Origin of the sequence: Mycolicibacterium pyrenivorans (genome assembly GCF_025821625.1) — a bacterium.
GTDB lineage: Bacteria > Actinomycetota > Actinomycetes > Mycobacteriales > Mycobacteriaceae > Mycobacterium > Mycobacterium pyrenivorans.
In genome coordinates this window covers 1-48,112 of sequence record NZ_JACKSH010000171.1, presented here as the reverse complement: position 1 = coordinate 48,112, position 48,112 = coordinate 1, and the positions used below count along the sequence as shown (strand labels likewise).

Here is a 48,112-nt window from a genome sequence, read left to right as displayed (position 1 = left end):
ACCGCACATCACCGACCGCACATCACCCTCAGCGCACACCGCGCCCCGTGAAAGGACTGCCATGACGCACACCGACACCCTCAACACCTTGAGNGCACTGCGCACCGCGCTCNTCGAGCGCACCGAACCAACCGCCGACCTCGCCGAGCGCACCGCCGTCGTGCTCACCGGCGCGCACGCGCGCCACCTCGCCGGCGTCGCCGACCGCCACGAAGCCCGCGCCGCGGCGCTCTACGAGCGCATCGCNACGCACCTGGGNCCGCGGCCGATCGCCGCAGCGGCCTACGTGCTCGCCGCCCAATGCGCCTTCNTGGCCGCCGACTACCGCCGCACCGCGGCCCTGCTCGCCGCCGCCGAAACTCATGCCGCCCGCCACGGCGGCGACGTGCCGCCACTGGCCCGACTGCTCAAACTCGACCACCGCGTCAGCGTCCACACCGCACNCGCCGCCGCCGAAACTCATGCCGCCCGCCACGGCGGCGACGTGCCGCCACTGGCCCGACTGCTCAAACTCGACCACCGCGTCAGCGTCCACACCGCACGCTGACCCCAGACACCAAGAGAGCCGGCACGCCCTGTCCTCGTGACAGACAGCGTGCCGGCTCTCTTTTTCCTCCGGTCCAGCGCCCGGCTCATCAGCTGATGCCGGCGCTGAGCCCCGCGCTCATCCANTCCCACAGCTGGCCGCCCACCAGCCACGNCAACACCGCGCCTTCTGCAGCCACCGCCGCCAGCGCCGCCCAAATCTTGCCCATNCTCACCCCCTTTGCTCCGTAGCTGCTGACNGCTCACACAGCTGCGCCAGCCACGCCCTGCGGTCCGCCCCGACCCGCTGCCACGCCTGCATCGACCGCCAGGTCGCCGGGATCGGCGCCCACGCCGCTCGCGCCGCTCGCGCGGCGCCGCCGGCCNGCCCNTCACCNCTCACAAGCCCACTCACCTCCACNTCGTCCCCCACACCCCAACTCTTTCCATCCCCCTCACCCTAAGCCCGCCCCTCACCACACACTGGCACCAATTCCTCACCACCTCCCCCCTTGCAGCACACCCACTCCGCCTCCGCTCCGCTCCTACCNAACAGACTTCCGGCACATTGGCACAAGTTGTGCAATACTCGGCTTCGGGCGCTGGCGCGCCCGAACCCCGGCCGCCCGGCGGCGGCCTGTCCGGCTTGGTGAGGTGGTCTGGTGGCGGTNCGACCGTGCTGACGATCTCGCGGCTGAGTCGCTGGAGNATCGGCTACTACAACGACACCGCCAATCAGGCCCGGCAAGCCTCGATGGACCGNCAGGCCGCCGGCGGCGGCCTGGGCGAGTACTACTCCGAAGGCGACACCCGNGTCCCGACCTGGGTCGTGGTCGGCGACAAGGCCACCGTCGGTNAGGCCACCGGACTCGACGGCGCCGCACTCGACGGCGGGTTTGCTGACACCGAGGTAGCGGCACGGTGGCTCGACGATGGAGTGACCCCCAACGGGGAGGCCGGACGGGCGTTCGGAACCAACGGGGTGCACGGGTTTGACCTGATGTTCGCCGCGCCCAAGAGTGTGTCGCTCCTGCGGTCGCTGACCGACGACGTGGCCGAAAAGGTCATGCAGAACGCCCACGTCAAAGCAGTCGAAGCCGCGATGACCTACCTGCACGAACACGCCGGGTACACGCGGGTGCACAACCCGCTGACCAGCAACAAAGACCTCCAGCGGCTGCCCGGGCTGGTGGCCATCGCCTATCAGCACGAGACGAGCCGCTGCGGGGACCCGCACCTACACACCCACGTCATCGTGCCGAATCGCCAGGTCAGAGCTGATGGGCGGCTGGTGTCGATCGACTCCAAGTCGCTGTATCACGAAGCCAAAGCCGCCGGGATCATCTACCAGGCCACGCTGCGCCACGAGTTGCACGCCGAGCCAAGTCGCTGTATCACGAAGCCAAAGCCGCCGGGATCATCTACCAGGCCACGCTGCGCCACGAGTTGCACGCCGAGCGGGGCTTCGAATGGCAGCCCGTCGATGAACATTCCGGCATGGCCGAGATCGCCGGCGTGACCGCGGCGAGCATCAAGGCGTGGTCGCAGCGTTCGACGCGGCTGCGGGAATGGGCCAAAGACAACCTGGTCGTCGTCGACGGTGAGCCGACCGCCGCGCAGTTGGCGACCGCGCAGAAAGCCACCCGGCCCACCAAACCCGAGCAGCTCGCCTGGGACGAACTCAAAGCGATGTGGCGCGCCGACGCGCGCGGTCTGGATCTGGACCCAGAAAGCCACCCGGCCCACCAAACCCGAGCAGCTCGCCTGGGACGAACTCAAAGCGATGTGGCGCGCCGACGCGCGCGGTCTGGATCTGGACCGCGACGCGCATTTCGCCGCGCGCGAGGCGCGGCGCGCACAGGCGCGCACCCCCCTGGACCGAGCGCGCATCGCGCACATGGCAGCGCGCATCGACAAGGCCGCGTTCACGCGCGCGGACATGGTGGAGATCGTCGGCGCGCAGCTGCCCGTCGGCGCGGTCGGGGAACCGCGCGCGCTCATCGAAGCGTTCGTCGACGACGTCGGTGTGCGCATCAGCGCGCCGCGCGAAGCGCACCACCGCGAAGGCCACGAGAAGTACACCGTCGACGCGATCATGCTCGAGGAGTCCCGCATCCTCGACATGGTCGATACCTCCGACAACCGCAGTCGTCTCGACGTGCGCGCTGCCGATCTGGGGGACCTCTCCGCCGACCAAGAGCGCGCCATCCGCAACATCGCCGTCTCCCCATTTCTGGTGCAGCCATTGCAGGCCCCGGCCGGTGCTGGCAAAACTCACTCACTGAAAGCGTTGCGCGCCGCCGCACACCGGGCGAACAAAGAAGTGCTCGTGCTCGCGCCCACCGGCAAAGCCGTCGACGAAGCGATGCAGGAGGAAGCCGGCGACCGCGGCCTGACCGTGGCCAAGGCACCGGGCGAACAAAGAAGTGCTCGTGCTCGCGCCCACCGGCAAAGCCGTCGACGAAGCGATGCAGGAGGAAGCCGGCGACCGCGGCCTGACCGTGGCCAAGGCGCTCAANCTCATCGAGGACAACAATCTGGCCATCGACCGGCGCACCGTGGTCGTCGTCGACGAAGCCTCCATGGTCGGCACCCCCGAGCTGAAGAAACTGCTGTCGGCCGCGGTGGCCGGGCGCGCGAAGATGGTGCTCGTCGGGGACCCCTACCAGCTGGCGCCGGTGAAAGCCCGCGGCGGCATGTTCGANCATCTNTGCGGGGACCTGCCCTGGTCGCAGCGCCTGGGCGAAGTGTGGCGGATGCGCAGCGCCGAGGAGCGCGACGCCTCNCTGGCGTTGCGGTCCGGNCACGGCAATCGCCTGCGNAANGCGGTCGGCTGGTATCGCAGTCACGGCCGCCTGCACACCGGCGACCCGATCGCGATGGCCAAAGACGCCGGCGATGCCTACCTGGCTGACCGGGCCGCCGGGAAAGACTCACTGATGGTCTGCGACTCCTGGGAGATGGCCGANACCCGATCGCGATGGCCAAAGACGCCGGCGATGCCTACCTGGCTGACCGGGCCGCCGGGAAAGACTCACTGATGGTCTGCGACTCCTGGGAGATGGCCGANGCGCTCAACCAGCGCGTCCACAACGCCCTCGTCGGCGACGGGCCGTCCGTNCGGGCCGCCCGCGACCAGCGCATCGCCGTCGGCGACATCATCATCAGCCGCGAAAACGACATCAGNATCCCCGTGCACCCCGGGGCCGANCACCCCGTCGGCCAGGCCGTCGACCAAGTACGCAACGGCAACCGGTGGCGCGTGGCCGGCATCGACGAAAAGACNAATCGGGTGGCCGCCGAACGGCTCACCGACAAAGCGCGCGTCCGATCGCGATGGCCAAAGACGCCGGCGATGCCTACCTGGCTGACCGGGCCGCCGGGAAAGACTCACTGATGGTCTGCGACTCCTGGGAGATGGCCGANGCGCTCAACCAGCGCGTCCACAACGCCCTCGTCGGCGACGGGCCGTCCGTNCGGGCCGCCCGCGACCAGCGCATCGCCGTCGGCGACATCATCATCAGCCGCGAAAACGACATCAGNATCCCCGTGCACCCCGGGGCCGANCACCCCGTCGGCCAGGCCGTCGACCAAGTACGCAACGGCAACCGGTGGCGCGTGGCCGGCATCGACGAAAAGACNAATCGGGTGGCCGCCGAACGGCTCACCGACAAAGCGCGCGTCGTCTTCGACGGCGACTACCTGCGCCAGAACGTCACCCTCGGCTACGCGGTGACCGTGCACTCCGCCCAGGGAGTCACCGTGGGCAACAAAACCACTCCCGGTGTGTGCCACTCCATCCTGGCCGACACCTCCAGCCGAGCCATGGCCTACGTCGGCATGACCCGCGCCAAAGACGAAAACCACGCCTACGTNTACCAACGGATCAGCGGCGAAGCCGACCACGAACACTCACGCCTGGTCGCCGGGGCTGACATTCACGTCCTNCGGCGCGGCAACAAATGGGCTGCCGCCCACCACTTCCGCACCATCCTGGCCAACGACGACCGGCCCCGCACCATGCACGCCGAAGCNGAACGCACCGAACGTGACCTACTCCCCCAACCCGTCAGCGACCTGCTGATCGCCCANGAGCAGCGCCGCAGCNCCCGCAGCGCGGTATGGCGCGAACNCAGCGCCGCCGGNCGGGCCGCGGCCNCGGCCTACCAGCGGATGGCCACCGTCGCCGAGACCGTCGCCGAACGCGACCGTGACCGGGGGCGCGACATCGACGGCCTCGAACTCTGATCTGGTGACGCACAGTGCCACCAACGCGCGATAGCGTCAGAACNTGACCGGTTGCTGCGGGGAGCCAGCGGCCAACGACGCAAGGAGTGCACCAGGTGAAGATCACGACCGTGTTGGCGACAACCGCAGCGGCCGCCGGGATCGGTGTCTTGAGCGCGCCNATCGCGCTGGCCGACAACCCCACTCCGAACCTGGTGACGTTGGGGCAGCCNGCCGAACTGATCAACGGGNCGGTGGTGCAGGCCTGGACAATCAGCGGGCTCAAGCCGAGCAGCGACGTCATCCCCTGGCATGTTCGCGGAGCGCTGTGGGAAGCCACCGCCACCAACACGGCGGTCGCGGGCACCGTTCAGCCCATCGTGTCCGACCTCAACGCGCGGGCCCGCAACGGCGACACCTACCGAACGCTNGAAGCCACCGCCACCAACACGGCGGTCGCGGGCACCGTTCAGCCCATCGTGTCCGACCTCAACGCGCGGGCCCGCAACGGCGACACCTACCGAACGCTGTTCCTGGTCGCCACCCCCCAGGGAGTCAACCCGGCCGCGCTCGCCCAAGGCCAGCTGACCTCAGGAAAAATCTACTTCCCTAGTTCCCAAACGAGCGTTGGGATCATCGATTCCTGAGGTCAGCATGTCGCGAACGCGTTCGCGACACACCGGTGTAGATGCGCGACGTATTCGGACCCGGGGAAATAATCAGTCTGGATGGTTGGGCGGTTACCAGCACGGCCGAGTTGTCGCTAGTGGTCGGGTGGGCTGCTCGGCCGATATCGGATGGGGGCGGTCGTGAGCTACCGGAATAAAACCTACGTGGCTTTTGCCAGCGAGGATATTCACTGCTACAGGCTGATGGAGGCCTGGCGGGACAATGACCGTATCGACTTCGACTTCTACGACGCCCACGACCTGTTCATCTCGCGGGATACCAGCCAGCCCGAGACGATCAAACGGAATCTACGTGAGCGCATGAAGAACGCCAAGCAGATCGTCTTGCTGGGAAGCGTAACCGGCCGACAGAAGGGAAGTGATGGTCGGTCGTTCCTCGCGCACGAAGTCAAGGTGGCGATTGAGTTCGACCTTCCGATCGTTATCGCAAATCTGGATGGCAAGCGAACAGTCGATCTATCGGTGATTCCGCAGCCCCTGCTCGATGCGGACTACTACACGATCTCTGTGTCGTTTCAGCCCACTATCATCAGGTACGCACTTGACCAGTACGCACCCGCTTACGCCGCCAGCGGAAAGAGCGGACCGTACCATTACAAGTCCGAAGTCTATTCGGACCTCGGCCTATGAGTACAGCTCTACGGAGCGATTTATTCAATCGGCGATTCCTTGTGCGCACGGCCACAAGGGTTTTCGCGTGGATCGGACTGTGGTCGGCCGGTGGGCAACTACTGGAATGGGCTTTCCATTTTTCCGACCAGCGGTGGTGGTCGCCATCCGTAGTGTCAGTTTCACTATTGGGAATACCGATCGCCATCTGGTCGTCGTGGCCGCGTCCCATCGAGGATGTACGAGACACCCAATACGCGGATCCGAGTCGTCAAAGGCGACCTCTTGGACGAAGAGACCGAGCACTTGGTGATCACAACATGCGACGCCTTCGACACAGCCACCCCGAACATCATCGCCCGCAACAGTCTGCAAGGGCAAGCACTCGAACGAATCTACGACAACAACATCTCGCGTCTCGACGGTGATCTGGTTGCAGCACTTAGTAACACCGAGCCTGCTGGTGATGTAGCAAAGGAAGGGAAGACCGTTCGCTACCCGTTGGGAACTGTGGCGACGATCGACCATCCAGGACGCAAACTGTACTTCGTTGCAGTCACCAGAATGGACGAGAACAACAACGCGCAGGGAACTCCCCGACGGGCTTTGGATTAGTCTGAACCGACTTTGGGTAGCGATCGCGCGTTCGTCCAACGGCCGAACAGTCTGCATGCCCGTCATCGGTGGCGGGATGTCCCGCATGTCGAGCATCGTTCCGACTCAGGACTCACTGCGTTTCACCATCTTGTCGTTCATGTTCGCATCCAGGAAAAACCTCGTGTGCAGTGAGTTGCGAATAGTAATGCGCCCCGAGGACTACGAAAAACTGGATCGGCTTGAGCTGCAGTCATTTCTAACATCGCTCAAGCCATCATGAGCGGCGAGTCGGCGCTCGATATTCCCGACAACGCGGCGTGCGCCTTTTGCGATTACCTCTCAGGGAGGCGCCCATTCACGGTAGCCGCCCGAACCGATGAGATCGCCGTATTGGTAACACGCGAGCAGCGCGGGCTGCCGCACCTATTGGTGGTTCCCACAACGCACAGAGAGACGATCGTGGACCTACGTGACAGCGAAGTCGTTGCCTTGGCGATCGGTGTGCGTGCCGCGGCTCGGGCAATCGACGACGCCTACCAGCGGCCGGGAATCGCCGATCAGACGATCGCCCACGTGCATTTCCACGTGGCAGGGACCCTTCCACCTGAGTTTGGACATTTTGCTTAGTACCCAGGGTTGTAGCCGAGATCGGTGAGGATCTTGTGTTCGGTGTCGGGGATTTCCGGTGGGAAGGTCTGTGTGGCGCCGTTGATGGTGATGGTCGCCGAGCGCAGCGGGCGCAGTTGCTTGACGACTTTGGCGATGGACAGGCCGGTGCGGGATTGGATGGCGTGGGAGACCGCCAGGGCGGTGAACACGATGGTCAAGTGGGCCTCGATGGCATCGCGCATGCGGTTGAACATGGGTCGGGCATCGAGGTCGGACTTGGACATCCGAAACGACTTCTCGACGTGCCAGAGGTCGTGGTACTTAGCGATGACCTCGGCGGCCGGCATCACCGTGACCGGCACGTTGGTCACGTAGCCTTTGAGTCCGACCAGGGATTGAGCGCGGGCCAGGCTGGCCTCGTCGACCGCACGGTCGTCGCCTCGGGTCTTGACGAATCGTGCTGTCTTGGCTTTCTTCTCCCCGGAGACGATCGCCCGGGCCCGGGCTTCCTGAGCCGCGAGGGTTTTCTGGTCGCGGCGGGCTCGTTTGGCCGAATACGACCAGATCGCCCGCCACGCCGCGGTGTCGCTGTCGGGATTCCAGACCGGTTCGGCACGCAACTTGGTGGTGTTGACCTTGGTGTTGCCGTGCCGCGGCGTCACGGTGTCGATGATCTGTCCGTCGGTGAAAACATCACCGTTCCAATGGAAGTGGGACTCCAGATCTCCGGGTGCCTTCGTCCCACGGGAACCGACGATAAACGACAGCCCCACCTCATCGAGCGCAGCGAGGTTCGATGCCGAGAGCATCCCGGCATCAGCAGCCACCACCATCGGTGTGCCTTCAAGGTTATGGCGGGCCAGAAAGCTGGTGACAATCGGTACGATCGTGGTCGTCTCGGCGGTGTTGCCTTCGAAACAGCCGATTTCCAAAGGGAATCCGCTGCGGTCCACCAGCAGACCGACAACAATTTGAGGATCGACCCGCCGTTCCTTGGAGTAGCCGATCCTGCGCAGCGAATCCTCGGATTCGGCTTCGAAGTACAGGGTCATGACGTCGTACAAAATGAGGGACAGGCCGCCGCAGTCGGTGGCGTAGGCGAAGCATTTCTTGGCGATCGCGTCACGGTGACCATTGGCGTGGATCTTGCGGACATGGCGGTCGATGGTCTTGTAGGACACCACCTGGGCGCCCAGATCGGACAGCACCCGCGATGCGTCGAGCTTGCTGGTTGGTTCGACGATCCGGGCGATCACCAAATCCCGGAACACCGCATCGCCGACGGTATCGAACCCGAGCCAGTCATACACGTGGCCGAGGGTGTCGTAGAGCAGACGCGAGCTGGCTCCGAGCGTGCGCCCTGGGGCCACGACCGGGGCCGGCGCCGAGGGCCGGGACTGTTCGGCGATCAACGCCTGCTTACGGAAATCGGCGACATCGGCCATCGATTGGGCGGGGGTGTCAGATGGTCTGTGTAAGTCCTGACGGAAGGATCTCAGGACATGGCTACTGGCAAGGACGAGGATTTCCAGTTGGACGAGGTGGTCTCCACTAAGGAGATGGCCGAGGCTCTTCGGGCGTCGGGCGCGGTGGACGATTTGCTGGCTCAGATCGACACCGGCGAGGTGGCGCTGACCGGTGAGGGCGGCTTGCTGCCCGGGTTGATCAAGCTCGCCCTCGAGCGTGGGCTGGCTGCTGAGCTGACCGATCACCTCGGCTACGAGAAGGGTGATCCGGCCGGTCGCGCGCTGCCCAACGCCCGTAACGGCAGCTCTCCCAAGACCGTGCAGACCGAGGCCGGCCCGGTGCCTTTGGACGTCCCGCGCGATCGTGAGGGCTCGTTCACCCCACGGCTGGTGCCCAAGGGTCAGCGCCGCATCGGCGGGCTCGACGATATGATCATTTCGCTGTATGCCGGCGGAATGACAGTGCGCGACATCCAATTTCATCTTCAGTCGACGCTCGGAACCGAGGTCTCGCACGAGACGATCTCCAAGATCGTCGACGAGATCTCCGAGGCCGTGCTGTCCTGGCAGCACCGGCCGCTGGACGCGCTGTATCCGGTGATCTACCTCACGCGATCGTGGTCAAGGTCAAAGACGGCGGCCATACCCGCAACAAGGCTGCTCACATCGCCGTGGGCGTCGATATGGCCGGGATCAAGCACGTCCTGGGCATCTGGGTCCAGCAGAACGAAGGCGCCTCGTTTTGGGCTTCGGTCTGTGCTGATCTGGCCAATCGGGGTGTGCGCGACGTGCTGATCGTGTGCTGTGAATCGCCCTGGTTCTGCCGGAGGCTCAGGCTATTGGATTTCGACCAGGGGCTGGTCGGTCCGTTGTGCATCGTAGAACGCGGCTTCGAACTCGGTGGGCGGAATGTNCCCGAGGTAGCTGTGTAGCCGCGCGGTGTTGTTCCAGTACACCCAGCTGAGGGTGGCCAGCTCGACGTCCTCCACGGTCTTCCAGGGTCCGCCCCGGGCGGGACCGTAGATCAGCTCGGCTTTGTAGTAACCGTTGACCGTCTCGGCCAGCGCGTTGTCGAAGCTGTCACCGACGGACCCGATCGAGGGCAGCGCGCCGATCTCAGCGAGCCGTTCGCCGTAGCGGACCGACGTGAACTGCGATCCGGCATCGGAGTGACAACGCAAGCCCGGCAGTGTGTTTCCGCGCGACCAGCGGGCCATCTCCAGCGCGTCGAGCACCATGGTGGTGCGCATGTTCGACGCCACACGCCAGCCCACGATCGTCCGGGAGAACGCATCGACGATGAAGCAGACGTAGGCCACTCCGGCCCAGGTCGGCACATACGTCAGGTCGGTCACCCACAACTGGTTCGGCTCGGTGGCGCTGAACTTACGCCCGACCAGGTCGGGATGGCGCGCCGCGGCCGGGTCGGCTGTGGTGGTCTTGACCCGTTTGCGTCTCCGCACGCCCTCGATCCCGAGGCTGCGCATCAGGCGTGCGACCTGGTCACGGCCGACGTCGTGGCCGGCACGACGCGCGGCTTTCCACAGCTTGACTGCGCCATAAACGCGGTAGTTGTCCTCCCAGAGCTTCTGCAGCGCCGGCCCCAAAACGGCATCGCGGCGGGCCCGGGCCGACGGTGGCCGGGTCGTGGCGTCGTAATAGGTGCTCGGGGCCATCGACACCCCTGCGCTGCGCAGGACGGTGCAGATGGGCTCGACCCCGAACTCGGCCCGATTGGCGTCGATGAAGGCGACTATTTCTTGTGTTGGCGGTCGAGCTCCGCCCCGAAGAAACTCGCTGCTCTCTTCAGGATCTCGTTGGCCCGCTTGAGTTCTCGGTTCTCCTGCTCGAGCTCCCGAAGCCGCGCAGATTCGGCGGTCGACACCCCGGGTGTCAAGCCTTCATCAATATCGGCCTGGCGCACCCAAGTGCGGACAGACTCCACCCCGTAGCCGAGCTGGTTCGCCACCCTCTGCACCGTGCCCTGCGCGCTGCCCAACTCCGCGCGCAGCGCCCGGACCATCCGTACCGCCGCGGCCTTCTCCTCCGCGCTATAGCGGCGGGTCGTGGGCTTCCCAGCAGACTGTTCCTTCGGCATACCTGCATCCTCGTTTCCAAGGTCAGGAGCCTCCAGGATTTCCAGGGCGATTCACTATAGCGGCGGGTCGTGGGCTTCCCAGCAGACTGTTCCTTCGGCATACCTGCATCCTCGTTTCCAAGGTCAGGAGCCTCCAGGATTTCCAGGGCGATTCAAGCACAGCCGGGGATTTTCGATGAGCGCCGTCACGAGTTCTTGAGAAGTACGGGACCCACGATAAAGACAGCGGCGAACTGGTAGACGACTCCCCGAACGGGAGCGAGGCGTTCGATCAATCCCTGCCCACGGAGACCGGCTATCCGGAGTGGCTCGCCAACACCATGCTCAAGTGGTTCCCGAAAGACCTAATCAAGAAGTACGGCGGACATACAAGCTTCAGTGTTGCTAGCGACGACTCGCTGTACCTGCTGGCTGAGTACGCCAACAGATCGCCGCCGATCTGCGGGCGCGAGGGCACACTGTCGAGCCTTCTCCAGTCAACCTCATCTGAGGGCGTCTGACGCCGCTGCGTCGGGAATGCCGTTCAATCGGTACCGGCTTGGAATACTGGCGGCACGACCGGGCACTGAAGGGGGCCAAACGACGTGGCAAGGGCCAAGAAGGTCAAGACCGATACGAGGTCGCTCGAGCAACGACTCTGGGCGGCCGCGGATGAGCTGCGCGGCAATCAGGAGCCGTCGGAGTACAAGCACGTCGTCCTCGGCTTGGTGTTCCTGAAGTACATCTCCGACCGCTTCGAGGAGCGGCGGCTTGCGATCGAGGCGGCGCTGGCGGACCCCGACTCCGACGACTACATCCCCAATGAGGCGCGGCGGGCGAAGTTCATCGAGGACCGCGACGAGTACACCAGCCACAACGTGTTCTGGGTGCCGCCGCAGGCCCGCTGGCAGCACATCCAGGATCGCGCCAAGCTGCCCAGCGTCGGCCAGGACATCGACACCGCGATGGACCTGATCGAGAAGGAGAACCCCAGCCTCCGCGGCGTGCTGCCGCGCAACTACGGGCGCGAGGGACTCGACAAGGAACGTCTGGGCAGGCTCGTTGACCTCATCGGAAGCATCGGGTTCACCACGACCGACGACCACGGCTCCGACGACGTGCTCGGGCGCGTCTACGAGTACTTTCTCGGCCAGTTCGCCGGCAAGGAGACCGGCAAGGACGCCGGCTCGTTCTATACCCCGCGGTCGGTGGTGCGCACCCTCGTCGAGATGTTGGAGCCGTTCAAGGGCCGCGTCTACGACCCGGCGTTTATGCGAAATTTTGATGTCTCACGAGACAGTTTCATTAGGCGGGATTGCTTACTCGCAGCCGCCTGACTCTGGGTGGTCCCGTTCACTTGGTGAACTCGCTGATCAATTTCGCAAGCTTCTCGCCATTGCGTTGCTTGACCTGCGTCCAACGTTGCGGCGTGATCGCATCACCATCGGCGCCAAAGTCACCGGAAATAAGTTGCCCGAGTGGGACCCCCAACCGATCTTGCATCGCTCTCGCATAGGCCCAAGGACTGCTGCTATCAGAGCCCAGGCTGTACCAAATGGCGATAGGGTCAGCCGCGTCACCACCGCCATGGCGCGACGCGGCACAGCCAGCGCCAATCGTCTCGCGAACCAAGGCAGTGAATCGTTCGCGCAAGCTATCGGTGGACTGCTTCTGTTGTAGTGCTGCCAACTGATTCTCGTAGTCTCGGCGGCTTTCGATCGCCGCGAAAGACTTTGATGCAGCCAGTGTTTCAGCTTCACCACGAGCTGTCGGGGGGCCAAGTTGGTCGACCTCGACGAGACCTGTGACTAGCGTTGGCGGTGTCCGATCCGCTCGAACCGCTACGGCCGGCCCATCGTCGCCGGGAGAGAGAACCAGCGCAGTGTCGTCGGGAAGGTGATCCCCGGCGTGCTGATCCAAGACTTGGTAAAGCCGCGGGTGGCCATATGTACCTAGCGCAGTCCATGCCTGAGGGTCGCGTGAAGCGCGGGATGGCGTCCAGGTAACAGGCCGGTCCATATCATCAAGCACCGCTGCGAACCGATCGACTAGTACATCTCTAAGGTCCGCGTGCGTGACGGGCGATGGTGGATGCCCGGGCAACGGCATAGGATCTTCGGCCAGGGTGTCCAATCCGTGGCTGTCGCCATGGTCCAAACGGTGGATAAGTTGTTTCACCGCTTGCTGTTGCGCTGCTAGGCGTTCGCTCCTCGGTGCCTGAAAGATCCGTCGGAATGCCTGTTCTGTGGCGCCAAGAATGGGTTGAAGGCTTCCTAGTAGGCCGCTGAACACGTCGATGCGGTTGGCAAGGGCCTGGTATACGGTCTCCTCCACGGTGTTGGGGATGAAGTAGCTCCGGATTCGTACGACCGCAGCCTGCTGGCCTAGGCGGTCGATTCGGCCGATGCGTTGTTCTACCCGCATGGGGTTCCATGGCATGTCGTAGTTGATCAAGTAGCTACAGGTCTGGAGGTTTAGTCCTTCGCTGGCGGCATCCGTGGCCAGTAGGACGGTGATGCGCCGTGCACGAACTTCTTCGACGAGGTCGCGCTTCGAGATGTCGACCCAGCCGTCGAGTTCTCGAAAAATCTTGCCGCCGGCGCCGGTAAAAGTAGCCATCTGGTACCGGTACGCGCCACTAAGCCGTTCGCGCAAGTCTTCCAGGGTGTCTGCGAACTGGGTAAACACGATGGTGGATCGGCCTACATCGCGAGACTCGTTCAGATCCGTAAGCAGTCTGTTGAACTTTGAGTCGGTTACATAGTTCATTCGTTCGACGTAGCCACGGATTTCAGCAATTTCTTCGGCAGTCAGCGGTAGCGCTTGGCTCTGGTTGATCGTTCCGGATGGGGTCGTCTGGATCTCTTCATCGTCGACTTCGTCTAGAAGGTCATCGTCAAGCAAGAGCTCTTCATGATCGAGGCGGCGGGTAAGGGTCTTGCGAATGGCTGCCCACGATGATGTCAATCGCCGTCGGTAGACGGTCAGGATGAATCCTGCGCCTTTGGTGGTGCCATGCGCCAGCATTAGTCGATCAATGAGTTCATCCAGCTGGTCGTACAGTTTTTGCTCTTCATTGCCGAAAGGAATGACGACCGGCAAAGGATCACGATCAGCAAGTTTTTCGGACAACAGCCCCAAATCTCGGTAGATCTTGAGAGTTTGTCGGCTGTGTCGTGTGACGAGCCGACCGACCGGCCCGATGTTGCGAATCCAGTTGCGGAGCGCATCAATTCCATTGGCATCGAGCGCATTAACGATTTCCGATGCCGGTAGTTGACCCGTCCCGAATCGCTCGATCCTTGCGGCCGCGATGGCTCCCGCAGTGCGTCTGATCTCTTCCAGTAATGCTTGATCGGCGGCGGTCCGTGGTAGGCAGGCAGTTTCACGCAAGGCTTGATCGAGCCAGTCCCACGATATGCGTGCGACATCCTTCTTTCCGAGTTCGTGAAAGAATCGGTTGAAGGCATCGCGATCAGACAACGTTCCTTGAAGTCCGACGTGCACGAGCAGGTCTCGGAGCTCTACTGGGTCGATTTGCATTGGCGTGGCGGTCAACAACCATAAGGCTCGGGTAGCACCCCTATCTGTCAGTTGGTCAAGCAACTCCAACAGTCGGCCGGGCCGATATCGGTTCTCGGCCATGTGGGTTCGCCGAGCGTGGTGTGCTTCATCAACCACGATCAGGTCGTAGGGAGCAGCCCCAAGAATGAGGCGCTGGTGCTCCGGGCGGCGAGCGAGGTGGCTAGATGCAATCAGCAGCGGGTGTTCGGCGTACGGGTTGGCGCCTACACCGCGAACATCCGAAGGATGGGCTCCATAGACCTTGTTGGCGTCCAGCCGTGGAACCCAGAGCCCGAACTTTTCAAAGAGCTCGTCCTGCCACTGCCGACAGACGTTCGCCGGTGCAAGGATCAAAGCGCGACGGACCCGCCCATCGAGTACGAGACGCCGTAACGAAATACCTGCGCTGATCGTCTTTCCCAGACCGACCTCATCGGCCAGTAGCCACGACCGGGGATAAAGGCCAGCTAGGCGTTCGGCGACCTGGCGCTGATGAGGGAACAGCTCGAGGCCAATCGTCGCTTCTGCCAGAGATTCTGCACCGACCAAGCGCGGAGCGATTCGCATGTACCGTGCGACGACAGCGTCCACCCCCATCGGGGGCGGCTCCTCTATGTCTCGAGTTTCCGGCGGGTTGTTAGGAGCAATACTAAGGAGTTTGTCCCGAGCTGCGGTCGGTAGCGGATACACCCTGAAACCAGATATATGGCCGGCCCAGTGCTCATCGAACTTGTTGGCCCAGAAGCTGAAGTAGCCCGAACTAGCCCCCCACGAGCTATACACCGAGAACGACTCGAAGTTCTTTGTCCATGCTGTGGCCGACTCATTTATCGAGCCTTGGAACGCTACTCCATCACCTTGGTCATCCCGGAGGATTCCGATCTTCTCGTGGAAGTAGGGATCTTGCGTACCGCCGACGATCGGGTCTCCATTGGCATCCACCGCGATCGCAATGCGCACCTCAAGACGACCCTGTTGCGCTAGCCACGCGAGCACTTGCAGACGGTTCTGGTCAACCTCGCTATCAGTCACCAGCCGATCGGCCAACCGTTGCGCAAACGAACCCTCGAGCGAACTTCGCCCGAGTAGCGCTTCACGGTCTAGCTCCGTGATCTCGGCCCCGCACAACAGACGTAGTTGGCCGCCACCATTGATGAAACGGGAGAGCCCCCGGGCTGCCACACTCAGGGCTGACGAACGGAAATAGCCGACTGAACGGTCATAGGAGATCGCCCGTGACAGAGCCGGAACGTAGAAGATCTCCAGAACCCTGTCGCTGGAGTCGTAACCCGGCTGCAAGTCGATGCCGCGCAGACCCGGACGGCCAGTTTCCCCCTCACTTTTGAGTTCCAATGTCACTCTGCGCCCTCGGTGGCCTCTTCTTCCTCGTAGCCGAGCTGGCCAGGCACGCTAAACCCAAGTTCGCCGTCGATCTCAAACAGACCCTTCGGCGCTTGAGTAGCGGTCGAATCAACGGGGACCGGGATTTGGTCGAACAAGGCGGTACGAAGGCTGTCAAGAATCCGAGCCTCTGGACGGAGAAACTGTCCCTTGTCCTTAACGCGAGGGATCGCGGTAAGTGCGGCCTGGAGCAGATCGGCGAAGCGCGTGTCTTCACCCATTCCTGTCCGAGCAAGCCATGCCCGCGCCGCAGGGAGGCCGTCCTCGTCATAGATCAACATGAGAACGTGCAGCCGGTCGATCCAATTTGTAAACGACGATGCGTCGGGATCGAGACCGCCAGCAGTTCGGCGTTGGGCCGGTGTCAGTAAGGTCACCGAACCACTTGTAGCTTTGACGATCTTGTCGCGGCGGGAGAGATCTTCGAACTCGAGGTGAGTGGCGATACAAAGTTTGCGGGCCTCATCGAATGGGAACTCGGCAGCTCGAAAGTCGCTCCACGCCAGAAGATACCAATCGGTCACTCGGTCAAACTCGACATCACGGCCTCCGAGTAAGCCACGTTTTTTCAGGCTCGCCACTCGTTCACGTGCTAGATCAAGCGCCGCATCGGGGCGCAAGACCTCAGGTTGCCCATCGGCACTCAACTCACCGGAGTAAACCGGCCAACTATCAGAGAGAACCGATAGCACAGGTCCGTAGGTTGCGATCGTCAAGTCGACGCCGGTAATACCCTCAGCTGCGAACCGTGAGGCGGCTTGCTCTGCTGCACGTTCCACATCGGAACGAATGTCGGCCCAGTAGGCCGGTGCACTAGACAGCCGTTTCCGGCAAGCTAGGAATATCGTCGAGGCCGCGGCATTCTTCTTGGCTTGATGGAGTGAGTGCTCACTTTCGGTATGAACAGGCCATGACGCACCTATAGAAAACCCCGCGTCGAGTAGCGCCGCCCCCAACGTGTCCCACGCATCAACTCTTTTGTGCGTGAACATCACTGTCAGCACGCCGGCTGGTTTCAGGACGCGGTGTGCCTCGCGGAAGGAGGCTGTCAACAACTGCTCGTAGCGTTCATCAGCGAGTTCGTCGGCTGTCTTGCCGTCGGCTGGGCGGCGTTTTCCGCGTTTGGCCGGGGCAGCAACGTCTTTGAATAGAGCTCGATTGGCGACAGCCTCATCCTGTTTGTCGGTGATAACTAGGTCGGTGAACTCAGGCCAGGTGTCGCCGAGAGACCGCTTCAGCCATACGTAGAAGTAGTCGGAACACTCGGCGTACATGACGTTGTCGTAGTAGGGCGGATCAGTAACCACAGCGTCAATAGACGCGTCAGGAAGTGGAATCTGGGTAGCCGAACCTCTCAAAACAACTGCCTCGGCACGACGCTCCTCAAGACCGAGCAACTCTGGCTGATACGCGAGTTTCGCGATGCCTTCGTAAGCATCGACGACCTGGGAGACGGCCCATGGGAAAAGCGAATGCGCCGCGTCAAACTCCGCGAACGACCACTTATAGGCGAAGTCGTGTCGATCAAAGGTGTTTCGAACCGTGGTTCGCGATGAATGCCAGCTGCTCAGCATCCCGTTGTAGTCGCAAGCCTTATCAAGGGCGAGAGCCAGATACAAGCCGAGCGACCGCGCATGGTCATCCCCAAGCTGTGCGCGCGCTTCGCCGACTAGCTTCCGCAGCTCATCCAGAGCTGTGACATTGGAGAGCAGCTGGCGGGGCGCGAACATATCGGACCATCTGGTCAGGCCCATATCCACACTGCGTTTCGTCTCTTTACCTTCGAAGATCGGCTCGTTGGGTACAAGATCCTGAATCTCCCAGGCTGGACGGAACTTTCCTAGGTCGCGTTCAGCCGCAGCGGCCGCTTCCACATCGGCCTCTGACGGGATCCGGAACTGACGGCCAGCCACTCCACTTCGGTTGATGACGACCGCCAGCAGCATCTGCCCGATTCGATGCTCAACCCCCATCTGGCGGATGTAGTCACCCGAAAAAGTCTCACCTGTCCAGATGCTCTCTGCGCCCCCCCGCTTGTATGTCGACCGACTGCCCCATTCGGCCGCTTCGCGTCCTTCTACGATCCGGAGCCCGTACGTTCCACTGTTCCTGTCGACTTCAAGGGCAACCGCAATTTCGCGTCCGGCTTTTCCGTGGGCAAGCCAAAAATCCGGCGACAGTGGAGTCGGGCGGCCAGTAGTTGGACATGGAACAGTGTGTGCCCAGACGTACGCAATGATCGACTCTGCTGGATTGCGCGGGAAGTACTCGGCGAGCCGATTCTCCACGTTGCTTGCCCACTTCGCCCCCCAGTCCTCGATCACTTTTGCGAAGGACGGCCCGAGCTTCGCTGGAAGGGATACTGTTCCCTTCAAGATCGCAGTCGCGACGGGGTTCAGTTCGTTCGAAATCGTCTCGAACCCGTAGCGCGCCGCCTCGAAAGGTATTGATCCTCCGCCACCGAATGGGTCCAGAACGACGGGAGTGTCGCTGCCATCTGACCGGAGAGCTGCCAGTTGGTGGGCAAGCTTCAGGTCTTCTTCGCTGGGGCTGAGGGTAAAGGCTCGCGGGTACCCATAGCCATTGCCTTCAAGTTTGATGCCAGCGGCATTCGCGGCCTTGATTGCTGCCCTACCCGCTACAGGGTCACCGAGAATCCCTAGTGCTCTGAGATACCAAGACCTGTACGCGTTCTCGCCGCCCGGAAACCGGTTCTTAAGCTCTGTGAGGAGTTTGGCGGTCTCTTCGTCCCGTTCCGCTTCCTTTGTGCTCGGCCACGCTGGGAGCAGTGAAGCGAGTACGGCAGCGCGGCTAGCGGTGAGCGGCCGGCGGGCCCACCAGACATGGAGAAAGTTGAGTGGTGGTAGTGCGCTGGAGGCTCCACGCTCACGCATACTCTCAGCGCCGATAGCGGCAGCGGGAAGCCACTGCTCGATCAGCGGGCGCTTCACTTGCCAGCTCCGTCCAGCAGAACCCTAAGGGCTTTGAGGCCGTGGCGGCGTTGGCTTTGCGCATGCCAGTAGCTGGCTTCTTCGCGACTCATGTGAGCGATCCCTCCTGCAACACTCGTGACTCGGTCAATACGACGTAACGGCTTGATGGCCCGCAGTAAGAGTTCGGCATGAGCTCCGAGGGTTGGAGAAAGTTCGAACGCTTGTGGAGACGTCCATTGCCTACCGCGCAGTGCCGCCGCGCGGAATATTTCCTGCAACGGAGCGACAACGTGAGCGGCCTGATAGCCCTTGACCCGGATCACTCTTTGTGCACCTTCAAGGTCGGTGACATCGATTTCAACAGCGATAACGCGTCCCTCGTCGTCGCGCACGAGAAGGCATGTGTAGCGTTCGGCCCGACTCACCCTGTTGCCTCAGTGTTTACGGCGATCGAGCATTTCGTCGGCCCAGTATCTGTTGCAGCTTGCGCAATAGCGTTGACTGCATCACCGGAAAGTTGGATGGGCTCCTCCCAACGAGCAGTTACCGAAGCCTTCAGCGTTGCTTGCCGCGGCCCTAGAAGCTGCTTAAGCGCCTCTCGCAGTGGCGCGTAATCCGTTGGAGTGCCGTGAAACCGGATTTGCACGGAATCGTCGGGATCGGTCAGAACTATTGTGGCGTCGACGTCGTAACGAAGTGTCACCCCGAGGGTGCCGGGATTGACCACCGTGTGCAGCCTCGTCAGCTCCGTGCCTGCGCCGGGGCCGACGTGATCGATGGTAACGCTGATCTGTTTCAGATCATGTCGGCCCGCCTCAGCGGCGCTCGCGCGTGCGTCCGCGAATGCTTTACCGGCCGAGCCCACCCCCGTAAACAGCGTGCCAGGCGCGGGAGGAGGAGGCGTTACAGGGCCGCCGCCGCCACCACCACCGCACGTTGCGCCTGGATGACTAGCACCACAGAAAGGACACACCAATTCTTTGGGCGGAGGCGCCGAGCCCGGCGGATAGATGAAGGTATCTTCCGCCAAGCGGACAGCGGCATTGGGGCGGTCTTTGGTAGCCCATCCCTCATCTCCACGTTCCGGATCGTGGTACTCCCACACTCCATTACGGACGCCAGCCCCGACGAGCGCGACCAGTTGCGCGCGGTCGAGCACCATCTTCAGGTCGGTGCGCCGAGCGAATGCACGGATCAGTTCCTTTGTTGGCTGCGCCTTTTGGAGCAGTTCTCCAAGTTTGGTTTTTACATAGCCGGGGTCGAGCGGTTTGGAACCAGCCGTGAGTGTCTTATCCATGGTGGCCAACCGGTCGAGGATGGCATCAGTCTGGTTTGGGCGCGCGGAGGCCTGGGTGACGACGTCGAGTTCGATGGATTCCAACCCACTGCCAGTCGGCGCATACAGAATGTTCACATGGTTGCAGACGGCGATCTGGGCGAGCATGTCGAATTCTTTGCGCCTGTTCTTGAGCTCTTCCCGCTTTTCAGGGGTTAGTGCCGCAAGCACCTCCGGATTGCTGTCCAATGCGGCCAGGGCGAGCCGAGTCCGAACTGCGCGCACCATTGCGTCGTGGGTGGCCTGTGAGGGTGCAAGGATGACTAGCCGGTTGCGGTACTCGCGAATGCCACCCGAAGGGGTGCGATCCCACAACTCCTTGATTTTTGTGGGAATGGTGCCGTGAGGGTCGACGCCGCGAGCGTCACCGAATTCATCCCAATGCACGATTACCAGCCAGGCGTCCTCGTCGCTGTCGGGGACCTTAGCGTCCTCCCAGGCCCGCTTGACCTTGAGAGCGGCGTCCTTGAAGCGTTGAGCCAAGATGCTGGTCGCTTCAGTGCGCGCCTTGGTGATGCTGATCTCGGCCTCGGCCTCTTGGATCAGCTTGACCAGCGACGCCTCCGTTGAGAACCGGAACCCGCGTATGTCTGCGTGCAGGTACCAGCAAGCACCTTCGAGGACATCCAGAGATCGCTGGATGAGGTTCGGGTCGTCACCGGGTGCGAGGGTGGCCCCGTAAAGCTCCGAGGCGGGAACGCCCGGCACATCACGAGTGAGGGAGTAGAGATAGATGCCGGTTGCTAGGCGGCGTGCGTAGTTGGTCCCCATCTGCTGGACGATCACATCCGCGTGGGATAGTTCGCCACCTTGAGTAGCGATATCGGCACGAATAACGGGCTCGTAGGCCGCGCGCTCGAGCCGACTCGACAGTTCCTCCGCGATCACTTTGTCGGCGAGGTTGACGTGGTGAATGTGGATGAGCTGAGTGCCGTCTGGCTTGTTGTGCCAAAGGTCGCGAACGACACGAGCAAGCAACCGCAGCGCACCGCGGGTGCGCTGGAAATTGGGGATGGTCGACAACCGTTTGTCGAGGACCCGAATGAATGCCGGGTGGAAGGGGTAGGTGTTAGCCACCTCAGAAGACCACCCCGCGGTGGTCATAGCTTCAGGCAGGTCGAGGCCGCTATTGAATGCAGCTTCGGCAGCTTCAGCGTAGTCCTGGGCGACACGACCGGCGACGCCAGCCGGAATGGGCTCGAATAGCCGTCGGGCGAGGATTTTCGGGAGGTCCGCTTCGCCGCTAGGGCGCAGCACAAGTTCCTTGCGCGCCATGAGTTCGCGCGCTTCATCGATCGCTGTTAGGACGTCGGCGGTGTTCTCTCCAAAAGCGTCGGTAAGTCCAGTCGTCGTAATGACCAGTGCCGCCTGCGGGAGGGCGTCGACGGCTTCCATCAACGCCATGAGGAACGCGGTGGTCTGGCCCGCCAGAGTCGTCTTACCGACTTCCACGCCTTTGGCGACGGCATAGTAGCGGGCGATTTCGTCGATGAGGACCAGGGAGGGCTCGTCACCAAGTAGGCGCTTGATTGCGTCCGAACCAGGAGCAGTCAGAGCCTCGTCGTCGGACCTCACAATCTCGTATCCGGTCTGACCGCTCAGCTGCAACGCCAGGTAGCCCCAGATCGTCTTGGCCGCGACGCCATCAATGGCCGGGAAGGTCGATGCGCCGGCGCTGGTACCTACGAACACACCGACGTGCTTGATAGGGCTCTTGGGGAGCAGTGTGGCATCCATCAACTCGGCGGCTTGGTCGGGTCGCAGCCCTCCACGTACGGCGTGATACAGGGCGATCAGGTTGTGAGTCTTGCCCCCGCCAAGGTTCGTTTCTAGTCGGATCACGCTGGCGGCATCGGGGCGTCCACCCGTCACCCGCCCGATTGCCTCATTGAGCAGCGACTTTAGCCCGCCAGACGGGTAGGTGGACGCGAAGAATGCGGTCGGATCCCCGTAGGCTTCGGGCGCAGTTCCCGAAACCACCTCTTCGAGACTGGCGGCAAACCTTGCCTCAGTTAGCTCGCCGTCCAAAACGTCGGACCGAGGTCTGACATCGTCAAATAAGCTCACGTTTGCGCCTCCTTCTGACCGGTCACCCTAGCCATTCAATCCGACAGCTATCGGCTCTTCGATCCGGCATCCGATGTTTTGCTCGCACATGAGACGCGGCGTGCGGACAACCTCACACCCCGACGCTCTACGCAACGGCACCATACTCAACCGCAGACCCCCGACAGATTCGATCAAGAGCCCGCTTTCGGCCTGATCGCTGGCTCGCACCGGGTACAAGCGTCAACGAGACCGCTGCCTACCTGGAGAGCGGCCTTTCCGGAGAGGCGTCACGGTGCCGGTTGGGTTCTCACCTCGGGCAGAGCGTAGCTGGGCGCTGAGTTCGGCGATCACAGTTACGGCAGCCTTGTTCCGGCGTTCGAGGTCGGCGTTGTGGTCGCGCAGCTTCGTGATCGTCTGCCGAAGTTTGGTGACCGTTTCCTCCAGTCCGACGAGCTTGGAGTCGCGGGGTGCTGTTTGCGAGTCGACGGCCGCATTCCAGTCGGCGATCACAGCGGTGGCGCGGTTCATGGTTGCGCGACTGATGCCGGCTTCGGTGTGCAGGTTGGCTTTGGTGAGGCGGCCGTCGGTCCGTTTGGCCTTCCCCGCGAGGAGGCGCTCCATGGCATCGCGAAGCTTCTTCTCGGTCGCCGGTCCAACGTTGGTCACTTCGGCTCCTGTCGGGTGATCTTGCGAACGTCGGCGAGCTGGGTTTCGAGGCGCTCGCGGTGCACGGCCGCCATCTTTTTGTCCTTGAGCTTGTCGATGAGGTCGGATTCCTCGTTCAGCCAGATGGGCAGGTGTTTGTCGGTGATGACCGAGTTTCGGCAGGTGGAAGGGTGGCACATGCTGGGGATCGGACCGCCGGCCTTCACGGTGTCCGTTGCGCCCTCCAGGCACAGGGCCTTGGATGGGTCGCCGAGGCAGTGATTGAGGGTGCCCAATCGGATGGTTGCGAATTCGTCCCGCAGTAGGTTGCGCAGCATGCGGTCGTCGCCTTTGTTCACTGTGGTGTTGGCACGGTGGGTGACCTCGGCGAGCCCGTTGACGAATAGCGTTGCGCCGGGGCCACGGGCGGTGCGTTCTCCTTGGTCGTGTCGTGCCCAGTCTGCGACGAGTTCGCCAGCGGCAGCTTCCTTCTCCTGGTGTTCGAATTCCCTGGCCCATTCGGGGGTGGGTGCGCCGTAGCCGCTAGTGGTGGCGTTCGCCAGCGCACGGATAGTGTTGTGCTTCAGTGTGATTCCGAGGGCGATCTCGCCGTCGGGCTCGTTGGCGGTGATCACGGCCATGGTGCGACGGAACATGTGTGGAGCAAGAGGCGTGGCCGGGATTGGTTCGAGTCCGGTGTGGGCCGAGTGCTCGTTGACCCACGTGACGAACGATCGGATCTGCTCGTATTGGTCGAACCCTTTTAGGTCGCGGAGAGAACCCTTTTGCGCTGTTCCGAAGAGCCGGTTCTCGTCGAGGGTGATCTGTTCCGCGACTTTCAGCGCTCGGACGACGGGTTCGCTGACCCACCAGCGTTGAGGAGTTCCACCGGCGGGCTGCATCTTATGCAGAGTGCTGGTGACTGCGGGTGCACCGTAATGGGTTGCGAGGGAACCGGTCGGGATGCTCTGGACTTCGCTGTCGCGCATCATCGTCATGATCGCCACGAAGATATAAGCGGCGTTGCGCAATTGGGTGAGTTCCATCCCCGTGATGGTCCGATCGAAACCGCTGATCCAGGGTCCGTTCGTGCCGTCTATCCTCTCAACTGTGGCCGGTTGAACTGAGCTGTAGCCATAGCGGGTGGGGAAACCCTTGCTGACTGCTTGGCTGATGCGGAGTTTCCTTGCAGGGCCACGGGTTCCGTAGAAGTTGGCGGCCTCTATCCGCGGTGTGATGCAGAACGCCAACCCGTCCCAGTTGATCTCTCCCGCACGTGCGCGTCGGCGGGTGCTGATATGCAGTGGAACGAATCCCTCGGGCGATGACAGCCAGGTTTCGATCGCCTCGTCGATCTCCCGCGAGGAGGGCGTGGCCCCACTCTGCTTAGAACTCCGTTCGAATGTCGCAAGTTCGTCGCGGGCGGCGATGATATCCGGTGCGAAAACGTCAATGTAGGTCCAGCATGACCGGACCAGCGGCCAGAAGGTGCCCGGAGGGATCACCGCGGTCTTCACCTCGCCGGTATTGGGCGTCTTCCAGGGCTCTACCTGGAATCGGATGCCGCCATAGGGCAGCAATCCGCTGAACTCCGCAAGGTGGCGTAGAAGGTCGTTGGCAGACCGGTGTGCGAACGTGGATTGCGCTTTTCGGTAGCCCAGGTAGGCCCCGCAGTCGGCGTCGGTCCACGATGTGAGGTTGGCTGTCAAGCCGGTCGAGTCGGCCCATTCCGCAAGGTACTTCAGCTCGGTGAGTACGTGCCGGAGGGTTTTCAACTTGTAAGGGCGATTTGATCGATAGATTCCCGCCTGCCGGACAACCGGATTGGTCGGATGCAGCATGGCCATCACGAGGGTTTTCGCAGTCTCGACCCACTGGTCGTCGGGGTAGACGTCGAACCGCAGATGTGCCTGTGCAGCATTGAGATTCGGCGGCAAGCCAAGGGCCGTGAGATCCCAGCGCGGGAGGTCTGCAAATCGGGGCACGGGTCCGTCGGCCGCTCGGAGTTCGTCCGGTATCACCGCGGCGTCCGGATCGAAAATTGGGCGGGGGAAGGCGGCCGGATCTGGCTGAAGTGTCACTGTTGCGCCCGTTGTCCGAGTGGACGATGCACGTGAACGGGCGCCCGGCGGGCCGCGTCGATCTGTTCGGGCGGGAACTCCGCGAAGATGGCGTCGATGTTGACACGCTGTTGACCGTAAATTTCACTGAATACCACTGGAGCCGTGTTCTTTTCGATCGAATCCAAGGCCTCTTTGTAGGCGATGAGGCGTGGTAGGTGGTCGCGGAACACGATGGCATTACGGCACTGCAGGCACATCGACGGCGAAGCATGACAGAGCACGCCCTTCTCCTGGAAGGGTGCGCCGAGGGGATCTCGGCACGCAGCGATGGTCAACTCCTGCTCGGTTGGTGTTTCGGCGGCAACGGATGCTGCGATCTCCGTGAACTCAGAAGGTGTCGGATTCTGCGCTATCTCGGCAGCTGTGGCCGTGACGAATGTTGGCCCTTGTGACGCGCGATGCAGCACTTTGTTTTGCGCACGCAGTACCGTCTGGGCGGCGATAGTGTGGACGGTCGTGGTTTGCGCGTAGTGGCCCCGGAAGACCTCTACCGAATGATCATCCCCGGCAGCGCCGGCCAGCGTGCCCAGCAGAGCTGCCCGGGCGCTCTTGACCGTCTTTCGGAGGCGGCGCATGTCGTGGGGCTTGCTGATTGAAAGGCCGTGATCCTCGACGAGTTTTCCGAGTGTGTCGTTGAACTGGTTCGGTCGGATGATGTAGTGGGGGTATTCATGGTTAAGCCGGTCGCGGGCGCTTCGGCACCCGATCATCCAGAACTGTTGCTCGTTGGGTGTCAAGGCGTGGCCATGCCGCATGGCGTGGGCTGCTCGCTGCAGGAGGTCACCTGGGACGATGAGCCTCGGCGTTCCCTTCGAGGCCCGCACCGAGGTATAGGGGGCACGTCAGGCAGCTGATCGACCAACGGCGCCAGCGTCATCGGTTCTGACTTGCTTCGAGCCGTTCGAGGGGACTGCCCGGGAGGGCTGCAGGGGTGGGGGTCACCATGACGGCGCTTTCGATGGCGCCCTCGATGGCGCTGCTGGAGTACGTCGGCGGTGCGTGCTTGTCGAAGTCCTCGTGAGCCCAGGTCTCGGGGGCGAGGGTGATGGTGATCGACAGCGGTACCGTTAGCTCTAGGGTCGCGAGTTGCGCGTGGATGGCCTCGGTGAGCCGGGTCGCGTACTCGGTGTATTCGCGTTTCTGCTGCTCAGCGAGCGCGTCGACCAGGGCAGTGATCGACTGCATGGCCTGCTCATAGGCGATCTCGCCGGGGGTTGGATCGCGGGAGGCCTCGGCCTCCGCTGAGAGCTCGGAGAGTAGAGCCACGTCGTCAGCGTCGCCGTTCCAGCCATCGTGGGTGATGACCAGGTAGCCGTTGTCGTCCACGTCCACCCAGTCCACGGCTGCGATGCGAGGGTCGTTGGGGGAGAAGGGGCCCGGCGGCAGGTCGGCGGCCTCAGGAATGGCGTCGGCGCGGGCATCGAGTTCGAGTTGTGCGTCGGCATAGGCGTCGTCGCTGCCGTCGTCGATCTGGGCAAGAATGCTTTCCACCCAGAGATCGACCACGACCGGCTCGGTGCGCTGCCGTCGTCGATCTGGGCAAGAATGCTTTCCACCCAGAGATCGACCACGACCGGCTCGGTGCGATGGCGCAGTAAGTCTTTGTCGTCAAAGACCGTGGCTTGTAGTGTGCGCCGCACCATTTCGGCCTCCCACGAGCCTGGCCGGCCTGCCAAAGCTTCCTCGATACTCCCAACGTTGGCCGCCGCGCCCGCCAGGGCCAGCGTTACGAAGGCGGCCCAGTCGATGCGCAGCGCGGCGCGTGGATCGGGATCGACCTCCCATTGGCCTGACGTCGCTTGCCGCATCGGTTGATTGGTCAGCCGGGTTGCCTCGGTAAGCACGCTGATCGCGTCGTGGAGAACCTCATCGTGAGGCCTCGGTGTGGACGCCTGGTCGTCGGTGAGGTACCCGGTGTCGAAGAGAGCCGCAGAAACGACCTCGCGATAGGGCTTGCCGATCACGCGGGCGACGGCCGCCAGATTCTCGCGGTCCGGGAGGCGGCTGACACCGTTAATCCGCCACTTGCGCAGATTCTCACGAGACATGCCGATCCGGCGGGCCACCTCGGATTCGCTGACGCCGTGGGCGGCCCGATACCTGTCGATCAACTCGACGAGGCGGGGGATTGCCATACCGCCAAGTATTCTGCGACAGTATGCCTACGTCAAGTGTCGGTGTGCATATGTGCCAACTCTTACTGGTAACCCTCCGTATTCGATCCCGCCGTATTCCTCCTGAGTGGAGCGGCCGCATAATTCCACCCGGACGAAGCGAAGGCCCAACCCTCCACGGTCGTGGCGCGGCACTTGCGAACGATGTCCGAGATGCCTCTGCTGCGCACATATTGTTTGCTGTAGATCGGCACTGGGTCGACAGCCATCCGAGTTGGCCGAACTCGGGTTCCCGGACTGTTCAGCCTCGCGCTTGGGTGCCCGGCCGCCGGTGGGTGATCCGGAAGGCGTGTGCAGCTCCCTGTCCCGGTTCGGGGTGTCCGACCTCGCGCATAAAGTTGACTTAGATCGATGACGCGATCACGCGATGCGACGGGGGGAGGACGCCACGATGGATCCGAGACTAGCCGATATGGACCCTGCCGAGCTGTTCACTCGGCTGTCCGAGAAGCTGACGACAGCCGACGCGATGCATCGGACACTGATAAGGGCGCAACGAGGCAAGGAGCTGTACACGTGGGGGCTCAACCCTCAGTACGCGGACCCGAACAGCAGTCTGGCCGCCGATGATGCAGGGTTCATGAACGAATACACGGGCGACATGGTTAGTGCTACAGCTCGGTTTCCGATCATGAACGCTATCGACTGTCTTTGCGTGACAGCAGAACTGATTGAGTGGCGGCCCAAGTCGCGTGACAGTCACACAACGTCGATCCTTGCTCAGTGTCGTACCGCTATGGAGTCGGCGGCGACGACGATCTGGCTATTGTCTGACCGTGATCGTCAGATGCGCCGCGGTTTGAGCGTGCGGTTCACAACTTCAGAGTTGAACGCTCAACGTTCCTATCATGTGTCAACTACCAAGTGGTTCAACACCGACCCGAATCACGCTGATACCCAGCAGTATAAGGACTTCGTTGAGCACGTCCGACTGTTCGACAATCGTGTGAGAATGCTGCGGCGGGGCGAGAACATCACGCCCAAGGCACCCGTGCGTACCAGTGACGGCGTCGTACGGTTCGCAGCGAAGTGGCTTGACAAACATCCACCTGCCCACGCGGCAGAGGGCGAGCCATACGGCCGTAGAGCGTTCGGATTTGAAGACACCGCATCGGGCTTCTACCTGACTAGTTCTGCCATAATGCACGGGCTCAAATGGCCGCTGGACTACATGCCCAGCGGTGAACTGGACATGTCGCGCCTGATCGTGGATGGGGTCAGTATTGCTGTCGGGTTCGCAGAATGCGCCGTAGCGTTGTTCGAGGTGCACGCGCAGCAGCGAACACCCAGAACTGAGCGGAAAATCCTGTATCCGGATCGACTTCGGCCCACGATCAAACGGTGGGCTCGACACTTCTACGAGCCAGTTCACCCGACTGTTGATCCGGCATTGCTTGCGCTGCCCGGTGCGCCGAACAGTGCACTAGACGTCGGACTGGACCGCTAAGTATTCGAAGAAGTTGCCCCTCGATGTTCAGGGGCCGATTCGAATGGAGCCGGGGCTCCACATTCCGGTGCGGGTAGTGGTGCGGAGTTCGAGCTGGGCTTGAGATGCGTCGGCGATGGGGTCGAATCGGCGCAGAGAGCCCCAGTCGCGTCCCCAGTCTTGGGACAGATAGGTGGGCATGATGTATGCGCGGAGCAGAAGGTCGGTGATGCCGAGTAGTCCGCCGTTGCGGCCTTCTTGCCAGGTGTCGGGGTTTTGAAGTTTGGCGGGGTAGTCCGGTGAGATGCGGTAGCGGGGCACGTCGGTGACGCCGTTGGCGTGCAGCATGGGTTGTTGGCAGGGAAACACCAGGCCGACCATCCAGTCGAGCAGGACGGGCTGAGTAGATCCGATGTACTCCTGCAGTGAACGCAGTTCGGGCACGCGGGGCGGTGTGACTGCTACCCATGCGCCGGGGTCCAGGGACCGGTCGGCGGCGGCGACGCGGACATAGGTCGCGTCGGCGGGAATGGCGTCGCGTGGGAAGCGCAAGTTGCGCCAGGCGGGCTGGGGCCCGATGTCGTACGGCGTGATCTGCCCTTGCGGGTTCGGTTGGCCGTCGGGGCCGATGCTGCCGTATTCCAGGGCGACGGTTTCGGCGGTGGTGTGACCGCGCACCACGCTGTCGCCGGTGATGGTTCCGGCCGCAGTGATGACGACGAGAGGGTGGGCGGCGTCAGCGGGTGGCAGCCGGTACCACGCGGAGCGCAGCGTACTGGGTCGCTGAGGGCCGACGGTGAAGCTGCCCAACACTGGTGTGCGGGAGGGTCGCATTCCGTAGGGCAGCGGTATACGCGATCCGTTTACTCCCGGTTGTCCGAGGGTGACGGGTTGGTCCCAGTCGGCGTCGGTGCCCGGCTGGTTGTTGGATTGCCAGATCGATTCGGCGAGAATGTGTTCGGGTATGCCGTCGGGGGTGAATCCGATGGGGTCAGCCCCGCCGAGTGGGCCGAGTGCGCCGTACGGGCCCGGCGTGGGTTCGAGGGTTCCGTTGTTGGGGTCGGGTTCGACGAGCACGTCGTCGGCCAGCCCGCAGCCGCCGGCGAGTTCGCGAATGTTGGCCCAGCCGTTGGAGTAGGTCGGGTATTGGCGGACCGCGCCGACGAGCATGGAGGCCATGAACACGACCACCATGAGTCCCGCCGCGGCCGGGACCGAGGCGGCGGCGTATTTGCTGAGGTGGCGGGGCCCGGTGGCGCGGGGGCCGGTCATGTGTAGCCAGCCGGTGTAGACCACGCAGGCCAGGCAGAGCGCGAAGAGTAATGCGCTGATGGTGGCCGGTCCGAGTCGTGGTGTGCCGTCGTTGAAGTAGACGCCGTAGCTGGACACGTACCACCAGCCGTTGGTCGAGGAGAAGCACAATGCGACAACAAAGACGACCAGGCTCAGAAACGCCATCCGGTTGCGTGGGCTGCGCAGCACGGTGTGCCCGACCAGCACGGTGGTCAGTGCGGCCATCGCTGCACCGACGGCGGCGAAGAGTCCGAAGTGATGCACCCACTTCGTGGGGGCAAAGGTGAGGAAGAAGATGGTGGCGAAGATGATGGCGATGAGTCGCCACGCTGGTCCGGGTGCGATCCCGCGGATTCGTTTGCGGCGCATGAGCACAAATATCGCGGTGAACAGACACGCGAGGGTGATGAGGATGCCGAATCGGCGGGCCAGCGACCCGTCTGTTGTCGGGAGGATCAGATAGAAGTAGCGCAGGTTCTCGGTGTACCAGGGTTGGCTGGGGCCGATGGCGGTACGCACCCGGGTGGCTTCTAATACGGAGGCGAGGGTTTGGTCGGCGAATACCACGGTCAGCACGACGGTGCCGGCGGCCAGCAGCGGTGCGAGCAGGGGCAAGGTGCCGACCTGGCGGCGACGGGTGGCGATGATCCGCAGGATGGGACGACCGCCGGCCAGCAGGGCGGCCACTGCGATCAGTCCGGTCGGCTGGATACCGAGGGTGAAGGCGGCGACCACGATCGCCGCGGCGGCTGGGGTGAGTCGGCGGGAGATGATGGCGCGTTCAATGAGCACGTAGGTGATCAGGGCGCCGGCGGCGATCTGGCCTTCCGGGCGCAAGCCATTGTTGAACGGCATCCACGCCGCGCACAGCACCATGGCGGCTGCCCAGAGTGCTGGTTGGCTGCGGGCCACCGCGGGCCCCAGGCGGGGGAGCACTTCGCGGGACAGCAGCAGCCAGCACACCAGGATGCACACCAGGTCCGGCAGGCGCATCCACAGGCTGATGGTGCTGACGTTGCTCATCAGTGCCAGCAGGTTGTAGTACCAGCCGAAGGGGTCTTCGGGGCTGCCGAACCAGCGGAAGTAGTTGGACATGTAGCCGGCATGTCCGGCCACCCGAGCCATTCCCATTTGGTAGCCGTCGTCGGAAGATCCTGCGCCGGCGACGAACCACACCACCGATACGACCAGCACCGTGACGTCCGCCGCATCGAATCGCCGCCAGCTGGCGGGGATCAGGCGTTGGATTCGGCGTCCGTCGAGACGATCCAAGCGCCACAGCGCCAGCACCGCGATCAGTGTGCAGGCGATGCCGCCGAACATCGCCGCCAGCTTCAGGAGCGTGGGTGTGGTGGTGTACCGGGTGTCAATGGTGGCCGAGAGCTCGAGGCCAGGCGGTGTGGGGCCGGTGAGGTCGGTGAATACCCCGACTATCTGTGGGCGCAAATTGGGATCGGCATAGCCCGTCCGTAGCGGCAGGCCGTCGGTACCAGATAGGCCGACGACGGTCGCGTAGGTGCCGGCCGCAGACGACGAAATCTCCACAAGCTGACAACCCGAGTCGGCCATTCGTGCTCGGCTGACACTGGCGATGACCACGTTGCGGACCACCACGTCGACCCGTTGGGCAGTGACGGTGACGACCATCCCGGCAAGGGTTGCGTCCCGCGCCTGTGGCGGCGCGGTGGCGAGTACGACGCCGCCGGACTGATCCATGTTCGCGATGACCGAGCAGGGGATCGTTGCCTGCAGATCTACGGGGGTGAGGGTGATCAGCGGAGCGGTCACATTATCGAGGCGACCATCCTGTGGCCAGGTCAGCGTCGCAGTGCTCTGCACAACAGGAAGCACCGGGACGAGGACCGACAACAGCGCACCCAACAAGCCGGCTATGGCAGCCACCCAGCAGGCCGAGCGAGCGCCGCGGCGGGCCGGGGTCGCGTCGCCTAGGTCGGTCTCGCGAGAATCGCCGCGCGTATCGGTTACCAAGACATTCCGCCAGCCGGAGATCCAGCCAGGAGGCCCACCCGGCGTCGGCGTATGCCGACCACAACGCTGCCGAACCCCCTGTAAGACATCGTCTTATGGATAACCGAAACAACTGTTACAGTCAAGTGTGTGCCGCGGCCCATCGACCATGCCAAGCGTGAGCAGTTGGTCGCCCACGCCACTGAGGTACTGGCACGCACCGGCATCATCGACACCTCGCTGCGCTCACTGGCTGCGGAGATGGGAACCAGCGCGCGGATGCTGGTGTATTACTTCGGAAGTAAAGAGCAACTCATCCTTGCCGTCATGAAAGGGTCGCAGGCGCAGAATGTTCCTGAGCCCGTGCTGTATTCGACGCGCGAGGAGTTGCGTCAGTGGTGTCTTGACGATTGGCAGCACATCACCCGCGGAGGTGGACGCTCACGGCTGCGCATCCTGGAGCAGGTGTTCGGCGCTGCCTGCGGTCAGAACAGTCCCTATGCCAGGTATACGGCCGAGACGTTGGCGCAGCTGACCCACAATGCCCAACGTCGTATGGAAGCCATTGGCATGCCGGCTGCGGTGGCCGAGACCCGCGCCCGCCTGGCGCTAGCCGCCATTCAAGGTCTCGTCATCGACTTCTTCACGACTACCGATCACGCCCGCGTTGACGACACTTATCGCCGGATGGTGGACGATCTCGTTCTGGCGCCGTTCGAGACCGAATCGCCACGACTACAGAGACGCTCACCGGCGTCCCGCGCGGCCGCACCTCAACACTCATGAGGGGAGCCGAGACCAGCTCGCTGGGGTCAGTTCGTTGTGCTGGCCGAACGCGAGAATTGGGCACGCTCACCTAACTATCCATGGTCGATGTTGGTTGGCGAGAAGACCACCGTTGATAGGCGGCCTGACGTGAAGTGCCCAGTCTCGTAGCGATTTTCGTCCAGGACAGGCCTGCTTGACGTGCTTGTAGCACCACCTGGGCGAGTTGTTCATCAGCCCTCTGGACCGCATTGCGTGCATCGCTGAGCGCCGTTGCAGCCGCGCTCAGAGATTCGAGGTGAACGTCGTAGGGTCGCACAGGCGGGTCGACGTCGAACAGCGCACTTTCGTCAAATCGGGCTTCCGATTGCTCTGTAGCGTCGTTTGCACGGGCTTGGGAGGGGTCGGTCATCGCTCGTTGAGATCCTCGTCGGGGAATGTTTGTACGATCATTGCCGGACGCGTATTGGGCCCAGGTATTACCGGCTTCGGCGACGTGCTTCTGCGTGACTTTGTCGCTGTAGCCGAGCATCTCGGCAACGAGGGGAGCGGGTATCGCGGACACCAACTCTCGCAGGGCGGTGTTGCGTGCGCCTTGCAGATCGATGCCGAGCGCTCGCAGTCGCTTCATGATGGCCTGCGGATCGATGTGTCGGCCTGGTCGGTTGCTGGTGAAGATCCAGGGTGTGCCAACGGCTCCGCCGGCGGTGCGCAGATTGGGGCGATGACGAAGGTGGTAGTTGAGCTGGGAGGCGAACGGCTCCGGAACAGGGACAGGGTGCTTGCCCAACGCGATACAGGTCTCCCCGCCTGATTGGGAGACTGCGGTGGTTTGCAGGGCGGCAATCTTGGTCAGCGGCTGCGCATACAGCAACAGCAGCACACCGGCGACGCGGTAGGGCAGACTTTCGGAGTCGCCGTCGAGCAGCTCTTTCAGCCAGGCAAGTCGTTGATCTTGCGTGATTGTGGGGGTCGTTTTCGCCTGCCTGAAGCCGATCTGTACGGCGACGTTGAGCTTGCTCCTCTTGGCCCAGATGAAGAACGTTCGGATCAGGTGACGGGTTGTCGGGCCTGAGGCCAGGTATTCGTCGACGTCTTGTTGCGTGCAGTTGCCGATGCTTCGCTGATGTGTCTGCTCGAGCCAGACGAGGAATTTGATGGTCTCGGTGACTTCTTGCTTGGCGGAACGCTTAGGGCCGTCGGAGGATTGGCCGGGTCGCGATTCACTGCGGAGCCGGCGAAGGTGGTGCCACGTTGCGAACTGTTCGACTGGGGCGCGGACCGTGGGGGAGTCGATTGCATCGAGTTTGTCGGCGAGCCAAACCTCGAAGCGCGCCAGGTGTTCATCGCGTGGTGGCAGCAGTCCGTGGTGTTGCAGCAGGCTACGAAGGTGGTCGATATGGCGGCCGGACCCTGCTGCGGTGAGCCCGTCATGCGTCAATGGTATGGCGCCGCAGGTGATTCCACCGAGTAGCTCCAGCACTTGGATGTTGCGCTTCCAGGTCAGGATGCTCTCGGGTCTGTCGACGCCGCAGAGCACTTCGATCAGCGTTTGCATGGCGGCGAGGTCGGCGGGCTGGTGGAGCAGTATTTTGCAGAGGTCCTCACGGAGAGCGCATCGGGCGCACTGACCGGAGCGGTAGATTTCGCCTTCCTGACGACAGGTTGCGCAGGTGAAGTCGCCGGGGATACCCGCACAGGTCAAGCAGACTGGGTGGGGGTCGGTGCGGTTGCGTCGGCCAGGTAGGACGCCGTCGTGTCCGCAGTTGGGGCAGATGCCGTGGATGCGCATGGCGGTATAGAAGCAGCTGTGGCACAGCTGATCTCCAGGCCAGTAAACGCGGAGCTTGTTGGCCATACGGTGGCAGCGGCTGCATTCGAGGGCACCGGTGGTGACGCGTGGTCGACCGCGGGTGGTTGATCGCGGCGTGGGGTCAATCGTTGCCATCGGTGATGATCCGCGCTCGTCGTGGCCGGACGGACTTGTTCAATTCAACGACGTTGGGTGGCGCGGTGGTGCTTGATGCGGCCTTCTTCTTGCGGGCGTCGGTGGCGGTGACGGTGACGAGGTCTTCAACGCCGCATCCAAGGATGTCGCAGAGTGCAGCCAACAGTTGAAGCGACACGCGTTCTGGGCGCTGGTGGACGATGCGGTAGACCTGTGGCCGCGAAAGTTGAATGCCTCGTTCGGCGAGGCGGGGGATGAGGTCGGTGCTGTTGTGCATGCCGTGTGCGGCCATCAGCTCGGCGAGGCGCCAGGTGTAGTCGACGTCGCGTTTCATGAGGTCTCTTCGTCGAAGGAGAGGGCGTCTTTGATGGTCTGGTCCAGGACTCGGCGCAGCGTGCGGGTGCGGAAGTCGCTTGAAACGCCGGTGTAGAGCGATGTGGTGCTGGCGTTGTCGTGGCCGGCCTGGTCTTGGACAAACTTGGCGTCCCAGCCGTCTTCGATGAGGTGGGTGATGTAGGAGCGCCGGAAGGAGTGCAGATCCAGGCCTGAGGAGAGCTCGAGGTCGTTGCAGTATCGCCGGAATCTGCGTAGCAGGGTGTTTTCGGCGACCAGTGACCCGCGTTCGCTGGGAAACAGGTCAAGGCCGTCATCGAGGTACGGCTGCCCGTGGGTGAGCCAGTCCGCGATAATCTCTGGTGTCCAGTCGAAGACGGTCAGCACGGTGCGCCGCTTTGGTGGCGAGCCTTTCTTTGGTTTGCCGTAACGGACTAGGACGGCGCCATAGCGGCCGAATTCGCCAGCGTGGGGATTGCGGGAGAAGTCCACCGTCTGGAGATGTCGAAGTTCGTTGAAGCGCAGTCCATACGAGTAGGCGACTTTGAACATCACCGAGTCGCGGTAGGCCGGTAGCCAGCCTTTCTTCCGAGAGTTGGCGATCAGGGACACTTGGTCGTCGGCGTGATCGAAGAAGTCCTGCAACTCCTGCTTTGTGAACGGCCGCTTTGTCGGATCCTGCTCATTGTCCTGAACGTGGACTGCGGTGTTCCACGCGAAGAACACCTGAGCCGGGTGCGTGCCGAAACGCTGTTCGCAGACTCGATCCCAGCCGTAGTCCGGGTCGGCGATGTACGAGCAGAACAACCGTAGGCCGTTCTGATAACCGCGGGACGTCGATTGTGCGCGGCCTTTGATGCCACGTAGATCGGCGAAGAACTCCTCAACGATGGCTGGGGTCCAGGTCCATGGGAACTCGTTGGAGTGGGCAATGAAGCGGCGAACCAGGCCGATGCGCTTGTCGATGGTGTCGTGAGCGAGGTTGCGGCACAGTTGCTGGTTACGCCAGCCATCGAGCATTTCCTCGACGGTTTGGGCCTCGGGATGAAGCAACGGAACCGAGTCGACGAGGAACACGCGACCACTCTTGTCGACGGGCAATTTGGCCTCCCAGGTGGTCTCATCAGATGCATCATTGAATCATCTAGTGAATCATTACCACATCGGCGCTGGTAGGTCCATCGCGAAACGAAGGTTCTGCGACGCGGGCCGTAGCGGCCGCGCCTGAAATGCGTGGTACACGCCGAACGAGATCATCCATAAAGCCTTGGCGTCCATGGCGTTTGACCCAACGGGGCCAAAGCGGATGAGTGAGAGTCACTCGGGACGGCCGTGATTCATCAGATGAAAACGGAGTACTTGAGTTGACATAATCGCTATTATCGGCGAAATGTGTTGTGGCGCAGCAGTATTCATGTTGCGTTCTTACGCAGCTGCCAGAGTTGCCGGCGGGGTGTGTGAGCCGGACAAGCAGTGTCCGGTGTCGGCCCGGTAGCGTCACGGCGGTGATCACCTCGGTCGATGGCGTGCGCCAAGAGCGCGCCGGCCGCGGAATGGGCCTGCGGCCACCGACGGTGCATCCGCCCGGCACGAATGGTGCCCGGCAGCGATCGAGTGAAATTTCAGGTGTTCTCTACTGGGGTGCGCGTCACGTCCCCCGTCGACCGCACTACATATGCTGCGGGTCGGCCGCGTTATTTCGTCACTGTGACGAATTGAGGATGCCGACCGCTGCCACGGAGTGTGCAACCTGATGAGCGCACCAGCTGCTGTTGACCTCGCCGAGTACCTACGCCGGCCGCAAGTGGCGCGCCGAGGCGCCGCGGAGCTGGGCCTGCCGGTGCTGCACTTCGAAAGCCTCGACGCCGCCACGGTCAGTTGGTGTCGCGATTGGCGCGCAGAGATACGAATGACCGATCTGGCAGCCGAGGTGGCCGCCTCCCCCGCGGTGACGGTTGGAGCGGTGGACTTCGTGCTGGTGCACCTCGGACAGAGCCGCCAGCCTGTCGCTGACCGTCTCGCCCAGTTGGGCACTCGGGAGGCCCGTTTCGGAGAGCTGTTCAACGGCGGAGAACTTGAGGCGGCGCTCGACGAACACATCGAATTCTTCGACGGCATGCCAATATTCACCGTTCTGCCGGTGGTGGCCGCAATCGTCGACGACCTCATGCCAGTCTCCCGGCTACGCGCCTGGTCGGTGGCCGAGGTCATCCATACAATGCTGCCGACCAATTCAGGCATGGCGGTCGCTTCTGCCCTCGACGGCGCTGGCCGGCCTGGTCGTCAGTTGGTGTCGGCCGACCGGCTCGACCGCGACTGGCTCGATGTCGGCCTCACGGGAATCCCCGGTCATCCGGCCCTGGTCGGCCGGGCGACGATGTTCACCTACCTCGACGATGCGCGCGCCGCCCTAGCAGGCGTCGCCGACGAGGTGTTCACTGTTCGAGCTGGCGGTTAACCCGGGTCTCAGTTCTGCTGTGCTGCTGGACATTTGAGTCTTCCGGCCAGCACGCTAACTAGAAGTGCGGTGTCATCTTCACTCACGCTGCGCGACCACCCAGGGGATCGCTCGGAGGGCACCAAACACGAAGATGGACCAGAGGCACAGGATTCCGACCCATAGCGCCATCTCGTCGTCGCGCAGCCACGCCGCACTATGAAGGGCGCCTTCGACGAGGGCGCCGATACCAACGAACGAGAACAGGATGGCGCTGAGCCCAACGACCGCGCCCAGCCCCAGTGTGCTGCGGGATGGCCATCGGCGCTTCACGTACGTCTCAACAGCCAACGCCGCGAAGAGAAGCGATCCGGCCCACGCGATAACCCAGAAACCAAGCATGGCGCTGATGCTAGGGCGCGTCTGCGACACCGTGGTCAATCGCTTGGTCAGCACGCCCGAGCGCGTCACCACCCGACCCACCGTCTTCCGTAGCGCGGTAGCAGGTGCGCGGCGAAAATTGTTGCTCAGCAACCTATTGAGGTGCCCTTACGATCTTCGGGTGGGGGTTTCAGCGAGCAGTCTTGCCTTGCTCGATGCGCGCGCCGATGATGTCGGATCGCGCATTCACTGGGAGATGCATGTACGTGCCGGTGGTGATCCGGAGTCTGTCGGACTGACCGCCGGCGCCGGTCATGTTTTCATCTACGGGCCCGTCCGCCTCGACGACCGCGCCGTCGCGCATATCAACGCCCTTCTGGACGCGCTACTGCGCCGCGAACGCTGCATCGTCGAGGACCACCAGGGCCAACCGCGATTGATCTGACGCTACGAACCCGAACCCCGTGGCTTCCTCGCTAGGGCCTGGACGGATCGGGAACCCACCACCCGGGCATGTACTCCACGTAACCCCACGGGGCAAGCTGATCTGGCGCTATCTCCACCACGTCGCGGATATCAATGGGCTGCTGCGGCTTGGGCCACGGCGGCTGCGCACCGTAATAGGAATCAGGGTGTGGGACACCAATTCCCGGAGCGACCTGCTGATAGCCCGGCGGGAAGAGCGCACCGGAGTCCGGGTCGATCACCCGAACGTCGCTCAGATCGAGGGGGTACTTTGCCGGCGGAGGGGGCGGCACATACCCCAGGCCGCCCTCAGGGTCTGGATACCAGAGGTTGGGGCCCACCTGCTTGTAGTTCGGTGGCGCGAGCTCGCCGTCACCCACGTAGGTCAACTTGGTGACATCGAGCCAGTACCGCGGATCTTCACCGTGTGGTGGGTCTTCACCCGGCTTGTCGGTAGGAAGGTCGGCCGGAGCTTGGGGCAACTCACCGGAGCCGTAGCTGAGCGCTCTCACCTCTCCGGCGGCCTGGCTGGACTGCTGCTGAGTCGAAGCCACCACCGACTGGGCGCGGGCGACCTGCGTCCGCAGAGCCTTGAGCACCATCATCTCCGCCGCAGGTGTGCGAGCCGATCCAGCCACCTCGGCGATCGAGCGCGTCTGGGCGACAATCGTGTCCATTTGGCGCGCCCCGCCCTCAGTGATCTGCGCCGCGTTGGCCAATCGAGCTTCCAAGGTGGAGTCGGTACGGCCGGCGGTGACCAGCTCCCGGTTCTGCTGCTGTACCACCGACGCATGCCGATCCACCAGCTGACCAGACAGGCCCGACATCTGCTGACCCGCGCCGCTGACAGATTCCGCTGCCGTCTGCAAAGGAGCTCCCGACGTCGCCACAGGCCCGGGTGTACCGAACAGCGAGCGGGCGCGTTCGACCACCGCCAGCGCCTGGGCCGCCTCAAGCTGAATGGTCACGCCACCAATTATCGGGCATGCAGAGCCCTGGTGACAGCAGGAGTCAGCGCAGCCGGGCGGGTTTCAGTCGATATGAGTGTCGCCGCAGGGGGCCAGCCAAACGCCCTGTAAACTGATAGCGATGATATCAGGAGGTCACGCCAGATGGGCGATGTCCTAATCCGCGGACTGTCCGACGCGGCGATCGCGCGTATCGACGCCGACGCCGCCGCCCGCGGTCTCTCGCGCCAAGAATATCTGCGAACCAGATTCGAGACCGAAGGTTCAGTGAGCGCCCCCACGCGGACCATGACCGTCGACGATCTACGCCGCGCCGCCGCGGCGGCCACCGACCTCGACGATCCCGACATCATGGACGCCGCGTGGCGGTGACCAACTGGCTCATCGACAAATCGGCCTACACGCAACTGGTGGCCTCCCCAGACGCCCAGGCCTGGGTCGAGCGCATCGAACGCGGTCTCGTGCGCATGAGCACCGTCACCCGCCTACAGATCGGCTACTCGTTCCGCAACGGATCGCAGGCCCGCAGCGAATCAGGCGCACCGCCGCTGGCATTGCTCGTGCGCATGAGCACCGTCACCCGCCTACAGATCGGCTACTCGTTCCGCAACGGATCGCAGGCCCGCAGCGAATCAGGCGCACCGCCGCTGGCATTGATGCCGCTCGAGTACCTGACCCCAGCCGCCGAGGACCGCGCCGTGGGCGTGCAGCTCCAGCTGGCCGACCGTGGGCTGCACCGCGCCCCGGCGATCCCGGATCTGCTGGAGTACCTGACCCCAGCCGCCGAGGACCGCGCCGTGGGCGTGCAGCTCCAGCTGGCCGACCGTGGGCTGCACCGCGCCCCGGCGATCCCGGATCTGCTGGTGGCCGCGGTCGCTGAGATGGCCGGCCTCACCGTGCTTGCCCTCGACACGGACTTCGACCTGATCGCGCAAGTCACCGGACAAGCCGTCGAACGGCTCCGCCTATGAGCACACACGTGCGCAGCCGTCACCGTTCGGCAGGGAAGGCGTCGACATGACCGCACCTAAGGGCCAGCCCCCGCCGCCCACCAACATCGCCGGATACCGCGTCGAGCGGGTCCTGGCCGTCACGGCGATGGCGACNGTCTACCTGGTGCACAGTCCCACCCTGCCGCGCCGGGAAGTNCTCAAAGTGCTTCAACCCGAGCACGCCAACGGCGACCACGTTCGCGCCCAGTTCCTCCACGAAGCCGACATCACCGCCGGGCTCGAACATCCCAACATCGTGCGCGTGTTCAGCCGCGGCGAGACCGACACCGGCCAACTGTGGATCGCCATGGAGTACGTCGAGGGAACCAACGCCGAGNCTCGAACATCCCAACATCGTGCGCGTGTTCAGCCGCGGCGAGACCGACACCGGCCAACTGTGGATCGCCATGGAGTACGTCGAGGGAACCAACGCCGAGACTGCGCTGCGCGACGGACAGATGACACCCGAGCGGGCNGTCCACATCATCACCGAGGTCGCCCGNGCCCTGGACTACGCGCACTCCCACGGGGTCGTGCACCAAGACATCAAACCCTCGAACTTCCTGATCGCCGCCCAGAAACTGCCGGGCGGTCTCGACCGCGTCGTGCTCACCGACTTCGGTGCCGCCCTGTCCCCCCACAGCCGCGGANCCTCGAACTTCCTGATCGCCGCCCAGAAACTGCCGGGCGGTCTCGACCGCGTCGTGCTCACCGACTTCGGTGCCGCCCTGTCCCCCCACAGCCGCGGAGCTGGCAACGGGCCAATGAGCGCCACCCTCGCCTACAGCGCGCCCGAAGTCATCACCGGGACAGCAGCTTTGGACGGACGCGCCGACGTGTACTCGCTCGCGTGCACGCTCTTTCGACTGCTGACTGGAGAACACCCCTACCCGACAGACGCCGGGGTCGGCGCCACAGTGAAAGCTCATCTGGACACCACCCCGCCCCGGGTGTCCGACCGGCTTACCTGGGCCTCACCACAACTGGACAGCGTGATCGCCAAGGCGCTGGCCAAGAATCCCGCTGACCGCTACCCCACCGCCGGCGACTTCGCGGCCGCGGCTAACGCAGCACTCACCCTCCCCCTGCCCTCGGCGCCAGTAGCGCCGCCCGCCGATCGCGACGAGCCGCCACCCCGCACCGAGGTAGGCGGGGCCGAGTCCCACGGCGCAGCAGCGGATTTCATCAGCCTGCTCCCTCATACCCGTGCCGTCTCGCAACGGCGCCAGCTGCTCGCAGCGATCGCAGTCGCCGGCGTGCTCATCGTCGCCCTCTCGGTGTGGCTTATCGGCCGCGGCTCCGACCCGCCCGACACCGCACCCACGGCGGCGCCAGCGACGACCACTGCGGCCCCGCCCGCAGCGCTGGAGGACCTCCGGCGGCTGCTCCCGTCCGGCTATCCCGCCGACGCATGCACCCCAGCACCATCCCCCGATGGCGCGACGGTGATCACCTGCGGACCAAACACCGACCCTGGTGGACCCCGCAGCGCCACCTACACCCTGGCCGGCGGACCCGAGGCGCTGCGCACCACGTTCGACCAGCTCGTCGAATCCACGACAGTGGTGGTCTGCCCCGGAAACATCCAGTCCCCCGGCCCGTGGCGCCGCAACGACACCCCCGCCGTCACCCGCGGAACCGTGCTGTGCGGGCTGAGCAATGGCCGGCCGCGCGTGGTGTGGACCAATGACGCGCAACGGCTCATCGCCGACGTGCAATCAGATGGCCCTAACGACCCTCGGCTGGACCAGCTCTACGCCTGGTGGGGCACACACTCGTAATCAGCCGGCTACCGCGCCGGCATCGCGCGGCAAACACACCGCCGACACGGGCGCGGAACGCAGCCCCTTCCACGACGCATGGCGCAGGCCTTTGCCCGCGTGATACTCGCGATAGGCAACCTCACCGACATACCGCGGCTTGAACCACTGGACCCCCGACATCGACGCCCCCTCTGCCACCGGCGGCGCGGGGGCCTCGGTCCCGGCCAACAGTGTGGCCAGGCGGCGACGTTCGGCACCGCTAAAACCCGTGCCCACCTGACCCAGCAGCACAAGTCGGCCCGCCTCGTCGTGGGCCGCCAGGATCAGGGCCCCAACCTCACCGCGAGGGCCGGCGAACGCCCCCACGATCACCGCCTCGGTTGTCGCGCGCACTGGAACTTTGATCCAGTCCCGGGACCGCCCCGACCGGTATGGCGAATCCAGCCGTTTACACACGATGCCCTCATGGTGCTGATCAGCGCAGATAGCGAGCATGTCGGCAGGAGCGACATCGGTCCAGTGTCGGGGCACCGTCAGTGCTGGCGAACGCTCCATCACCATCAGTGTGTCCAACAGCTCGCGCCGCTCCCGGTAAGGCCAGTGCATGACGTCCTCGCCGTCGATGTTCACCACATCGAAGGCTAGAAAACGCGTGGGAACCTCACGCACGAGCTGCACGCTGGGCCGACGCTGCTGAGGCCACCGCCGCTGAAGCCGTCTAAACGACGGGCGCCCGTGCTCGTCGACGGCGACAATCTCGCCGTCGAGGACCATTCGACGGCCACCGACCGCAGCTGCGACGGCGGATAACTCGGGGAAGGTTTCGGTGATGTCCGCCCCATTGCGCGACGTCACACGAAGACGGCGATCAACAGTCACCATCCCCCGCTGGCCATCAAACTTCACTTCTACAGCAAACTGACCGCCGCGGGGTGCCGGGCCCAGCGTCGCCAACATGGGCGCAGGGGCCACGAGGCGGTCGGGCGACAACGAAGTGCGGGTCACGCTTCGAAGGTACCTACCGGCGGCGCCGGCGTTGTGCTAGACAGCACCGGTTCTCACCTGGGCTGGGAAGCCGTCGTTTGAGATCGTCAAACCCCCGCATTTGGCTTTGGTAGCGCGCGTTCAAGCAGAAGGTCAACGAACTTTGGGCCCTTCACGATCTTGTCAGGCCCGTCGCCGGTCTCATCGACCCGCGCACTCAAACTCTCCCGAAGGACCTCAAGACATTCCGTTAGATCAGTCGAGGTGATGGTCGTGCCGGACGCCGCGATAGTTTGTAGCTGCGCCGGATTGTGCACTTGAGCTTTGAGAAGCCGGGCGGCCGCGATCATCGACAGGTGGAAGCGCAGATTAGTTCGTTCCTGGGGCGTAGTTCCCGCCTCCTCAGAGAGGAGGAATGAGTCAACGGCCTTCTGCGACTGGGCCATCCAAAGATAGACATCAAGCGCGATATCCCTTGAGAAGATCTTCCGGTAATCGTCGTCACGTTTGAGCAGGCTAGATGGACGGGCGCGCGAATTGTCGGGCCGGCTCAGTCCCATCGCCATGACGGCTTGAGCGAGCAGCGGAATGCTCACGATGCGCTCGACGCTCTTGCCGTTGTTCCGGTAGTAGTTCTTCCGACGATCATAGAACCAACCGTGGGGGAGGAAGTATGCCTCGATGTCGCGCTGGATCTCGTCTGTAGCGCGAAGGGAAGCGGCCGGCACCGAAGTCTGTCGGTTGGTCGCGCGGATAACGCGATCGCGAGTCGATGCATCGTCGGTGACAAGGATCCGCACCAGAACCGCACGGTCTAGAGCGGGATGGTCTTCTGCGGCGCCGCGCAACACATCGAAGACAGTGTGCGAGGTCTGCAGGCCATTGACCACCTGCACGTCGTCAAGCGCGTACGTCTTGCCGACGACCGTCGCCCTTGAGCAAATGACCGTGATCCCATTGTTTAACCACCAGAACTCCGGCCCCTCTAGGTCCTCGAGCGACTGGCGGATCTCCTTGTTGACTTCGACGTCGCCCTGATAGTCACGCACGTTCCAGTCGAAGATGTGACGCCGCAGATCGCCGTGTTCGTCGGCCAAGAACTGCAGATAATCCCGCAGTCGTACCAGTGCCACATGGCTGTTCCCACTGGTTGCATTCTCCTGGTAGGTGAGCTGCATCGTGTACGACGGGTGTGCTGTCGCCCGCTGCCACAACTCTGCGGCCCCGAGGAAATCTACGATGCCGGTTGCGCCGGAAACAACTTCGTCGAACTGTCGACGAAGGTCGCGCGCCTTAATCTCAACCTTCGTGTTGATCGTATCGAGTTGGCCTCGTGTTGCGTACACGAACCGAATCGTCACCTGGGGATGTCGAGCGGCCAGAACCTGAAGTGCGCGGCGGAAAAATCCCGTGCGCGTCACCACCGCGGTCGAATACAGCTGCTCCAGGTCGGCCTCGTCCTCGGCCAGGCTTAACAGCCGCCGACAGGAATCGGCTACCTTTTCGATCGCCGATTCGGAGAATGAAGTGTCTCTTTTTGCCTGCACCATCCATAACTCAAGTCGAGAACGAGCAGCGACCCTACCTGGTACGAAATCGTCCTGAAAGACATCACTGTCCTCAGCCAAGAGCACATCGCCCAGAAAGACGTACACGCCGTCAAGGCCACCGTCATTGCCGCCGCCAACTACACCGTCGGCAACTTCCTCTGTCGAGAGGTCGCGGTCTCCGAGCGCCTGTTCGCAGGCGAAAAGCTCGAAGGCGTCGTCATCCTTGATAGGTGTAATGCGCTCGTCCTGACGTTGCTTGAGCACCTGATCCAGAAGAACTAACTCGTTGTTGACCACCCCGAAACGGTATAACCCGACCGCGCCCTGCGTTAAATACTTCCGGACCCAGCAGTGCGGCCCCGACAGAAGCAGATCACTCGTTGGCTATTGAACATCTATGAGTCGCTCTGAGTGGCGGCAATGCGCAGTGGGCGAGTTTGCGGCGTATCTCAGCTTTTTATAATCAGAGCAGCGGTGGTGCAGTTACTCGTGAGAAGTGCACTCAGGCTTGAGAACCTACACACCATCATCATCAGCCAACTGGGGCGGCTGGGCTCAACGGCGCCAAACGTGAACGCGGTCGGTCTTAAGTGGCGCGCCCTCTGGGCCCTTGACGTACGGAGCGATCCACTTTGGGCGGCGATCGGCATGGTTGGGCCCGCATGCCTGCTGACGCCAGTGGCCGCCAACCCACCATCGGTGGCGGTACTGACGGTCACCGCATGAACCATCGCGTTCCCCGGGCGGGCTCATGGGTCGTCGCAGCTCAATGATGCTCACCCGGTTCGGGTCCGCGGCCGCAGTAGGGGATTCCTCGGTCTGCGGTGGCGGTGCACTGCCGAGGACGCGGGTGGAGGCGACGGTGGGTTGGCCCATCAGGAGCCAGGCCGCTCCGACGACACTCACCAACGGCGACGCCTCAGCCGATCGGGCCACCTCAGCGGTGCGCGGCACTAACGGCTGCAGCAGCAGCGTCGGGTTGGTCACCCACAGCGGCGAGGACACCCCGTAAGGGGAGAGCAGCTCGGGGTTCTTAGCCAACCGTGACAACGGCTGAATTTGCAGCACCCCGTCGGGGCGAGACCACCACCACACCCCGTCCCACGAAACCTCGGTGAGCAGCTCGGGGTTCTTAGCCAACCGTGACAACGGCTGAATTTGCAGCACCCCGTCGGGGCGAGACCACCACCACACCCCGTCCCACGAAACCTCGGTGGGATCGTTGGGGCTCAACGCATTCCATGGCACNCNNCCGGCCGGCTTNGCCCAACACAACAGCCCAGTCGGNGCCGGNGCGGCGACAGCGGGCGTCCACTCCGGAAGGGAGTCGGCGGCGTCGAGCGCGACGTCCACCATGTCGCGTGAAACCCAGTACAGCTCAGCACGTTTGATNATGTCGGCTTCGCCGCTCATCTGACTCAGCGTCTCGGCCAGCTTCGCCTGCAGCCGCTTCAACCTTCGAAGGCTCTCCCCCGCAGCTCCCAGGGCNTCGGACGGTTCTGCGAGGGCGCTGGATTGGTGGTCGACAAGGCTGTCCAAAGCGTTGCACCACTGCCGGCGAATGTCGGGCAGGCCCGGTGCCGCCCACGGAGTCGCTTTGCGGCGGCTCATCGCCGGCCNGCCGTTCTAGCCGAGACCATCGGCGAACTCCATGACGGTTGCCGCCTGCTCCTCAATGAGAGAGACGAACTTCGGGACCGACTGCGTCGTCATGCGTGAGGGCAACTCCTGCGCCACCGCCCTGAGGCGGGCGCCGGCGGCCCNTAGTTCGGCCTGTTGCACCTCGCGGCTNACCGGAGACGGCGTCACATAGGTCAACACCGCCCGCAATTCGGGAAACCGGATGGCCTCNCCGCCGAGCTNCTCGTTGAACAGCCGCGCATGNGTGCCATCGGTGTGAGCCCAGCTGCGCATCTCCGATTCGAGGTAGGCGGCTATCACGTGCAGTGCCGTCGGTGTGGCGGCGGCGATGGTGGATGCCCCGGCNCGGCCGTACGTGCGGACGGTCTCGGCGAGGTCGCGAACCTCGGTGACCACCTTGGCCAGGTAATTGATATCAACTTGCACATCGAAGTCGGGCATACCAGCGATCCTAAGGGCGCGGCGCACCGCTGATCTGCAAAGATTTCCCCCACTCACACCAGCTGTACTCCAGTCGGGGAGATGGCACTGCCGTGCCCGACGCGGCAGTACCCGACGCACGCCCCGGGCCGAGAAATTTCAATACCTGTGGATCGGGTTGTTCAGGCGACCTCCGTTCCGGGTTGTTCGGCGCCGTCGGTGGGCGGCTGTGTTGGGGTGATCTCGGTGGGGCGTTCGAGCAGCTTTCCCTTGTGGAAGACCGCGCCGGCGCGGACCAAAGCGACCAGGTGTGGGGCGTTGACGGCGCGCCAGCGGGCCGCGGCGGCGTCGATGAGCTTGTAGGCCATAGCCAGTCCGGCCGCGCGTGATCCCGGGCCTTTGGTGACCTTGGTGCGCAAACGCACTGTGGCGAAGGTGCTTTCGATCGGATTCGTGGTGCGTAGGTGAATCCAATGTTCGGCCGGGTAGTGGTAGAACTCCAGCAGGGTGTCCAGATCGTCGGTGATCTTGGCGACCGCTTTAGGATACTTGGCCCCGAAGTCGACCTCGAAGGCTTTGACCGCGAGCTGGGCCTTGTCGATATCCTCGGCGTTGTAGATCTCCTTGATCGCCGCCAACGCCGACGGGTGCGCTGATTTCGGCAGCGCGGCAAGAACATTAGCCTGCTTATGAAACCAGCACCGCTGCTCTTTGGTGGCCGGGAACACCTCACGCACCGCGTTCCAGAACCCGAGTGCGCCATCGCCGACCGCGAGCACCGGGGCGGTCATGCCGCGGCGGCGGCAGTCGCGCAGCAGATCGGCCCACGACTCGGTTGATTCGCGGTAGCCGTCGGTGATCGCCACCAGTTCTTTGCGGCCGTCAGCGCGCACACCCAGCATCACCAGCAAGCACAGCTTTTCCTGGTCCAGGCGGACCTTGAGGTGGATGCCGTCCACCCACAGGTAGACGTAATCGGTGCCCGACAGGTCCCGGGCGGCGAACGCGCGGGCCTCATCTTGCCACTGACTGGTCAGCCGGGTGATCGTGGTGGCCGACAACCCGGCACCCGAGCCCAGAAACTGCTCCAGGGCCGGCCCGAAATCACTGGTCGACAGCCCGTGCAGATACAAAAGCGGCAGCACCTCGCTCATCTGCGGTGACTTGCGCGCCCACGCCGGCAGGATCGCCGAGGAAAACCGTTTCCGCTCACCAGTGTCGGGGTCGACGCGTTTGTCGTTGACTCGTGGAGCTTTCACCTGCACCGCACCGGCTGCGGTCAACACCTCACGTGGCTGGTGGTAGCCGTTGCGCACCACCAGCCGGTGCCCGTTGTCGTCGAGCTGATCGGCGTACTGGGCCACATACGCGGCGACCTCGGCCTGCAACGCCGCGGCCAGCATTTGCCGGGCACCGTCGCGGACGATCTCGTCCAACAACGAGCGCCCAGAGGCCTCGTGGCCGTTGGCGTCCTCGGCGTCGTGAACTACGGTGAGCATGGGCGTACCTTCCCGAACCAGCGCGCCAACGCCGGCTCATGATCGGACCTACTGACTTTCAGATCATCCTCGGGAAGGTGCGCCCACTTTCACGCCCCCATCCCGAGGCTCATCCACAGGTTCTGATCATTGCTCCCCCGGGCCTTGCCTGTGGTTCTGCCTTTCTGGCCCTCCGATTGTGGCCGGCGGTCCGCTCCGCGCAAGGCCACGGCCTCCGCTGCGCTGCGGGCCCACAGGCTCGGGGCAGCTCCCCCA

31 protein-coding genes, 5 pseudogenes and 1 other annotated feature are annotated in these 48,112 nt (G+C 63.4%); of the genes and pseudogenes, 16 read left to right on the top strand and 20 right to left on the bottom strand.

Features of this window, described 5'->3' with window-relative positions:
• Positions 1–1,201: 1,201 nt before the first annotated feature.
• The 7 genes and pseudogenes from H7I57_RS20220 to H7I57_RS20195 form a co-directional block, all read left to right on the top strand.
• Positions 1,202–3,853 (top strand): annotated as a pseudogene (locus H7I57_RS20220) (AAA family ATPase); the annotation flags it as partial.
• 8 nt (positions 3,854–3,861) lie between these two features.
• A complete protein-coding gene (locus H7I57_RS34060) occupies positions 3,862–4,773 on the top strand; it encodes a hypothetical protein (protein WP_504928644.1) in 912 nt (303 codons plus the stop codon).
• Positions 4,774–4,868: 95 nt separating this feature from the next.
• Positions 4,869–5,360: pseudogene (locus H7I57_RS20210) on the top strand (DUF1942 domain-containing protein); the annotation flags it as partial.
• A 201-nt stretch (positions 5,361–5,561) separates the two neighbouring features.
• Positions 5,562–6,071, top strand: a complete 510-nt coding sequence (locus H7I57_RS20205; RefSeq protein WP_264025593.1) for a TIR domain-containing protein — start codon at positions 5,562–5,564, stop codon at positions 6,069–6,071.
• 216 nt (positions 6,072–6,287) lie between these two features.
• Positions 6,288–6,665: a macro domain-containing protein gene (locus H7I57_RS20200; protein ID WP_264025591.1), complete on the top strand. Its 378-nt coding sequence runs from the start codon at positions 6,288–6,290 to the stop codon at positions 6,663–6,665.
• A complete protein-coding gene (locus H7I57_RS33825; RefSeq protein ID WP_372510306.1) occupies positions 6,601–6,927 on the top strand; it encodes a macro domain-containing protein in 327 nt (108 codons plus the stop codon). The genes H7I57_RS20200 and H7I57_RS33825 overlap by 65 nt, the downstream gene beginning before the upstream one ends.
• A complete protein-coding gene (locus H7I57_RS20195) occupies positions 6,924–7,274 on the top strand; it encodes an HIT family protein (RefSeq protein WP_264025589.1) in 351 nt (116 codons plus the stop codon). The genes H7I57_RS33825 and H7I57_RS20195 overlap by 4 nt, the downstream gene beginning before the upstream one ends.
• Here H7I57_RS20195 and H7I57_RS20190 read toward each other — a convergent pair.
• Entirely contained in the window at positions 7,271–8,854 is a 1,584-nt protein-coding gene (locus H7I57_RS20190; RefSeq protein WP_443678338.1) for an IS1634 family transposase, read from the bottom strand. The genes H7I57_RS20195 and H7I57_RS20190 overlap by 4 nt on opposite strands.
• Here H7I57_RS20190 and H7I57_RS20185 point away from each other — a divergent pair.
• Positions 8,759–9,531 (top strand): annotated as a pseudogene (locus H7I57_RS20185) (IS256 family transposase); the annotation flags it as partial. The gene H7I57_RS20190 and the pseudogene H7I57_RS20185 overlap by 96 nt on opposite strands.
• A 27-nt stretch (positions 9,532–9,558) precedes the next feature.
• Here the strand turns inward: H7I57_RS20185 and H7I57_RS20180 are convergent.
• A protein-coding gene (locus H7I57_RS20180; protein ID WP_264025587.1) for an IS3 family transposase occupies positions 9,559–10,820 on the bottom strand; the annotation gives its coding sequence in 2 pieces (ribosomal slippage) (positions 9,559–10,517 and positions 10,517–10,820; 1,263 coding nt in all).
• Positions 10,390–10,521 (bottom strand) — a sequence feature (AL1L pseudoknot). It overlaps the preceding gene by 132 nt.
• A gap of 584 nt (positions 10,821–11,404) precedes the next feature.
• Between H7I57_RS20180 and H7I57_RS33545 the strand changes: the two genes are divergently transcribed.
• A complete protein-coding gene (locus H7I57_RS33545; protein WP_264025586.1) occupies positions 11,405–12,136 on the top strand; it encodes an HsdM family class I SAM-dependent methyltransferase in 732 nt (243 codons plus the stop codon).
• 16 nt (positions 12,137–12,152) lie between these two features.
• Here the strand turns inward: H7I57_RS33545 and H7I57_RS20170 are convergent, their stop codons facing one another.
• The 9 genes and pseudogenes from H7I57_RS20170 to H7I57_RS33535 all read right to left on the bottom strand — a co-directional run.
• Positions 12,153–15,722 carry a DEAD/DEAH box helicase gene (locus H7I57_RS20170; protein ID WP_264025585.1) on the bottom strand — a complete coding sequence of 1,190 codons (3,570 nt, stop codon included), beginning with the start codon at positions 15,720–15,722 and terminating at the stop codon, positions 12,153–12,155.
• Complete coding sequence (locus H7I57_RS20165) at positions 15,719–18,715, bottom strand: DUF1156 domain-containing protein (protein ID WP_264025583.1); 2,997 nt, start codon at positions 18,713–18,715, stop codon at positions 15,719–15,721. The genes H7I57_RS20170 and H7I57_RS20165 overlap by 4 nt, the downstream gene beginning before the upstream one ends.
• The gene (locus H7I57_RS20160) at positions 18,712–19,089 is read right to left on the bottom strand and encodes a DUF7680 family protein (protein WP_264025581.1); all 378 of its coding nucleotides are present in this window, start codon (positions 19,087–19,089) and stop codon (positions 18,712–18,714) included. The genes H7I57_RS20165 and H7I57_RS20160 overlap by 4 nt, the downstream gene beginning before the upstream one ends.
• A 29-nt stretch (positions 19,090–19,118) precedes the next feature.
• A complete protein-coding gene (locus H7I57_RS20155; protein WP_264025579.1) occupies positions 19,119–22,100 on the bottom strand; it encodes a DUF499 family protein in 2,982 nt (993 codons plus the stop codon).
• 222 nt (positions 22,101–22,322) lie between these two features.
• Entirely contained in the window at positions 22,323–22,748 is a 426-nt protein-coding gene (locus H7I57_RS20150) for a hypothetical protein (protein ID WP_264025577.1), read from the bottom strand.
• Positions 22,745–24,808 carry a hypothetical protein gene (locus H7I57_RS20145; RefSeq protein WP_264025576.1) on the bottom strand — a complete coding sequence of 688 codons (2,064 nt, stop codon included), beginning with the start codon at positions 24,806–24,808 and terminating at the stop codon, positions 22,745–22,747. Before H7I57_RS20145 ends, H7I57_RS20150 begins: the two co-directional genes overlap by 4 nt.
• A complete protein-coding gene (locus tag H7I57_RS20140; protein WP_264025574.1) occupies positions 24,805–25,587 on the bottom strand; it encodes a hypothetical protein in 783 nt (260 codons plus the stop codon). The genes H7I57_RS20145 and H7I57_RS20140 overlap by 4 nt, the downstream gene beginning before the upstream one ends.
• Before the next feature lie 136 nt (positions 25,588–25,723).
• Positions 25,724–26,356, bottom strand: a complete 633-nt coding sequence (locus tag H7I57_RS33540; protein ID WP_264025598.1) for a hypothetical protein — start codon at positions 26,354–26,356, stop codon at positions 25,724–25,726.
• 494 nt (positions 26,357–26,850) lie between these two features.
• A pseudogene (locus tag H7I57_RS33535) lies at positions 26,851–26,898 on the bottom strand (hypothetical protein); the annotation flags it as partial.
• Between the two features lie 538 nt (positions 26,899–27,436).
• Between H7I57_RS33535 and H7I57_RS20125 the strand changes: the two are divergent.
• Positions 27,437–28,471 carry a hypothetical protein gene (locus H7I57_RS20125; protein WP_264025572.1) on the top strand — a complete coding sequence of 345 codons (1,035 nt, stop codon included), beginning with the start codon at positions 27,437–27,439 and terminating at the stop codon, positions 28,469–28,471.
• A 27-nt stretch (positions 28,472–28,498) separates the two neighbouring features.
• Here H7I57_RS20125 and H7I57_RS20120 read toward each other — a convergent pair whose 3' ends face one another.
• A complete protein-coding gene (locus tag H7I57_RS20120) occupies positions 28,499–31,732 on the bottom strand; it encodes an arabinosyltransferase domain-containing protein (protein WP_372510304.1) in 3,234 nt (1,077 codons plus the stop codon).
• Between the two features lie 129 nt (positions 31,733–31,861).
• On the opposite strand from H7I57_RS20120, the gene H7I57_RS20115 reads away from it, so the two are divergent.
• Positions 31,862–32,497, top strand: coding sequence for a TetR/AcrR family transcriptional regulator (locus tag H7I57_RS20115; RefSeq protein ID WP_264025569.1), 636 nt, complete (start codon positions 31,862–31,864; stop codon positions 32,495–32,497).
• Positions 32,498–32,933: 436 nt separating this feature from the next.
• On the opposite strand, the pseudogene H7I57_RS20110 reads toward H7I57_RS20115, so the two are convergent.
• The 3 genes and pseudogenes from H7I57_RS20110 to H7I57_RS20100 form a co-directional block, all read right to left on the bottom strand.
• Positions 32,934–34,334, bottom strand: a pseudogene (locus H7I57_RS20110) (site-specific integrase); the annotation flags it as partial.
• Positions 34,335–34,410: 76 nt separating this feature from the next.
• The gene (locus tag H7I57_RS20105) at positions 34,411–34,758 is read right to left on the bottom strand and encodes a helix-turn-helix domain-containing protein (protein ID WP_264025568.1); all 348 of its coding nucleotides are present in this window, start codon (positions 34,756–34,758) and stop codon (positions 34,411–34,413) included.
• A complete protein-coding gene (locus H7I57_RS20100; RefSeq protein WP_264025567.1) occupies positions 34,755–35,858 on the bottom strand; it encodes a tyrosine-type recombinase/integrase in 1,104 nt (367 codons plus the stop codon). The genes H7I57_RS20105 and H7I57_RS20100 overlap by 4 nt, the downstream gene beginning before the upstream one ends.
• A 652-nt stretch (positions 35,859–36,510) precedes the next feature.
• Between H7I57_RS20100 and H7I57_RS20095 the strand changes: the two genes are divergently transcribed.
• The gene (locus H7I57_RS20095) at positions 36,511–37,215 is read left to right on the top strand and encodes a hypothetical protein (RefSeq protein ID WP_264025566.1); all 705 of its coding nucleotides are present in this window, start codon (positions 36,511–36,513) and stop codon (positions 37,213–37,215) included.
• 78 nt (positions 37,216–37,293) lie between these two features.
• Here H7I57_RS20095 and H7I57_RS20090 read toward each other — a convergent pair whose 3' ends face one another.
• The gene (locus H7I57_RS20090; RefSeq protein WP_264025564.1) at positions 37,294–37,596 is read right to left on the bottom strand and encodes a hypothetical protein; all 303 of its coding nucleotides are present in this window, start codon (positions 37,594–37,596) and stop codon (positions 37,294–37,296) included.
• Between H7I57_RS20090 and H7I57_RS20085 the strand changes: the two genes are divergently transcribed.
• Positions 37,595–38,020, top strand: coding sequence for a hypothetical protein (locus tag H7I57_RS20085; protein ID WP_264025562.1), 426 nt, complete (start codon positions 37,595–37,597; stop codon positions 38,018–38,020). The two genes, H7I57_RS20090 and H7I57_RS20085, sit on opposite strands and share 2 nt — an antisense overlap.
• Before the next feature lie 31 nt (positions 38,021–38,051).
• Here the strand turns inward: H7I57_RS20085 and H7I57_RS20080 are convergent, their stop codons facing one another.
• Positions 38,052–39,008, bottom strand: coding sequence for a DUF4226 domain-containing protein (locus H7I57_RS20080; RefSeq protein WP_041321962.1), 957 nt, complete (start codon positions 39,006–39,008; stop codon positions 38,052–38,054).
• 144 nt (positions 39,009–39,152) lie between these two features.
• On the opposite strand from H7I57_RS20080, the gene vapB reads away from it, so the two are divergent.
• From vapB to H7I57_RS20065, 3 genes are all read left to right on the top strand, one after another.
• A complete protein-coding gene (vapB, locus tag H7I57_RS20075) occupies positions 39,153–39,380 on the top strand; it encodes a type II toxin-antitoxin system VapB family antitoxin (RefSeq protein WP_048471216.1) in 228 nt (75 codons plus the stop codon).
• Positions 39,371–39,979: a PIN domain-containing protein gene (locus tag H7I57_RS33820; protein ID WP_264025559.1), complete on the top strand. Its 609-nt coding sequence runs from the start codon at positions 39,371–39,373 to the stop codon at positions 39,977–39,979. The genes vapB and H7I57_RS33820 overlap by 10 nt, the downstream gene beginning before the upstream one ends.
• Before the next feature lie 377 nt (positions 39,980–40,356).
• On the top strand, positions 40,357–41,781 hold the full coding sequence (locus H7I57_RS20065; RefSeq protein WP_443678337.1) for a serine/threonine-protein kinase: 1,425 nt from the start codon (positions 40,357–40,359) through the stop codon (positions 41,779–41,781).
• Here H7I57_RS20065 and ligD read toward each other — a convergent pair whose 3' ends face one another.
• The 3 genes from ligD to H7I57_RS20040 all read right to left on the bottom strand — a co-directional run bounded on the left by ligD (position 41,782) and on the right by H7I57_RS20040 (position 47,857).
• On the bottom strand, positions 41,782–42,720 hold the full coding sequence (gene ligD / locus H7I57_RS20060) for a non-homologous end-joining DNA ligase (RefSeq protein WP_048471218.1): 939 nt from the start codon (positions 42,718–42,720) through the stop codon (positions 41,782–41,784).
• Between the two features lie 134 nt (positions 42,721–42,854).
• Entirely contained in the window at positions 42,855–44,594 is a 1,740-nt protein-coding gene (locus tag H7I57_RS33525; protein WP_053083016.1) for an AIPR family protein, read from the bottom strand.
• Between the two features lie 1,946 nt (positions 44,595–46,540).
• A complete protein-coding gene (locus H7I57_RS20040) occupies positions 46,541–47,857 on the bottom strand; it encodes an IS256 family transposase (protein ID WP_048471220.1) in 1,317 nt (438 codons plus the stop codon).
• Positions 47,858–48,112 lie beyond the last annotated feature (255 nt).

What these genes read in the sequence shown, in the direction of transcription:
- vapB (WP_048471216.1), top strand. Translation starts at nt 39,153, where the DNA reads ATGGGCGATGTCCTAATCCGCGGACTGTCCGACGCGGCGATCGCGCGT.
- H7I57_RS20200 (WP_264025591.1), top strand. Translation starts at nt 6,288, where the DNA reads ATGTACGAGACACCCAATACGCGGATCCGAGTCGTCAAAGGCGACCTC.
- ligD (WP_048471218.1), bottom strand. Translation starts at nt 42,720, where the DNA reads ATGTTGGCGACGCTGGGCCCGGCACCCCGCGGCGGTCAGTTTGCTGTA.
- H7I57_RS20090 (WP_264025564.1), bottom strand. Translation starts at nt 37,596, where the DNA reads ATGCTTGGTTTCTGGGTTATCGCGTGGGCCGGATCGCTTCTCTTCGCG.
- H7I57_RS20195 (WP_264025589.1), top strand. Translation starts at nt 6,924, where the DNA reads ATGAGCGGCGAGTCGGCGCTCGATATTCCCGACAACGCGGCGTGCGCC.
- H7I57_RS20125 (WP_264025572.1), top strand. Translation starts at nt 27,437, where the DNA reads ATGGACCCTGCCGAGCTGTTCACTCGGCTGTCCGAGAAGCTGACGACA.
- H7I57_RS20105 (WP_264025568.1), bottom strand. Translation starts at nt 34,758, where the DNA reads ATGAAACGCGACGTCGACTACACCTGGCGCCTCGCCGAGCTGATGGCC.
- H7I57_RS20095 (WP_264025566.1), top strand. Translation starts at nt 36,511, where the DNA reads ATGAGCGCACCAGCTGCTGTTGACCTCGCCGAGTACCTACGCCGGCCG.
- H7I57_RS20085 (WP_264025562.1), top strand. Translation starts at nt 37,595, where the DNA reads ATGGCGCTGATGCTAGGGCGCGTCTGCGACACCGTGGTCAATCGCTTG.
- H7I57_RS20040 (WP_048471220.1), bottom strand. Translation starts at nt 47,857, where the DNA reads ATGCTCACCGTAGTTCACGACGCCGAGGACGCCAACGGCCACGAGGCC.